We start from the raw sequence: 56508 nt of genomic DNA on the forward strand, positions 1-56508 counted from the left end.
CCAAGCCGTGCTCGCGCTCGCCCGCCGACGGGTCAACGTCCTGTGGGCCCTCCTGCGTGACGGACGGTGCTACGAGCCCATACCGCCCGTCACGGCCGCCGCTTGACATCTCCATTAGGAATCGTAGCCCTCGACCTCGGGCGCCGGGCGCATCGCCGCCTCGTTCGGGTCCGCGCCGAACTCGGTCTTCGCGCGGCGCTGCCGCAGCAGGTCCCAGCACTGGTCGAGCCCCGCCTCGACCTCAAGCAGCCTGGCCTGTTCCGCCGCCCCGAGGCCCCGGCCGGTGGAGCTCTCGCGCAGGTCGCGTTCCTCGGCGACGAGTTGCCCGACTCGGGCGATGATGTCCTTGTCGTCCATGTCGTCAGGCTAGTTCCGCGGCCGAACCCGGGCCATTCGGCGGCGGGGGCCCGGGGGTGGACCGGGGCCGGCGTCTGCGACACGGCCGCGGAGACCACCGGCTGGGGTGCCAGGGCTGGTCCTGGAGCGGCAACGGCGGGGGGCGCGGCCCCGCCGGCGCCTCAGCCGAGCAGCTCGTCCAGGTGGGCGTTGCGGAAGCGGCCCGCGGGGTCGTGGACGAGCGCCAGGCGCCGGAAGTCGGGCAGCCGCTCGTAGGCGGCGCCGATGGCCTCGGCGGACAGCGAGGTCAGCTTGCCCCAGTGCGGGCGCGCCCCGTACGGCAGCAGCGCCCGCTCGACCGCGGCCACGGCCGGGGCGACCGCCTCGGCGTCCTTGACCCAGGTGAAGTGGAAGGCGACGGAGTCGCGGCCCTGGGCGGGGGAGAGCCACAGCTCGTCGGCGGCGATCGTGCGGACCTCGGAGACCTGGAGGACCGGCGCCAGGGCCCCGCCGAGCCCGCGCAGCGCGGCGATGGCCTCCCCGGCGGCCCGGCGCGGCAGGAAGACCTCGGACTGCAGCTCCTCGCCGCGGCTCGGGGTGAACTCGGGCCTGAAGTGCGGCAGCCGCTCGTGCCAGGGGCCCGGCACGCCGAGCTGCCCGGTGCAGAACTCGGCGGGCATCCCCGCGATGGGGTGCCAGGGCGCGTCGGCGAGGCGCCCGCCCAGCCAGTCCGCGCCGGGGTGGCCGCCGCCCTCCCGGTCGAGGCGGCGCTTGAGGAGCACCGTGGCCGTGCCGCCGTGCCAGTCGGTGAAGGTGCTGACGCTGGAGGCGGCGCCCGTCACCTCGTCGAACCCGGCCGCCACCGCGTCGAGGGGCACGTCCAGGTACACCCACTGGGCGACCTCGTAGGCGGGCTCGACGGCCAGGGTCAGCTCGGTGACCACGCCGAGGGCGCCCAGGGAGACCACGGCGCCGGCGAAGCGGCCGGGGTCGGCCGCGCGCGTCAGGTGCACCAGGTCGCCCTCCGGGCCGACGAGTTCGAGCCCGGTCACGGCGGAGGCGAGGCCCTGATGGGCGTCGCCCGAGCCGTGGGTGCCGGTGGCGACCGAGCCGGCGACCGAGATGTGGGGCAGCGAGGCGAGGTTCGCGAGTGCGAAGCCTGCCGCGGCGAGCTCGGCGGCGACCTCGGCGTACCGCAGACCCGCGCTCACGGTCACGGCGGCGGCCTGCGGGTCGAGCTCGATCCGCTTCGGCAGGCCGTCCACGCGCACGAGGTCGTCCGGGGTGTCCGCGAGGCGGTTGAACGAGTGGCCGGTACCCAGGACCCGCACGTGCGCGGCGCCGGCGACGGTGCGGCGCAGCTCGTCGAGGGTGGCGGGGCGGTGCACGCGCGCGGCGCCGAAGGTGATGTTTCCTGCCCAGTTGTGGGCCGGGGTCCCGGTTGTCAGCATGCGCCGACCGTAATACGGAACTGTGTGCGAAGGGTAGCGAGGGTGGGCGGGCGCAAGGGCGCCAGGGCCGCGGCGGCGGGCGGCGCTCAGGCGCCGGGGCGAAGGCCGGAGGCGACCTCCCGCACGGTGGCGCGCAGCCAGCGGTGGGCCGGGTCGCCGTCGAAGCGCGGGTGCCAGGACTGGGCGACCGGCAGCGGGGGCAGCGGCAGGGGGATCTCGAAGGTGCGCAGCCCCAGCCGTTCGATCACCGGCCCCGCGAGCCGGCGGCCCGTCCTGGCCACCAGGTCGCTGCCCGCGGCGACCAGCAGGGCGGCGGAGTGGGTGGGCAGCGAGGCGACCACGCGACGCCGCAGCCCGAGCCCGGCGAGCGCCTCGTCGATGGGGCCGTGCAGCCGGCCGCGGCGCGAGGCCGTGACGTGGTCGGCCGCGGCGTAGCGCCCGGGCGTGATCTCCCCGGAGAACAGCGGGTGGTCCCGGCGCGCCACGCCGATGTTCTCGTCGGTGAACAGGGGGGCCACCCGCGTCTCGGGCGCCGTCTCGCCCGGCACCCCGATCTCCAGGTCGACGCGGGTCGAGCGCAGCGCCCGCGAGTTCTCCGGGCCCTCGGGGAGCAGGCGCAGCGTCACGCCGGGCGCGCGTTCCCCGAGCAGCGCGAGCAGCGGCATGCCGAAGGCCGTCAGCAGCGCGTCGTCCGCGAGCAGGGTGAACGTCCGCTCCAGGGTGGCGGGATCGGGCTCGGCGGGGGGCCGGAAGAGCGCCTGCGCCCGCTCCAGGAGCTCGCGGACCTCGCCGCGCAGCGCGAGGGCCCTGGGGGTCGGGACCATCACCCGGCCCGAGCGCACCAGCACCTGATCGCCCAGCGCTTTGCGAATGCGACCGAGTGTGCGGCTCATCGCCGGGCTCGACAGGTGCAGCCGCCTGGCCGCCTCGGTGACGCTCTCCTCCTCCAGGAGGGCGTCGAGCGCGATCAGCAGGTTGAGGTCGAGGCGCGGCAGTTGCGTTGAATGCATTGATCCCTTGCCAAAGTTGCATTTGAAGTCATGTTCGCTCGCTGTCACGGTACCTGGCATGACACCCAGAACTCCGCCGGCTGCCCCGGCTTCCCGAACCTCCCCGGCTTCCCCGGCGCCCTCCGCCGTCGCCCCGCGCTCCGCCGCCGGGCCGCCGGCCCGCGGCGTGCTCGCGCTGATGTCGGCCTGCGTGACCCTGTGCGTCGCGCTGGTCGCGGCCACCAATCTGGCGACCGCGAAGCTCGCCGGAAGCTCCCTGCACCCCTCGGCGACCGGGCTGCTGTGGATCGTGGACGCCTACGTCCTCGTCTTCGCCTGCCTGCTGATACCGGCCGGGGCGCTCGGCGACCGCCTCGGCCGCAAGGGGGCCCTGCTCGCCGGGCTCGCGGTGTTCGCGACCGGCTGCGCGCTCTCGGCACTCGCCCCGGGAACCGGCGCGCTGATCGCCGCCAGGGCCCTGACCGGCGCGGGCGCCGCCCTGGTCATGCCGGCCACCCTGGCCCTCGCGCTGCACTGCGCCGGAGCGGAACGCCGCCCGCACGCCATCGCGGTGTGGACGGCGGCCACCGGCATCGCCGGCACGCTCGGCAACCTCGGCGGCGGGCTCGCGCTCCAATTCCTGCCCTGGCGGGGGCTGTTCTGGTCGGTGACGCCGATCGCGCTGCTGCTGCTTGCGCTGGCCGCCCGCCGGGTGCCGCGGGTGGCACGGCACCCGGCGCCGGTGGACCCGCTGGGCACGGCGCTGCTCGCCGGTGGCTTCCTCGCGCTGCTCTTCGGCATCGTCGAGGGCCCGGAACGCGGCTGGCGCAGCGCCGTGGTGCTCGGCGCGCTCGCGGTGGCGGCGCTCCTGCTGGCCGCGTTCGCCGGGCACGGGCTGCGGGCGGCCCACCCGCTGGTGGACCCGCGGCTGTTCGCCGCGCCCGGGCTGCGGGCGGGGGTGCTCGGGCTGGCCGCGGTGTTCTTCGGGCTGTTCTCGCTGTTCTACGTCAACGCCCAGTACCTGCAACTCGCCAAGGGCTACTCGCCCGCGCTGACCGGCGCGGCCATCGCGCCGATCGGCCTCGGCATGCTCGTCTCGGCGCGGGCCGCGGTCCTGGCCCGCAGGCTCGGCCCCGGGCCGCTGGTGGCCGCCGGATTCCTGGCCCTGGCCGCCGGGCTGATCCTGCTCTCGCTGCTCGACCGGCACACCCCCTACCCCGCGTACGCGGCGCTGCTCCTGCTGCTCGCCCTCGGCATGGGCCTGGCGATGCCGCCGCTGTCGGCGGCGGTGGTGAACGCCCTGCCGGACGGCCGCGGCGGGCTCGGCGCCGGCCTGGGCAGCGCGGCCCGCGAGATCGGCAGCGCGCTCGGCGTCGCGGTCGTCGGCACGGTGCTCGCCGGGCACCACTCCGGCGGCGCGCCCGGCCGGGCGCTCGCCGCCTCGGCGGGCGGCGCCGGGGACGCGACGGCCTTCACCGACGCGATGTCGGTCGCCTTCCGCGTCGTGGCCGCGGTCTTCGTGGTGCTCGCCGTGCCGGTGCTCCGCTGGCTGCGGCGCGCGGGCGGCACCCCGGGCTTCGGCGCGGACGCGGCGAGGCACGGCTGAGAGGCGGGCGAGGCGTGAGGGGCGGGCGAGGCGTGAGAGGCGGGTGAGGCGCGGGGCACGGGCGAGCGCGGGGCGCGGCTGAGGGCGGGCCGGGGACGGTCGGGCGCGCCGCCGTCCCGCCCGGGGCGGGGGCCCGCGCGCCCGGCTCAGCCCTCCGCTTCCGGCGGGGGCGCCGCGGCCGGCGCCGGGGAGGCCGCCGCCCCCGGGGACCCCGGGGACCCGGGGGCCATCGGGTCCGTCTCCCTGGCCCACTCGGCCCAGGAGGCGAGGGCCTCGTTGATCCGGATGCCCGCCTCCAGGGCCACCCGCATGGCGCGGACCTGGGGTCCCGTGCCCCACTCGCCGCGGTCCTTGGCCCGCGCGTAGGCGCGCAGCGTCCGCGCCGTTTCGGCGTAGAAGGCCCGCTCCCGCTCCAGATGGGCCCGCAGCTCGGCGGGCTCCATCAGCCAGAAGAAGTACGCCCGCAGCAGGGTCTCCATGCGGAAGGTGTGGTCCACCTCGCCCTCGGCGAGCCACCGCCGTACCTCGGCGAGGCCCTCCCCGGTGATCCGGTACGCCTTCCTGCGGCGCGGCCCGTGGCTGTCCACCTCGATCAGCCCGGCCTCCGCCAGCCGGGACAACTCCGCGTAGATCCGCGGGTGCTGGGCGGGCCACACGGTGCCGAGCGCCTCCTGGAACCGGCGCGCGAGGTCGTACCCGCTCGCCGGCCCCTCCGCGAGCAGGCCGAGCAGGCCGTGGCGCAGCGACATCGGAGGCTCCCTCGGTGATCAAGCAGGAAGGACCCATCTTGACACGCGTCCCCGCGCACCCCAACACTTGTACATGTCCATTCGTACATGTCACTCCCTCCATGTCGAGGGCGAGGCGGGGGGCGGAACACCCATGTCCGAGGTCCACACGCCGCGCGCGGTCCCGGCCGCGGGCGCCCGCACCGTGGTCCTGGTCGGCGCCACCTCGGGCATCGGATGGCAGGCGGCGAGGCAACTGGCGGCGCGCGGCCACCGGCTGCTGTTCGTCGGCCGCGACGAGCGGCGGGGCAGGCGCCTGGCCGCCGCCCTGGCCCGCCACCCGGGCGGCGCCGAGTTCATCCCGGGCGACGTCTCCACGCTGGCGGGCATCGAGGCGGTCGCCGGCCGGATCGGGGAGCGCACCGACCGCGTCGACACGCTGCTCAACAACGCCGGCGTGATGGTGCCCAGGCGCCGGCTGACCGCGGAGGGCATCGAGCTCAACTTCGCCGTGCACCACCTCGCGCCCTACTCGACGACCGGGCTGCTGCTCCCGCTGCTCGCCCGGGGCGAGGGGCGCGTGGTGAACACCAACTCGGAGGGGCACCGGGCCACGCTCTCCGGGGGCAGGGTGGAGCTGGACTTCGCCGACCTCCAGAGCGAGCGCGGCTACCAGATGTTCCTCGCCTACAGCCGCACCAAGCTCGCCAACCTGCTGTTCACCCACGAATTCCAGCGCAGGAACCCGCGCTTCACGATGGTCGCCCTGCACCCGGGCATGGTGCGCACCCGGCTGGTGCGCGGCCTGCGCAACCCGGCGCTGTGGCTGTTCAACCGCACCGCCCGCTACCTGCTCGCCTCGCCCGCCAGGGGCGCCCGCCCCCTGGTCCACCTGGCCACGGCCCCCGAGGTGATGCCGGGCCGCTACTACGACAGGTTCACGCCCGTCGCCCCCTCGGCGCAGTCCCTCGACCGGGAGGCCGCCGCCCGGCTGTGGGAGATCACCGAGGAACTGCGCGGCCCCTTTCCCCGCACCGGCCTCGGCGGGCGCCCCGCCCGCCGCGGCACCGGGCCTGCGGGCGGGGCCTGACCGCGCCCCGCACGGGCCGCGGCCACCGCCGCGCCCCCGGGGGAGGGCACGGCGGGGCCGGCGGCCGGTTCAGCCGAGCAGCGCCGCCGTGGGGTCCCAGCCCAGCGGCAACGGCTCCGGCGTGGTGAGCGTCCCGCCGCCGCCGCGCAGCGCCGGGGCGTCCGGGGAGCGGTACGCGCGGCTCTCGGCGGCCTCGACGATGGCCGTCATGGTCCGCAGCACGTGCAGGCCGAGCGAGCCGGAGGCCCGGTGCGGCTCGCCCGCGCGCAGCGCCCGGGCCATCTCCAGCACGCCCAGGCCCCGGCCGGCGGTGGTGCCCTCCACGGGCAGCTCCCGCCAGGTGCTCTCGCCGTTGGGCAGCAGCCGCAGCGGCCCGCCGAAGGTGTTCGGGTCGGGGACGGCCAGCGTGCCCTCGCTGCCCGTCACCTCGAACATGATGCGGTGCGCCGCGGAGTCGAAGCTGAACACCGAGTTGGCCCGCGGCCCGGAGACGAACTCGATCAGCGCGCTGACGTGCGTCGGCACCTCCACCGGGAAGCGTTCCCCGGCCTTGGGCCCCGAGCCGACGACCCGCTCGTGGTGGCCGCGCGTCGCGGTGGCCACCACCCCGGCGACCGGGCCGAACAGCGCGACCAGGGCCGTCAGATAGTAGGGGCCGATGTCGAACAGCGGCCCGCCGCCCGGCTGGTAGAAGAAGGCCGGGTCCGGGTGCCAGGACTCCGGGCCCAGGCTCGCCACCGCGGTGGTCGCCGCGATCGGCGTCCCGATCTGCCCGGCCCGCACCGCCCGGACGGCGGACTGGAGCCCGGCGCCGAGGAAGGTGTCGGGGGCGCACCCCACCAGCAGCCCGCGCTCGGCGGCCTCGGCCAGCACCTTCTCGCCGGCCTCGGCGGTGGCGGCCAGCGGCTTCTCGCCGTAGACGTGCTTGCCCGCGCGCAGCGCCGCCGTGGCCACCTCGGCGTGCGCGGCCGGGTGGGTGAGGTTGACGACGATCTCCACCTCGGGGAGGGCGAGCACGGTGTCCGGGTCGCCCGCGACCGGCACGCCGTGCTCCCGGGCGGCGGCCTCGGCCCGCGCCACGTCGAGGTCGGCGATGCCGAGTATCTCCGTGTCGGGGAAGCCGCCGAGGGCACGCAGGTACTGGCCGCTGATGTTGCCGGCGCCGACGAGGGCGACGCCCACCGGGCCGCGCGGGCTCACGCCGCCTCCCCGAGGCCGTCAAGGTAGGCGCGGCTCTCGGCGAGGGCGCCGAAGACGTCGGTGGCGCAGGAGTCCAGCTCGACCACGCGCCAGGCCCCGGGCGCCGCGGCCAGGATCTCCGGCACCGCCATGGCGCCGCTGCCGACCGCCACGTGGGGCTGCTCCTTGGCGAGGGGGCCGTCCTTGACGTGCAGGGACCGCACCCGGTCCCCGAGGCGGCCGAGCAGCCCCGGCACGTCCGCGCCGCCCACGGCCGCCCAGTAGGTGTCCACTTCGAGGGCGACCTGCTCGGCCAGCTCGCCGGCCAGGACGTCGAGGGCGTGCCGGCCTTGGACCAGGGGCTCCACCTCCCACCAGTGGTTGTGGTACGCGAGCCGCAGGCCGTGCCCCGCGGCCAGCTCGGACAGCGCGTTGAGGCGCTCCGCGGCGCGGCCGATGCCCTCCGCGGTGGTGAAGTCCTCGTGCGGAATGCCGGCGGGCACGATCGCCAGCTCGGCGCCCAGGGTGGCGATGGCCTCGAAGACGGGGCCGGGTTCCTCGTCGAGAAGCGCGATCGCGTGCGCGCCGGGGATGGTCAGCCCGAGGTCGTCCGCGACGCGGCGGAAGCCCTCGGGGTCGTCGGTCGGCTGAAAGGGTTCCACGGCTTTGTACCCGAGCTCCGCGATGCGCGCGAGCACGCCGTTGCGGTCGGCGGCCAGTGCCTCGCGGACGGTGTAGAGCTGAACGCCCAGTGGTGGTGCCATGGTTGTGCTGCCTTTCGAAGCAGTGCTTTTGTGCGGCTCGCGTCGCTTTGCGAGGGCTGCCGGCCCCGGAGAAGGTTAAGCGCTTCACCGCGGCCTGGCGAGAGCCCCCCGCAGGCTTTCCCAGGCCCGGGCCCCGGTACGCCCCGGCCGCCGGTTCCGGAACCGGCGCCCGCCGCGGGCCGCCGCCGCCCGGCTCCCGCTCAGCCGCCGAGGGAATCCACCAGGGCCCGGGTCACCTCGGCCGTTCCCGCGGTGCCGCCGAGATCCCTGGTGAGCACCCCGGCCGCGGTGACCGCGGCGATCGCCCGCTCCACCCGGGCCGCCTCCGCGGGCAGGCCCAGGTGCTCCAGCATCATCGCCGCACTGCCCACGGCGCCGATCGGATTGGCCCAGCCGCGGCCCGCGATGTCGGGCGCCGAGCCGTGCACCGGCTCGAACATGCTGGGGAAGCGGCGCTCCGGGTTGAGGTTGGCGCTGGGCGCGAGGCCGAGGCTGCCGGCCAGGGCGCTGCCGAGGTCGGAGAGGATGTCGGCGTTGAGGTTGGAGGCGACGACGACCGACAGCTCCCACGGCCTGAGCACGAACTTCGCCGACATGGCGTCCACCAGCACGCTCTCGGTCTCCACGTCCGGGTAGTCCGCGGCCACCCGGGCGAAGACCTCGTCCCACAGGACCATGCCGTACTGCTGCGCGTTGCTCTTGGTGACGCTCGACACCTTGCGCCGGCTCCTGGTGCGCGCCAGCTCGAAGGCGAAGCGCATGACGCGCTCGCAGCCGCGCTCGGTGAACAGCGCGGACTGCACGGCCACTTCGCCGCCGGGGCCGCGCCCGGCGAAGTTGCGCCCGCCGAGCCCGGCGTACTCGCCCTCGCTGTTCTCGCGGACCACGACCCAGTCCAGGGCGTGCGCGTCGGCGGCGCGCAGCGGGCTGCGCACGCCGGGCAGGAAGCGGACCGGGCGGACGTTGGCCCACTGGTCGAAGCTCTGGCAGATCCGCAGCCGCAGGCCCCACAGGCTGACGTGGTCGGGAACGGTGGGCCAGCCGACGGCGCCGAAGCAGATCGCGTCGAACTCCCGCAGCCGCTCCAGGCCGTCCTCGTCCATCATCCGGCCGGTGCGCTCGAAGTGGCCGCAGCCCCAGGGGAATTCCTCCCAGTCGAAGGCGAACGCGCCGTGCGAGTCGGCCGCCAGGGCGTCCAGCACGGCGCGGGCCGAGGCCAGCACCTCGGGGCCCACGCCGTCGGCGGGTATCGCGGCGATGCGGTAGGTGTGCGTCGGTGCCACGGGAACTCCTCTGCAGGGGACGGGGGACGGAACGGGGAGGGGAACGGGGGAGGCGGGACGGGAACGGAGGGAGGACGAGGGAGGACGAGGGAGGAAGGGGGAGGAAGGGGAGGATAGCCTGGCGGCCATGGCGGACTGGGAACTCCGGCCGGCCTCGGCGGCGGACGTCGAGGCGGTGGCCGAGCTGCGGGCCGCGGTGCTGCGGGCGGATCTGGAACGGCTCGGGCGGTACGACGAGGTGCGGGTACGGCAGCGGCTGCGGGACGGGTTCGTCCCCGGGCACACCTGGGTGATCGAGGTGGGCGGGGAGTTCGCCGGCTGCGTGGCGCTCCGCCCGGCACGCGACGCCCGCTGGCTCGAACACTTCTACCTGGCCCCGCACTTGCAGGGCGGCGGCATCGGGGCGGCCGTGCTCGAACGGCTGCTTGAGCGCTGCGACGGGGAGGGCACCCGGGTGCGGCTGAACGTGCTGCAGGGCAGCAGGGCGCGGCGGCTGTACGAACGGCACGGGTTCGCCGCCGAGTCCGAGGACGCGGTGGACGTGTTCATGCTGCGGGAGCCCGCCCCGGCGGCCCCCGGCTCCTGAGCGCCCGGCCGCGCGGGCACGCGGGGCCGCCGGGGCGGCCCCGCGAAGATCCGGGCGACGCGGCCCCGCGGGGTCCCTACGGCGCGGCGCCCCCCTCGGCCGGCGCGGGCGGCCCGCCGCCCGGGGGCGGCGGCAGGGTGAGGGCGGTGGCGAGCGCCGGGAGGCCGCCGCGGGTCGCGGGCCAGTGCACGGTGAGGGTGCCGGGGAGGGCGCCGGGCACGACGCGCGGCAGCGCGGGCGCCCCGGGCGGCAGGGCGCCCGCGGCCCCGGTCCGGTCGAGCAGGACGGCCGCGGCGTACAGTTCGCCGGGCCGCGGCGCGGCGGCGGTGGCGAGCCAGGGCACCGCGGTGACGCGGCCCAGCGGGCTCGCGTCCCGCGCCAGGGCGACGCCGGCGCGCCCCAGGCCCCGCAGTCCGTACAGCGCGGAGCGCAGCCCGCCGACGGTGGCGGCCCCGGCCGCGCCGTGGCCCGGCTCCGCGCGCGCCCCGGCCCCCGCCTCCCCGCCGGACCCGGTTCCCGCCGCCTCGCGGGCCGCGGTCCTCGGCTCCTCGTCCGCCGCGAGGGGCCAGCCGCCGAAGCGCAGCGCGAGCAAGGCCGCGGCGCCCTCCGCGGGGGCGCCGCCCTCCTCGATCCTGGCCAGCCGCACCTCGACCCCGTCCCGCAGCAGCGAGGCCACGGTGAGCAGCGGGCCGGGCAGGACCGCGCCGGCGCGGCCGGAGCCGTGGTCGGGCGAGGCGTCGGCGCGCGCGTCGACCCAGTGCGCCCGGCCCCGGGAGGCCGCGGCGAGCACCCCGCCAGGCAGCCGCCGCGCGAACAGGGTGGCGAAGCCGGAGCGGTGGGTGGCGCGGCCCGCGGCGTCCAGCAGCACCACGCTGTTGTCCAGCGGGTCCGCCACGGCCGGACCGGTTGGCGGCGGCAGGGTCGCGGTGGAGTAGCCGAGCCTGGCGTACAGGGGCGCGTCGGCGGTCTCGGCTCCCTCGGCGGCGTGGTCGGTGCCGTGGTTGAGCACGATCGCGAAGCCGTCCGCGCGCCGCGCCGACACCAGCCAGCCCGGCGCCGCCACCACCCGGGTCACGTCCTCGCGCTCCACCGGCAGCGGCTCCTCCGGCGCGGTCCACACCGGGTGGCCGGCCGGGAGCGCGAGGCCGAGCAGGCCCTTGGCGGCCCAGTAGGGCGAGCCGGGGCCCGAGTACGCCTGCCGCATCGCGGGCCAGGGGCCGTACCAGCCCAGGCTCAGCAGCCCGTCCGCGCCGGGCACGCCGCGGTCGGCGAAGTGCCGCACCAGGCCGCTCGCGGCCCGCCGGGTCAGCCCCGGGGGCAGGGCGTCCACCCCGGCGAAGGCGGCGGCCCACAGCGGGGCGGCGGCGGCGAAGCGGTAGACCAGGCTGCGGCCCTGGAGCAGGGGCGAGCCGTCGGCGCCGATCAGCCGCACCGCGTCCTGCAGGTAACGCGCCAGGTCGGCGTCCCACCGGGCGCGCAGCGCGGGCGGGCACAGGGTGCCGGTGACGTCGAAGAGGCGGGTCCACAGCGCCGGGTACAGGTGCAGGGCCCAGCCGGTGTAGTGGTCGAAGGCGCGCTCGCCGGCCCCGTCGCTCAGCCAGCCGCCCTCCCGCCGCAGGGAGGCGTGGACGGCGAGGTCGGCCTCGACGTCGGCCCTCGACCAGGGGCCGCCCACCTCCCGCAGAAAGGACTCCACGACGATGCGGAACCACACCCAGTTGATCGGGGGATAGGGCTGCCCGACGACGGTGCCGAGCCAGGCGACGACGCGTTCCCTGACCCGGTCGTCCAGGCGGTCCCACAGCCAGGGCCTGGTCAGTTGGAGGATCAGCGCCAGGGAGGCCGCCTCCACCTTGGCCTGGCCGAGCCGGTCGGGCCGCGGCCAGTACTCGGGCGAGCGCGGGTCGGTGCCCGCGGCCAGGCCGGCGGCGTGGCGTTCGAGCAGCCCCAGCGGGTCGGCGCCGCCCTCGCCCGCCACCCGGAAGCCGGCCAGCAGGAAGGTGCGGGCGAAGCCCTCCAGCCCGTCCGAGTCCCTCCCGTAGGCGCTTGCGGGACCCGGCAGCGCCACCCGGGCGCCGCCGGGGGAACGGTGGGCCTCCACGGCGGCGAGCAGCTTGTCGGCGTACGCGGCCCAGTGCGCCCTGGTCCAGCCGGTGTGCGGGGACAGCTCCGGGTCGGGTGCGGGCAGCCAGGACGGCGGGGTGGGCCTCACGCCTGCACCCCCAGGGACTCGCGGGTGACCGGGTCGAGGGGCGGCAGCCCGGCGGCGTACCGCTCCAGCTCGTCGAGGGCGGCGGCGGCCATCCGGCGGGTCTCGGAGCCGAGCGAGCCGGCCACGTGCGGGGTGAGGACGACGTTGGGCAGGTCGTAGAGCGGCGAGTCGTCCGGCAGCGGCTCGGGCTCCGTGACGTCGAGGATGGCGTGCAACTCGCCCGCGGCGCAGGCGTGTTCGAGGGCGGCGGTGTCCACGAGGGAGCCGCGGGCGGTGTTGATCAGCACGGCGTGCGCGGGCAGCGCGGCCAGCTCGGCCGCGCCGATGAGGTGCCGGGTCGAGGGCAGGGCGGGGGCGTGCAGGCTCAGCACGTCGGCCAGGGGAAGGGCCTCGGCCAGGGGCGCGGGTTCGGCTCCGGCGGCGGCGATCGCGGCCGGGTCGGCGATCGGGTCGACGACCAGGACGCGGGCGAAGGGGGCCAGCAGCCGGGCGACCCGGCGGCCGATCCGGGAGAAGCCGACCAGCACCACCGTGCGGTCCCGGCCGCTGAGTTCGCCGCGGCCATCCCGGTAGCTCCAGTCGGTGCGGAAGCGGCGCGCGTCGGCGGCGAGGAAGGGCACCTTCTTGAACGCCCACAGCACCGCGGCCAGCGTGTACTGGGCGACGGGCTCGGCGTTGGCGCCCGCGGCCGTGGTCACCAGCAGGCCCCGGTCGAAGACGGCGGGGGTGACGTGCGGGCGGACGCTGCCCGCGGCGTGCAGCACGGCCCGCAGCCTGGGGGCGGCGTCCAGTACCTCCCCGGTCAGCTCGGGGCAGCCCCAGGAGGTGAGCAGCACCTCGACCTCGGCCAGCCGGCGCCGCACCGCGGGGGCGTCGAGGCGGTGCGCGGCCCACGGCTCGCCGAGCGTGGCCAGGGCGCGCAGCCGGGTCAGCTCCCGGCCGCCGAACTGGGTGCCGAGCCAGGCCGGGTCCATGGCGAGCAGCGTGTGGGGCCTGCGGGTCACTTCAGGCTCCCCGAGGCCAGGCCGGACCGCCACTGGCGCTGCAGCAGGAGGAAGGCGGCCACCAGGGGCACCACCGCGAGCAGCGATCCCGTGATGACCAGCGGGCTGTACTGGGGGAACTGGGTCACGCGGGAACTCCATTGGAACAGGCCGAGGTTCATCGGGAACAGGTGCGGGTCGGTGAGCATGACGAGGGGCAGGAAGAAGTTGTTCCAGATCCCGACGAACTGGAAGAGCAGGATCGTCACCACGCCGGGCCGCATCATGGGCAGCGCGACGGTGAAGAAGATCCGCAGCTCCCCGGCCCCGTCGATCCTGGCGGCCTCCAGCACCTCGTCGGGTATCGCGGCGTCGGCGTAGGCGCGGGCGAGGTAGACGCCGAAGGGGTTGGTGAGCAGGGGGATGAACACGGCCCAGAAGGTGTCGACGAGCCGCAGCTGGGAGGCGAGCAGGTAGAGCGGCAGGGCCAGCGCGGTGGTGGGCACCAGGACCCCGGCCAGGGTGACGGCGAAGAGCAGGCGGCGGCCGGGGAAGCGCAGCTTGGCGATGGCGTAGCCGCAGGCGGCGCAGATCAGCGAGCCGAGGACGGCGCCGAGTCCGGCGTAGAGCAGGGAGTTGCGCACCCAGTCGAGGAAGACGCCGTCCTCCTCGGCGAAGAGGTCGCCGAGGTTGTCCCACAGGTGGAAGCCGCCGAGTGCGAAGGCGCCGGTGGTGGAGAAGTCGCCCAGGCTCTTGGTCGAGGAGGTCAGCAGCCACACCAGCGGCAGGAGGCTGTAGAGGGAGGCGATCAGGAGCAGGGCGTGCACGGCCCCCCGGGAGGTCCAGCGGGAGCCTGAGCCGGTGGTGTTCAACGCGACCTCCGGGCGGACAGGCGCATCACGAGCGCCGAGAGCAGGGCCGAGGCGAGGGCGAGCAGCATCGAGGCGGCGGCGGCGCGGCCGTAGTCGTTGCTGATGAACGCCTCCTCGTAGACGTAGAGGCTCGGCGTCCAGGTGCTGGTGACCGAGCCGGTGAAGGAGCGCAGGACCAGCGGCTCGGTGAACAGCTGGAGCGAGCCGATGACGGTGAACACCAGGGCGACGAAGATCGTCGGGCGGATGGTCGGCACCTTGACCGACCAGGCGGTGCGGAGGGGGCCCGCGCCGTCCACCCTGGCCGCCTCCAGCACGTCGCGCGGGACGGTCCGCAGCGCCGTGTAGAAGATGATCATGTTGTAGCCGGTCCACTGCCAGGTCGTGATGGTGACCAGGGAGGGCAGGACGCCGTTGCCGCCCAGCGGGTCCCAGGGCAGCAGGTCCTGGAGCGGGCCGATGTTCGGGCTGTACAGGTAGGCCCAGATCAGGCCCGCGATCACGCCGGGTACGACGTAGGGCAGGAAGACGGCGAGCGACCACACCTGACGCAGCCGCACGGTGGCGCTGTCCAGCAGCAGCGCCAGGACCAGCGCGATGCCGAGCATCAGCGGCACGTGCACCAGGGCGTACCCGGCCACGTTGCCCACGCTGTCGCGGAAGGCGCCGTCCCCGAGCACGTCGGCGTAGTTGCCCAGCCAGACGAAGACGTCGTGGGGGCCGTCGAAGCCGAGTCCCGACAGGCGCTCGGTGAACAGGCTGAGGTAGAGCGCGTAGCCGATGGGCACCAGGACGGTGCCGAGGAGCAGCAGCGCGAAGGGCCCGGCGAGCAGCAGCGCGGCGAGCGGGGCCCGGCCGCCGCGGCGGGGCCGGCCGGGGGCGGGGGCGCCGGGCGGGCGGGTCTCCTCGGCGGTGGTGGGGGCGAGGACGGTCATGCGGGGCTCCCTTCCCGGACGGAGAGGCCGCGGTCGCGCATGTCGGACACGGCCGAGGACTGCACCCGGCGCACGGCGTCCGGGAGGGTGGTGCCGCCGGTGGTCACCTCGGCGAAGGCGTCGGAGAGGGTGGCGAACAGGCCGAGCGAGGTGGGGCCCCAGGTCCAGTCGGGGACGCGGGCGGCGGCCTCGTCCAGCACGTCGTAGACCGGGTCGCCGACGAACCAGTCGCCGGGCACCACCTCGCGGGCGACCTCGCGGCTGGGCAGCCAGGCGGGGAAGGGGGAGGTGAACTCCGAGCCGACGCGGACGACTTCGGGGTCGGTGCTCAGCCAGCGCAGGAAGGTCAGGGCGGCCTCGGCGACCTCGCTCTCCTCCGATATGCCGAAGGCGGTGCCGCCCTGCACCCCGTTGGCCGGGGCGGAGGCGTCCCAGACCGGCATGGTGGCGATGGCCCACCGGCCGGTGTCGTCGGGGATGGACTTCTTCAGGGTGCCCACGCTCCAGGAGGCGCCGAGCAGGCCCCACAGCCGGCCGGAGTGGATGCTGGAGATCCAGTCCTGGGTGCCGGTGCCCGCGCTTTGCACCAGCCCGGCGGAGATCAGGTCCTGCCAGTACGCGGCGGTGCGCAGGGTGCCCTCGCCCGCGACGTCCACCAGCCAGGTGTCGCCCTCGATCCGCCACCAGGGGTCGCCCGCGCCCCAGGACATGCCGGCGAAGAAGGAGCCGTCGTTGAGCGGGAAGGTGGTCAGCCGGGAGCCGGGCGCCGCCTGCCGGACGGCCTCCGCGGTGTGCCGGAACTCCTCCCAGGTGCGCGGCACCTCGATGCCGTGCTCGTCGAAGAGGTCCTTGCGGTAGTAGAAGGCCATGGGGGCGAAGTCCATCGGGACGGCCCAGGTGCGCCCGTCGGGCCTGACGCCCTGCCAGGCGGCCGGGGTGTAGCCCTCGGCCAGGTCGGCGAGGTCCTCGGTGAGTTCCCGCAGGCCGCCGGTGGCCAGCAATTGGATCAGCCCCTGGTACTCGACGTGCAGGATGTCGGGGGCGTTGTGGGCGCGGATCGCGTTCGTCTGCTGCGCGTAGCCCCCGGAGAGGCCGGCGGCGATCACGCTCAGCTCGACGTGGACCTCCCGCTGGGCGGCGTTGAAGGCGGCCACGTATTTGTCCATGCCGGTCATCCACGACCAGATGCGGACCCGAGTGGCGCCCGAAGCGGTCGTGCGGGAGGAACAGCCGGACAGGAGGGTGGCTCCGCCCGCGGCCAGCGCGGCGGAGCCTGAGGCGGCGCGCAGGAACGCGCGGCGCGACCAGTCGGTATGCGGCGCCATGGGGTCGTTCCTCCCGGGGGTGCTGGGGAAAGGGAGCGATCGGTGGTGGCGCACACTCCAACCTGTGCGATAGTGCGGAGTCAATCATTCGGAACGAGAACGATCTGGAACGATCAATAACGATCAGAAGTGAAGGTTCGCCGATGACCCTCGCGTGGGAGCGCCAGGAGCGCATCCTCGCCGCCGTCCGCAGCCAGGGCACCGTCCGGCTCGCCGACCTCGTCGGCCGGCTCGGCGTCTCCGCGGTCACCGTCCGCCGCGACGTCACCGCGCTCGCCGACCGGGGCCTGGTGCGCCGGGTCCACGGCGGCGTCACCCTGCCCTACCGGCAGGCCGGCGGCGCCGGGGCCGAGCCGCACCCCACCCCCTTCGGCCCCGCGGCGGCCCGCGCCCTGGTCGGCATGGTCGTGCCCTCGGTCGACTACTACTGGCCGCCGATCGTCCAGGGCGCCCAGGCCGCGGTGACCGCGGCCGGCGGGCGCCTGGTGGTGCGCGCCGCCAGCTACGACGGCACCGAGGACCGCCGCCAGATCGCGGGACTGCTGGAGCGCGGCGCCCAGACCCTGCTGGCCGCGCCCACGACCGCCGGGACCGCCGGGCGCGAACTCCTGCGCTGGCTCGGCGCGTTGCCCCAGCCCGTCGTCCTGGTGGAACGCCTCCCGCCGCCCGAGCTGCCCACCCTGGCCCTGGACGCGGCCACCACCGCGCACGCCCTGGGCGCCGGGCTCGCCGTGCGCCACCTCGTCACCCTGGGGCACCGGCACATCGCGCTGGTCACCTCCCGGTCGAGCCCCACCAGCCGGGCGCTGCGGGCCGGCTGGCAGGAGACCGTGGCCTCCCTCGAACTCCCGCCGCACGGGCACCTCGACACCGACGTGCCCGCCTACGGCACGCCCGGCTGGTCCGCCGCCTACGACGAGGTGCTGCGCCGCTGCCGCAGGCGCGGCGTGCGGGCGCTGCTCGTGCACTCCGACCGCGAGGCCATCGGCATGCTCGAACGCGCCCGCGAGCTCGGCATCGCCGTCCCCGACGAACTCGCCGTCGTCACCTACGACGACGAGGTCGCCGCCGCCTCCGACCCGCCGCTGACCGCGGTGCGCCCGCAGAAGCACCGGCTGGGCGCCCTGGCCGCGGAACTCGCCCTGGCCCGCCTCGCCGACAGCGGCGAACGCCCCGTGCACCGGGTGCAGTTGTGGCCGACCCTCGTGGTGCGCGAGTCCTGCGGCGGCCGGTCGGCCACCGACTGAGCCGGCCCGGCCGGACGGGCCGCCGCCGTTTCCGCAGCCGCTCGGGCCGCCGGAGCCGTTGACGCCGCCGGGGCGAGCCGGTCAGCCGAGCCCGACCACGTCCACCATCACCGGGATCGCCAGGATGATCAGCAGCGCCCCCAGCACGTCGAAGGCCAGGCCCGAGCGGATCATCGTGGTGATCCTGACCACCCCCGAGCCGTAGGCGATGGCGTTCTGCGGCGTGGACACCGGGAGCATGAAGCCGAACGAGGCGGCGAAGGTGGCGGCCAGCGCGGGGACGAAGGGATCGACCCCGGCCGCCGACGCGATCGGCAGCACGATCGGCACCACCACCGAGGCCGAGGCCGTGTTGCTGGTCGTCTCCGACACCAGGATCGCCAGCAGGGCCGCGAAGATCGTGATCGCGAACTCGCCCTCCAGCCCGAGCCAGTCGTTGGTCTCGGTGCCGATCGTCTCCGCGAGACCGGTGGAGGCCAGCAGCGAGCCGAAGATGATGCCGGTGCCGAACAGCAGGATGGTGCCCCAGTCGATCCGGGCCGCGTCGCTCCAGTTCAGCGTCGCCTCCCGGCGCGCGAAGTCGGTCGGCAGCACGAAGAGCAGCGCCGCGCCGAGCACCGCCACGATGCCCTCGTCCAGCCGGTTCGACACCGTGTCGTAGACGGAGGAGTCTGTGCCCGCCACCAGGGCCACCACGCCCGGCGTCACCCACAGCACGACGGTGATGCCGAAGGCGGCCAGCGTGTTCCACTCCGCCCGCGACAGCCGCCCCAACTCCGCGCGCTGCCCGGCCACGTACTCCTCGATGCCCTCCAGCCGGCGGATCTCCGGCCGGTTCAGCAACAGCAGCACCACCGCCAGCACCACGAACATCAGCAGGCACACCGGAAGCGCCGTGCCCATCCACTGCGCGAAGGAGATCTTCTCGCCCGTCGCCTGCTCGATCAGGCCGCGGCCGATCAGGTTCGGCGGGGAGCCCACCGGCGTCAGCAGCCCCCCGACGCTCGCCCCGTAGGCCAGCATCAGCACCAGCGCCGCGCCCACCCGCAGCCGCGCCGGATCGAAGTCCTCGGCCACCAGCCCGCGGTCCTGCAGCAGCTTCGCGATGACCGTCAGGATGCCGAGCGCGGTGGGCAGCAGCATGGCCACCGTGGCCGTGTTCGAGACGAAGGCCGAGAGCAGGCAGGTGATCACCCCGAAGGCGAGGATGACGCCCACCGTCGAGCGCCCCACCCCGGGCAGGGCGAGGATGCGGAAGGCGAACCGCCTGGCCAGGCCGTGCTTCAGCATCGCCTGCGCCAGGATGAACGCGCCGATGAAGGTGAAGATCGTCGTGGAGCCGAAGGGCGCGAGCGCCTCGTCGGGCGAGACCACCCCGAAGAGCACGATGCAGCCCACCCCGATCAGCCCGCCCACCGGGATGGGCACCGGCTCCGTCACCCACAGCACCACCACCCCGAGCAGCACCCCGGCCAGCGTCTGCTGACTGGGCGCCATGTCCAGCGGCAGCGCCAGGAAGACGGCCGCCACCAGCGGAGCCAGCCACATCCCCGTCGTCTGCCTGGCCCGTTCGAACCGCTCCTCGGCGGGGGAGAGCCTCTGCTCGCCGAGGCTGCGGTACGTCGCATGCCCCAGCAGTGCCTTCTCGACATCGGTCCTTGCCATCAGCAACCTCCCGAGGTCCCTGGCGTCCCGCGGGTGCGCGGACGCCACCTAAGAAGCTGGCCCCGAACGCGCCCGGCGTACAGACGTCGCGCACGAGAACGCGCCAGAACGCAGGCGAAGGGCCCCGAGGCCCGCGCCCCACCCCGGCGCCCGCCCGCACCCTTGGCAACGCACCGCGCCTGTGCCACGCTCGGGTGCGTGGCGGCCCATCTGCGACCCGACTTCAGCCGAAGGCTGCACGTCGACCTGGAGCGCGTGAGCACCGCCGTCTGTCCCGGGCACTGAAGCCCCGCAGACGACCGGCCGGCCAACGCCACGACCCCAGGAGCCCGTTGATGCCCACGGACCCGCACCCCCGGCATGCCCACGACGGCCATGACAGCCATGACAGCCACGAAGGCGACCACGGCCACGGCGGCCACGCCGCCCACCAGCCCGGGGGCGCCACCCCACACCTCCCGCCCCCGGCGGGCGGCCGGGGCGCCGCCCACGCGCACGACGAGTCGGCCGCCCGCCCCCACGCGCACGCCGACCCGACGCTGTACCGCAGCCCCGCCGAGGCCGCCGCGGCCCCACCGGAACCGCTGGCGTACGTCGCCGGCTTCGACCGCGCAGCCGCCCGCCCCGACGCCCTGTTCACCGTCGGCACCGACCCCACCTCGGACACCTACGGCCGGGTCCTGGCCCGCACCGACCTGAGCACGCTCGGCGACGAACTCCACCACTTCGGCTGGAACGCCTGCTCCAGCGCCCTCGCCCACGCGGGCCACCACCACGCGGAGCGCCGCTACCTGCTGCTGCCCGGGCTGCGCTCCTCCCGCCTGCACGTCTACGACACCAGGCCCGACCCGGCCCGCCCCCGCCTGGTGAAGGTGATCCCGGCCGCGGAACTCGCCGCCAAGGCCGGCTACTCGCGCCCGCACACCCTGCACTGCGGCCCCGACGGCGTGTTCCTCTCCTGCCTCGGCGGCGCCGGGGACGAGGAGGGCCCGGGCGGGGTCGCGCTCCTGGATCACGAGACCTTCGAGGTGCTGCGCGCCTGGGAGACCGACCGCGGGCCCCAGCACCTGGCCTACGACGTGTGGTGGCACCTCCACCACAACGTGGCCGTCACCAGCGAGTGGGGCACCCCCGGCATGGTGGAGGGCGGGCTCGACCCCGAGTTGCTGCTCGGCCGCCGCTACGGCCACGCCCTGCACTTCTGGGAGCTGGACACCGGGCGCCACCTCCAGCGGATCGACCTCGGCGACGAGCACCAGATGGTCCTCGAACTCCGCCCCGCCCACGACCCCGGCCGGGACTGGGGGTTCGCCGGCGTCGTCGTCAGCGTCGCCGACCTGTCCGCCTCGGTGTGGCTGTGGCACCGCGACGGCGACCGCTTCGCCGCGCGGAAGGTCGTCACCCTGCCCGCGGAGCCCGCGGACCCCGCGCTGCTGCCGCCCGCGCTCCGGCCCTTCGGCGCCGTCCCGCCGCTGATCACCGACATCAACCTCTCCGTCGACGACCGCTGGCTGTACGTCTCGGCCTGGGGCACCGGCGAACTGCACCAGTACGACGTGCGCGACCCCTTCCGGCCCCGGCACACCGCCTCGGTGCGGCTCGGCGGCATCACCGCCCGCGCCGCCCACCCCGCCGCCCCGGACCTCCCGCTCTCCGGCGGGCCCCAGATGGTGGAGATCAGCAGGGACGGCCGCCGCGTCTACCTGACCAACTCCCTGTACGGCGCCTGGGACGACCAGTTCTACCCCGAGGGCACCGGCGCCTGGCTCGCCAAGCTCGACGCCGACACCGAGCGGGGCGGGTTGCGCCCCGACGCGCGTTTCTTCCCGCACGGCGACGCCTTCGGCGGGCTGCGCGTCCACCAGACCCACCTGGCCGGCGGCGACGCCTCCTCCGACTCCTACTGCTACCGCTGAGCCGGGCCCGTGCCCGCCCCGCACGCCGGGGCGGGCGACAAGGGCCCTGCGTACGCTGGCCGGTATGACTGGCCGCTTCGTCCAGGCGTTCCGGTGGGACCGGGCCGCCCTGCTCGCCCTCACCGGCCTGCTCGTGGAGGTGGGCCTGCTGCTCTTCCACCGCGGCGACGGGGGGTTCGCCCGCCCCCTGGCCGGGCTCGCGGCGGCGGTCTGCGGCTGCCTGCTGCTCGGGCTGCGGCACCGCAGGCCGGTGACCGTGGCCGTGCTGGTGATGCTCCTCGCCTTCGTCTACTACCCGGTCAGCACCCTCGACGGGCCGCTGGCGCTGGTCGTCTACCTGGTGGCGCTCTACCACCTCGCCCGCACGGGCCGCCTGGCCGCCGCCATCGCGATGGCGGCGGCCACCATGCTCGCCGTCACCGCGGGCGAGCTGCTCCAGACCGGCAACCACCGCAATGTGGACAACATCGCGATCCTTCTGTTCGGCGGCTGGTTCCTGAGCCTGATCGCCCTCGGCCACGCCCTGCACATCAGGCAGCAGCACCAAAGCGAGGCGGAGGAGCGGGCGCTGGCCGCGGAACGCGAGCGCGACCTGCGGGCCGCCCAGTCGGCCACCGAGGAACGGCTGCGTCTGGCACGGGAGTTGCACGACGTGATCGGCCACAGCATGTCGCTGATCAACGTCCAGGCCACAGCCGCGCTGCACCGCAGCCGCAAACGACCGGGCGAGACAGCCGAGTTGATCCACGCCCTCGAAGCCGTACGGGAGAGCAGCAAGGAGGCGCTGCGGGAACTGCGCGCGACCCTGGGCGTGCTGCGGCAGGTGGACGAGACCGCGCCGGTCGAGCCGGTCGCCGGCCTGGAGCGCCTGCCGGAGCTCGCCGGGCGCGCCAGGGCCACCGGCCTCGACCTCGCCGTGGCGACCACGGGCGAGGCCCCCGTCCTGCCGCCCCAGATCTCCCTGGCCGCCTACCGGATCGTGCAGGAGTCGCTCACCAACATCACCCGGCACGCGCAGGCCGAACACGCAGTCGTCCGCGTCGAGTACACCGCGGGCGAGGTGCACCTGAGCATCACCGACGACGGGCTGGGCGCCCGTCACGGCGCGACGGGCAGCGGCCTGGCCGGCATGGCGGCCAGGGCCAGGGCCCTGGGCGGCGAACTCACCGCGTGCAACGCCCTGGGCGGCGGCTTCCGGGTGACGGCCCGCCTGCCGTTGCCCGCGAACGACGCCCTGCCGCAACCGCATAGGCTGTTCGGGTGAGCGTGGCAGGACAGCGGATCAAAGTGGTGCTCGCCGACGACCAGATGCTGGTGCGGGCAGGCTTCAAGTCGATCCTGTCCGACGAGGAGGACATCGAGGTGGTCGGCGAGGCGGCCACCGGCGCCCAGGCCGTCGAACTGGCCGAGCGGCTGCGGCCCGACGTGGTGCTGATGGACGTCAGGATGCCCGAGCTCGACGGCCTCGCCGCCACCGAGCGCATCGCCGGCGACCCGCGGCTCGCCGGGGTCCGCGTCGTCATCCTCACCACCTTCGACATCGACGACTACGTGTACGGCGCCCTGCGGGCGGGTGCCTCGGGCTTCCTGGTCAAGGACACCGAACCCCTGGAGCTGCTGCACGGCATCAGGGTGTGCGCCCGCGGGGACGCGCTGATCGCGCCCACGGTCACCAGGAGGCTGATCGCCGACTTCGCCACCCGCGCCAGGCAGCCCGACCCCGGGCCGCGGCTGAACGTGCTGACCGAACGGGAGCGCGAGGTGATGCGCCTGGTCGGGGAGGGATTGACCAACGACGAGATCGCCGCCAGGCTGGTGGTCAGCCCGGCCACGGCCAAGACCCACGTCAGCCGGGTCATGACCAAGCTCGCCGTCCGCGACCGCGCCCAGCTCGTCATCCTCGCTTACGAGACGGGTCTGATCACCCCCGGCTGGCTCGGCTGAGCCGCCACGGGAGGCGGCGCACTCAGGGATACCCCTAGGTGACCGCAGGTCGGCGGGCGCAACCGCTGAGGTACGCCCGGCGGCCGCCGTGCGTCCCGGGCGGTAGGACAGGTGTCAGCCGCGGGCCGACGCGCCCGGCGTGCCCCGCGGGCGAGGGTGATCCCGTGAACGATCCGACCACGCACACCTCACCCAGGACCCACCGGGCGCCCGGGGCCCCGGGCCCCCGCCCCGCCCCCTCGGCCGAGCCGCCCCACGGCTTCTTCGCCCGGCTGGCCGGGTTCTGCCACCGCCGCCGCGGCACCGTGCTCGTCCTGTGGCTCCTCGCCCTGGCCGGCCTGTGGACCCTGGCGAGCGTCGCGGGCGACGACTACCGCCAGGACTTCTCGCTGCCGGGCACCGACTCCCAGCGCGCCGCGGAACTGCTCGCGGAACACGGCTCGGCGCAGGGCGGCGGCACCCTGGAGATCGTCCTGCACGACCCCTCCGGGCTGCGCGAGGACCCGGCCGGGCAGCGGGTGCGGGACATGCTCGCGCGAGTCGCCGAACTGCCCCACGTCGCCGAGGTGTTCGACCCCTACCAGGACCCCTCCTCGATGTCCGCCGACGGCACCACCGGCTTCGCCACCGTCGTCCTCGACGTGGACTCCGAGGACATGCCGGACGCGGACACCCGGCGCGTCTTCGACACCGCCCGCGAGATCCAGGGCGAGGGCATGCAGGTGGAGCTGGGCGGCGAGCCCGCCAGGTCGCTCGCCGAGGACGAAGGCGGCGCCACCGAGGGCATCGGCCTGCTGGCCGCGCTGATCGTCCTCGTCTTCATGTTCGGCACCGCCATCGCCGCCGGACTGCCCGTCGTCACCGCGGTGTTCGCGGTCGGCTCCGCCCTGGGCGTCGTCGTCCTCGCCTCCCACCTGTTCACCATCGCCGACTACACCACCTACGTGATGATGCTCGTCGGCCTCGGCGTCGGCATCGACTACGCGCTGCTGATCTTCGCCCGCTACCGCGCCGAGCTGCTGGCCGGCGCCACCCCGGAGCAGAGCACCCGCAACGCCCTGGACGCGGCCGGGCGGACCGTGTTCTTCGCCGGCTGCACGGTGATCGTGGCCCTGCTCGGCCTCGTCGCCCTCGGGCTCGGCTCCCTGCAGGGCATCGCCGTCTCCGTGGCGCTGACCGTGCTCTTCACCATGCTCGGCGCGCTGACCCTGCTGCCCGCGCTGCTCGGCCTGTTCGGCGCGCGCTTCGCCCGCCAGTTCCGCGCCAGGGCGGCCAAACGGGCCGCGCGCGGCCGGGCCCGCGAGGGCGAGGCATGGCGCGGCATCGCCCGGGCCGTGCAGCGCCGCCCGCTGGCCGCGCTGCTCGTGGCCGTCGCCGCCCTGGGCGCGCTCAGCGCGCCGGCCGCGGGATTGCGCCTGGGCTTCGGCGACGCGGGCAACGACGCCGCGGACTCCACCAGCAGGAAGGCCTACGACCTGCTGGCCGAGGCGTTCGGCCCCGGCTTCAACGGCCCCCTCGTCGTGGTGGCCGAGGGCGGGGAGCAGGGCGCCGCCGCGGCGGCGGGGAAGGCGGCGGACGCCCTCGCCGAGGTCCCGGGCGTCGCCGCCGTCGCCCCGCCCACGCCCACCGAGGACGGCCAGGTCGCCACCCTGCTCGTCTTCCCCGGCTCGGCGCCGCAGGACGAGGCCACCTCCGAGCTGGTGTCCCGGCTGCGCGGCGAGGTGCTGCCCGGCATCGCCGCGCAGACCGGTGGCGAGTACCTGGTGGGCGGCGCCACCGCGGCCACCGAGGACTTCTCCGCGAAGGTCGCCGCGCGCATGCCGCTGTTCGTGATCCTGGTCGTGGGCGTCTCCCTGCTGCTGCTGACGGCGGTCTTCCGCTCCCTCCTGATCCCGCTGAAGGCCGCGGTGCTCAACCTGCTGAGCATCGGCGCCGCGCTCGGCGCGATGACCCTGGTGTTCCAGCACGGCTGGTTCGGCGTCGAGGGCGGCCCGATCGAGGCGTTCCTGCCGGTGATGATCTTCGCGATCGTCTTCGGGCTCTCGATGGACTACGAGATCTTCCTGGTCTCCCGCATCCACGAGGAGTGGGAGCGCAGCGGCGACCACCGGCACGCGGTGCGCGAGGGCCTGGCCCACACCGGCTCGGTGATCACCGCGGCGGGCGCCATCATGATCGTGGTCTTCGGTGCCTTCATGCTCAGCCCCGAGCGCATGCTGCGCCAGTTCGGCTTCGGCATGGCCGTCGCGATCCTCGTGGACGCCGTCGTCATCAGGTGCCTGATCGTGCCCGCGGTGATGCAGCTGCTCGGCCGCCGCGCCTGGTGGCTGCCGGCGCCCGTGGCGCGGCTGCTGCCGCGGGTCAGGCTGGAACGGGCCGCGGCCCCCAAGGCGGCGGCGCCCGCGGCGAGTGAGGGCACTGAAGTCGCGCCCAGCGGGTACTGAGACCGGGCACGCCGGGGAGGGCGGCGCGGGGCACCGCGCCGCCCGGCCGCCGGGAAGGAGCAGGCGGCGGGGGACGGCGGCGAGGGCACGGCGAGGAGAGGAGGAGCCCGGGCATGGGCGACAGGCCGAGGGCGCCCGGAACGCGGCGGACGGGGCGGGCACGGCAGGCGCAGGCGCGGCGGGCCGTGCCGCACTCGCCGGGCGCCCCGCGGGTGCGGAACGCCTCGCGTGCCTCACGGGAGTCGCGGGCGGCGGCGGGGCGCGGGGAGACGCCCCTGGAGCGCGCCGACCGCAACTTCGCCGAGCTGCTGCAGGAGCTGCGCGTCACCCAGACGGGGGTGCAGATCCTCTTCGCCTTCCTGCTGACCCTGCCCTTCGGCCCCCGCTTCCCCTCGCTGGACACGGTGCAGCGCACCACGTACGTGGTCACCCTCCTCCTCGCCCTGGTGGCCAGCATCCTGCTCACCGCGCCCGCCGCGGTGCACCGGGCCCTGTTCCAGCGGGGGGCCAAGGAGCTGATCGTCGGCACCTCCTCCCGGCTGGCGAGCGCGGGACTCGCGGCCCTCGCCCTGTCGTTCACCGGCGCCCTGCTGCTCGTGGTGGACGTCGTCCTCAACCGGACCGCGGGCATCGTGGCGGCGGCCGGCGCCTTCGTCCTGTGCTGCGGGCTGTGGGCCGCCCTCCCGCGGCGGCTGCGCCGCGTGGGGCCCCGGCGGTAGCGGCCTGGGGCGGCGGGGAATCGCGGCCCGGCCGCTTCAGCCGCCGCCGGCCGGGTACTCGGCCCGTCCGAGTGCCTGAAGGAGGCGGAACATGCGCCGGTCCCGAGTGGTGGTCGTCGGAGCGGGCTTCGCCGGCTACCAGACCGCCAGGTCGCTGACCCGCAGGGCCCGCAAGGCCCGCGAGGACATCGAGGTGGTCCTGCTCAACCCCACCGACTACTTCCTGTACCTGCCCCTGCTGCCCCAGGTCGCCGCGGGCATCCTGGAGGCGCGCCGGGTCACGGTCTCGCTGACCGCGACCCTGCCGGACGTGCGGCTGACGCTGGGCGAGGCCCACGGCATCGACCTCGACGGGCAGCGCGTCCAGTACACCGACCCCGAGGGCAGGTCGGGGGAGCTGGCCTACGACAGCCTGGTGGTCAGCGTCGGCAGCGTCAGCAGGCTGCTGCCCATCCCGGGCGTCGTGGAGCACGCCCGCGGCTTCCGCGGGCTGCCCGAGGCGCTCTTCCTGCGCGACCACATCGTCTGCCAGCTCGAACTCGCCGCCGAGGCGGCCGACGAGGCGGAGCGGCGCGCCCGCTCCACCTTCGTGGTGGTGGGCGCCGGCTACACCGGGACCGAACTCGCCGCCCACGGCGCGGTGTTCGCCGACTCGGTGGCCGGGCGCCGCAGCAGGACGCAGCGCGGCTCCGTCGAGCCGCGCTGGATGCTGCTCGACATCGCGCCGCGGGTGCTGCCCGAGCTGGACGAGCGGCTGTCGCAGACGGCCGACCGGGTGCTGCGCCGCCGCGGCGTCGACGTGCGCCCCGGCACCTCGGTCAAGGAGGCCAGGCACGACGGAGTGCTGCTGGACAACGGCGAGTTCGTGCCCACCCACAGCCTGATCTGGTGCGTGGGCGTGCGGCCCGACCCGCTGGTGGCCGACGTGGGCCTGCCCACGGAACGCGGCCGGATCGTCGTCGACCAGTTCCTGAACGTGCCGGGACATCCCGAGGTGTTCGCCTGCGGGGACGCGGCCGCGGTGCCCGACCTGACCAGGCCGGGCCAGTTCACGCCGATGACCGCGCAGCACGCCTGGCGGCAGGGGCGCGTCGCGGCCCGCAACGTCGCCGCGTACCACGGCATCGGGGAGCGCAGGCCGTACAAGCACCACGACCGCGGCTTCGCCGTCGACCTCGGCGGCGTCCAGGCGGCGGCCAACCCGATGCACGTCCCGCTCTCCGGGCCGCTGGCCGGCCTGGTGACCCGCGGGTACCACCTGATGGCGATGCCCGCCAACCGGGTGAGGGTGGCGACGGACTGGCTGCTGGAGGCGGTGCAGCCCAGGCAGGCCGTGCAGCTGGGCATGGTGCGCTCCGGCTCGGTGCCCATCGACTCGCCCTCCCCGGAGCTGGCCCGGGTCCCGCACGGGAACGCCTCCTCCGCGGAGTCCTCCTCCCGCAAGGCCGCCTGACCGCAAGGCCGCCTGAGCCGGACCGCGGCGGGCCCGGCGGGGACGGGCCCCGGGCCCGCCGCGCCGCCCGCGCCGCGGGCGGCGGTGTGAAGCCTCTGCCAGGCGATCGGCCAGGTGGCCTGGACGTGGTCGGGGTGGGTGGGTTCCGGGGAGCCGCGGCTCCCCGGAACCCACCCACCCCGACCACCGGCGTTTCCCGGCGTTTCCCGGCGGTTTCCGGGGGCGCCCTCAGTCGCCGCGCGTCGCCTCGCCCGCCAGGTCCCCGCCCGGCCCGGGCGGGGAGCCGGGGCCGCCGGGCCCGGAACGGGGGGTCCCCCCGGCCGGGCCGCGGCCCACGGAGCGGGACCCGGCCGGCGGCTTCGCGGGCCGCCGCCCGTCCTTCGCCCCCGGCCCGCCCTCCTCGCCGGCCGGCGCCTGCCCGGCCGGCGAGGAGGCGCCCTTGCGCTCCTCCCGCTCCTCCCACTCCTCGACCTCGGCCCTGATCCGCTCGCAGGCGCGGGTGAGCAGCCGGGAGACGTGCATCTGGGAGATGCCGAGCTGCCGCGCGATGCGGCTCTGCGTCATGCCGTGGAAGAACCGCAGGTAGAGGATGTGCCGCTCGCGTTCCGGCAGGGCCCGCAGCGGGCTCTTCACCGACTCGCGGTCCACGACCCGGTCGAAGCCGGGCTCGGGCACGCCGAGGGTGTCCATCAGCGAGTAGTCGCCGTCGGAGCCGGGAAGTTCCGCGTTCAACGACAGGGTGCTGAAGCTTTCGAGCGCCTCGAGACCGGTCCTGACCTCGTCCTCGGTCAGGCCGCTGTGCAGGGCGATCTGCTCCACGCTCGGCCCGCGCTCGTCGAGCCGGAAGCTGAGCTGCCTGGCGGCGGCCCGCACCCGATTGCGCAGCTCCTGGGTGCGGCGCGGCACGTGCAGGCCCCACAGGTGGTCGCGGAAGTGCCGCTTCACCTCGCCGACGATCGTCGGCACCGCATAGCTCTCGAAGGGGCGCCCGCGGCTGGGGTCGTAGCGCTGGACCGCCTTGACCAGGCCGAGGGCCGCGACCTGCTCCAGGTCCTCCAGGGCCTCGCCGCGGTCGCGGAAGGTGCGGGCCAGACGGTCCGCCATCGGAATCCAGGCGCACACCACGTCCCGGTACAGCTGATCGCGTTCCGGGCAGGGCGGGAGCTGGGCTATGCGCTCGAATTGGCGGCGAGTGTCCGGCGCATCGTCGTGCGGATGTCGTCGCCGCTTGCGGGAATGTGCAGGTGTATTCATGGAGCTCTCCCAGGTGAGGGTGGGCGTGCGATTCCGCATGCGCTCGCCACGGGAGGACGTGCTACCGCATCACAAGTCTGCCCCAGGTTTTCGAATGCCGCGCGCGGTTACCCGGGAGGCGCATCTATCGAGCGGAAAAGAGCGACATCGAGAAGAGGGACATCGTGTCCTACGGCGAATTCATTGCGACCGTGCGTGAACGCGGCGAATACCCGGTCGACGAGGCGGAGCGCATCGTCGAGGCCGTGCTCGCCACCCTCGGCGAGCGGCTCCCCGAGGTGTCCGCGCAGCACCTGGCCGACCAACTGCCCGACGGGGTCGCCGACATCGTCGAGAACGTCTCGGGCGCGGAGGGCGGCGCCGGGCGCAGCTGGGGCGTCGAGGAGTTCATCAGCCAGGTCGCGGAGACGGCCGACGAGGACGAGGAGACGGCGGAGACCGACACCCGCGTGGTGTTCTCGGCCATCGCCGACCAGGTCAGCGGCGGGGAGATGAACAAGCTGCTGAGCCAGCTGCCCACCGGCTACGCCGAACTCTTCGGCTACTCGGAACTGGCCTGAGCCACCCCGGTGCGCCCCCGCGCGGGCGGGACCACGGACGCCGCGCGACCCCGCCGCGCGCCGGGGCGTGCGCAACGCCCACGAAAGTGTCAAACCGCAGCCGCCTCCCCGGCCGGGCAGTAGAACGCCCTGCATGTCCACGTTGACGCAGCCACAGGCGGAACCGCCGCGGGTGAGCGAACCCACCAGCAAGGGCCGGATTCTGGTCTCCTGGCTCACCACCACCGACCACAAGAAGATCGGCGCCCTCTACCTCACGACCTCCTTCGCCTTCTTCCTGGTCGCCGGCGCCCTGGCCCTGGTGATGCGGGCCGAACTGGCCAGGCCGGGCATGCAGGTGATGTCGTCCGAGCAGTACAACCAGGCGTTCACCATGCACGGCACCATGATGCTGCTGCTGTTCGCCACCCCGCTGTTCGCCGGCTTCACCAACGCGATCATGCCCCTGCAGATCGGGGCGCCCGACGTGGCCTTCCCGCGGCTGAACGGCCTGGCCTACTGGCTCTTCCTGTTCGGCGGGCTGCTCGTGGTCGCCTCCCTGGTCGTGCCGGGCGGCGCCGCCCACTTCGGGTGGTTCGCCTACGCGCCGCTCAACAGCAGCGTCTACACCCCCGGCCTCGGCGCCGACATGTGGGTCATGGGCCTGGCGTTCTCCGGCTTCGGCACCATCGTGGGCGCGGTCAACTTCATCACCACCATCGTCTGCATGCGGGCCCCGGGAATGACGATGTTCCGCATGCCGATCTTCGTGTGGAACACGCTGCTGACCAGCGTGCTGGTGCTGATGGCCTTTCCGGTGCTCGCCGGCGCCCTGCTCGCCCTCGCCGCCGACCGCACCTTCGGCTCGCACATCTTCGACGCGAGCAACGGCGGTTCGCTGCTGTGGCAGCACCTCTTCTGGTTCTTCGGGCACCCCGAGGTCTACATCATCGCGCTGCCGTTCTTCGGGATCGTCACCGAGATCATCCCCGTCTTCAGCCGCAAGCCGATCTTCGGCTACATCGGCCTGGTCGCCGCCACCATCGCCATCACCGGGCTCTCCGTCACCGTGTGGGCGCACCACATGTTCGTCACCGGGGCCGTGCTGCTGCCGTTCTTCTCGTTCCTCTCCTTCCTCATCGCCGTGCCGACGGGAGTCAAGTTCTTCAACTGGATCGGCACGATGATGCGGGGCTCGCTCTCCTTCGAGACGCCGATGCTGTGGGCCATCGGATTCCTCGTCACCTTTCTCTTCGGCGGCCTCACCGGCGTGCTCCTGGCCGCCCCGCCGATCGACTTCCACGTCTCCGACTCGTATTTCGTGGTGGCGCACTTCCATTACGTCGTCTTCGGCACGGTCGTGTTCGCCATGTTCGGCGGATTCTATTTCTGGTGGCCGAAGTTCACCGGCCGCATGCTGAACGAGCGGCTGGGCAAGATCCACTTCTGGACGCTCTTCTTCGGCTTCCACGGCACGTTCCTCGTCCAGCACTGGCTCGGCGCCGAGGGCATGCCCCGCCGCTACGCCGACTACCTGGCGAGCGACGGCTTCACCGCCCTCAACACCCTCTCCACCATCGGCTCCTTCCTGCTCGGCCTGTCCACGCTGCCCTTCCTCTACAACCTCTGGTACACCGCCAGGTACGGCCCGTTCGCCGAGGGCGACGACCCCTGGGGCTTCGGCCGCTCCCTGGAGTGGGCCACCTCCTGCCCCCCGCCGCGGCACAACTTCCAGTCGCTGCCCAGAATCCGCTCCGAGTCGCCCGCGTTCGACCTGCACCACCCGGGCGTCGCGGTCCTCGACGAGGCGCGGCACACCGGAGCCGGCGACGCGCCGCAGACGGAGTCGGGCGAAGAACCGGGACCGCGATGAGGCGCCCCGGCGACCGGCAGCTGGGGCGGGAGGCCAAGGCCCAGGCGGCGGCCGGGATCGCGCAGCTCGAGGGCTACCTGCTGTGGCAGGCCGAGCTGCGCGGCGCCCGCGCGGAGGGCGAGGACTTCGCGACGCGGCTGCCCTCGCTGAGCGAGGCGCAGCGCGCCGAGGTCGCCGGCCTCTACGCCGAGGAGCGCCTGCGGCTCGCCAAGCGGCTGCTGCGGGGACTCGGCGAACGCAGCCGGGAGTTCGAGGAGGAGTACGCGCTGCGCTACCGGCGGCTGCGGCAGCGGCTGTGGTGCGCGGCGGCCTGCGCCTGCCTGGCGTTCACCGCCTTCCTGCTCGCCCTCTCGGCCATGACGCTGGGCTGAGCGCCGGCCGGCCGCGGGGGCGCGGGTCAGTCCGGCGCGCCGACCAGCTCCATCAGCACGTCCTCCATGGTGACGAAGCCGAGCAGCCGCCCGCGGGCGCTGGTCACCGCGGCGAGGTGGGTGACCGTGGCGCGCATCGCCGTCAGCGCGTCGTCCAGCGGGGTGTCGAGTCCGATGCGCACCACCGGGTGCAGGGCGTGCTGCGGGATGGGGCGGTCCCGCGCCGGCAGCCCCAGCGTGTCCTTGACGTGCAGGAAGCCGAGCACGGTGTGGCCGGGGCCGGTCACCGGGAAGCGGGAGTAGCCCGACTCGGCCGAGACCCGCTCCAGCTGCCGCGGGGTGACCCGGTGGTCGACGGTCACCATCCTGGCGAGCGGGACCACGATCTCCGCCACCGTCCTGCTGCCGAGCGCCAGGGCGTCCCGCAGCCGCTCGCTCTCCTCGGCCGCAAGCAGCCCGGCCTCGCTGGAGTCCTGCACGAGCCGCACCAGCTCCTCGTCGGTGAACACCGCGGCCACCTCGTCCCGCGGCTCCACCCGCAGCAGCCGCAGCAGGCCGTTGGCCAGGGCGTTGATGCCGAGGACCACGGGACGCAGCCCCCGGGTGACGCCCACCAGCGGCGGCCCGAGGAGCAGCGCGGCCCGCTCGGGCGCCGCCAGCGCGATGTTCTTGGGCACCATCTCGCCCACCAGCATGTGCAGGTAGGTGGCCAGCACGAGGGCGAGGGCGAACGAGACGGGGTGCACCAGGCCGCCGGGCACCCGGCACACGTGGAACAGCGGCTCCAGCAGGTCGGCCATGGCCGGCTCGGCGACCGAGCCGAGCACCAGCGAGGAGGCGGTGACCCCGAGCTGCGCCGTGGCCAGCATCGGCGACAGGTGCTCAAGCGCCCACAGCACGGTGCGCGCCCCCCGCTCGCCCGCCTGGGCGCGCGGCTCGATCTGGTCGCGCCGCACCGAGATCAGCGCGAACTCCCCGCCGACGAAGAAGGCGTTGGTGAACAGCGTCAGGATGCCGAGGGCGAGTTCGACGGCCGTCATCGGGCGCCGCCCGCCTCGGGGGAGGCGATCCGCACCCGCTCCGCCCGGTGCCGCGCCGCGTGCAGCACCGTCAGCCGCCAGCCCGCCACCTCCACGGCGTCCCCGGCGACCGGAATCCTGCCCAGCGCCGTCGCCACCAGCCCGGCCACCGTCTCGTAGGGGCCCTCGGGCACGGCGAAGCCCACCGCGGCCAGCTCGTCCACGCGGACGCCGCCCCCCGCCATCCAGGTGCCCGCGCCCACGTGGGCCAGGTCAGGAGCCTGCGCGGGGTCGTGCTCGTCCCGCACCTCGCCGACCACCTCCTCGACGATGTCCTCCAGGGTGACGACCCCGGCCGTTCCGCCGTACTCGTCCACGACCACCGCCATCGACCGCAGGCCCCGCAGCCGCGCGAGCAGCCGGTCCACCGGCAGGCTGTCGGGCACCAGCGGCGCCTCCTTGGCCAGCTCGGAGACCCGGCGCCTGGCCCGCTCCGGCTCGTCCAGCGCGAGCACGTCCTTGATGTGCACGATGCCGAGGACGTCGTCCAGGCTCTCCCGGTAGACGGGGAAGCGGGACAGGCCGGTGGCGAGCGTCAGATTGGCCGCGTCCGCCGCCGTGGCCTCCGCCTGCAGGCTGTGCACGTCCACCCGCGGCGTCATCACGTTCTCCGCGGTCAGCTCCCCGAGGTGGAGGCTGCGCACGAACAGCTCGGCCGAGTCGGAGGGCAGCACGCCCAGAGCCGCGGAGTGCCGCGCCAGGGCGACCAGCTCCTGCGGGGTGCGGGCCGAGGCCAGCTCCTCCGTCGGTTCCAGGCCGACCACCCGCACCAGCCGGTTGGCCTGCTCGTTGAGGTGCCGGATGAAGGGGGCGAACGCGGCGCTGAACCCCCGCAGCCAGGCGGCGACCGCCCGGGCCACCCGCAGCGGATTGGTGATCGCCCAGTTCTTCGGGACCAGCTCCCCGACCACCATCAGCACCACCGTGGACAGGGCCACGCCGAGCACGAGCGCCACCGTGGAGGCGAGCCCGTGCGGCAGCCCGGCGTCGCGCAGCGGGCCGCGCAGCAGCTCGGTCAGGGAGGGCTCGGACACCATGCCGATCACCAGCGAGGTCACCGTGATGCCCAGCTGGGCCCCGGACAGCTGGAAGGTCAGCCGCTGCACGGCCCGCAGGGCCCCCGCCGCGCCCTTCTCCCCGGCCGCCGCGGACCGCTCCAGATCGCCGCGCTCCACCGTGGTCAGGGAGAACTCCGCCGCGACGAACACCGAGCAGGCCAGCGTCAGCAGCAGCGCGAGCAGCAGAAGCAGCAGATCGATCAGCATGTCGCCCCCATCCCAACTCGCCTCCTCGGGCACCGTGCGCCCCGCCGCGAACGTTACCTGCCGCGGCACCGGCCGCGGCGGCGGCCGGGCGCGCAGGGCGCCGTTACCCCGCGCCGCGCCGGGGTACTCGCGGCCCATGGCACCCACGAGCACCGACCCGTACGTGTCCGCGGAGCCGGCCGCCGAGGCCGAGTTCCTGCGCGTCACGTGCGCCTCGGGCCGTACCCTGCGCTTCTCGTGCACCGTGCCGGTGCCGGGCGTGCTGCGGCTGCGTCTGGTGCCGCCCGGGGGCGAGGGCACGGCGCACCCGCCGGCGTCCTCCCCCATGCTCGTCGACCTGCCGCACCGGCCCGCCCGGCTCACCCGCACCCCCACCGGCACCCGGATCACCGGGCCCGGGGTGGAGGCCGAGTGGGAGTCGGGCAGCACGGGTGCCGACCCCGACCGCGGCGCACCGCAGGCGCTCACCTTCGGCGCCTTCACCCGCTTCTCCGAGCCCGAGGGCGCCACCGTGCCCTTCCACGCCGGGTACCGGCCGCCCGCGCCGGACCGGCCCGCGGCGTTCGTCGAGACGATCCACCTGACGCCCGACGCGGCCGTGTACGGCGGCGGCGAGAGCTACCAGGGCATCAACCTGCGCGGGCGCCGCCGCAGGCTGCGCAACATCGAGGAGAACCGCGCGGCCGGGCGTGACTCCGCGTACCTCAACGTGCCCCTGCTGTGGTCGGACGCCGGCTGGGGCCTGTTCGTGCACACCGGCGGGCCGGTCACCGCCGACCTCGGCGCCACCCACTCGGAGGCGGCCAGGATCGAGGTGCAGGGCGAGGAGCTGGACCTGTTCCTGCTCAGCGGGGACGCCCCCACCCTCCTCGACCGCTACCTCGCCCTCACCGGCCGCCCCGGCCCGCTGCCCGACTGGGCCTTCGGGGTGTGGATGAGCCGCTGCTCCTACTTCACCGCGGAGGAGGTGCTGCGCACCGTGGACGGACTGGAGGCCGCCGGCTGCCCGGTGGACGTGGTCCACGTCGACGAGTGGCTGGCCGAGTCGGTGCTCGACGACGCCGCCTGGAGCGCCCCCGCCGACCGCAGCCGCTTCCCCGCCGGGTGGAGCCGCCCGCTGGCCGAACGCGGGGTGCGCACCAGCCTGTGGATCAACCCCTACGTCAAGCGCGGCACCCCGCTCGCCGAGGAGCTGGAGACCCGCGGCTACCTCGTCAAGGGCGCCGACGGCCGCCCCACGGCCACCGCGGACAACCCCGACACCCTCCCCATCGACTTCACCGACCCGAAGGCGCGCGAGTGGTGGTGCGGGCGCCTGACGCGGACCCTGCGCGAGGAGGGCAACGCGGCGGTGCTCGCCGACTTCGGCGAGGAGATCCCCGGGGACGCGGTCTTCGCCGACGGCAGCCGCGGCCCCGAACTGCGCAACGGCTACGGCGTGCTGTACCAGCGCACCGTGCGCGAGGCGGGCAGGCGGGCGCGCGGCGACGACTTCGTGCCCATCGCGCGCTCCGGCACCGCCGGCTCGCAGCGGGACGGCGCCCACTGGGCCGGCGACCTGCCCTCCACCTGGAGCGGCCTGGTCTCCACGCTGCGCGCCCTGCTCTCGATGTCGCTCAGCGGCTGCTCGATGGTGACCCACGACGCCGGCGGCTACTGGACGCCCGAGTCCTACCGCAGGGCCGGGCCGTTGCGCAGGCACATGACGCCCGACGCGGTGATCACCGACGTGGAGCCCGAGCTGTACGGCAGGTGGGCCCAGTGGGCGGCGTTCTCCCCGATCATGCGCTTCCACGGGGTGGGCCGCCGCGAGCCCACCGCCTACCCCGAGCCGGTGCGCTCGGCCGCCATCGCGGCCTGCCGGCTGCGCCGCAGGATGCGCGGCTACCTCGCCGAGGCGGCCAGGGGCGCGGCCCTGATGCGGCCGATGCCGCTGGCCTGCCCGGGCGACCGGGCGGCCCGCGACGCCGAACTCCAGTACCTCTTCGGCCCCGACGTCCTCGTCGCGCCGATCCTGGAGCGCGGCGGGCGGCGCCGCCTCTACGTGCCGGAGGGCGAGTGGCTGCCGCTGCTCGGCTGCCCGCCGCAGAGCGGTCCCGGCTGGCGCGAGGTCGTCTGCGGCCCGGACCAGTTCCCCGCCTTCGTCCGCGCGGAACGCGGGCTCGGGGGCGTCCTCACGGACCCCGCCTGACCGGGCCGCCGGCCGCGGGCCCCGGGGCTCAGCCGGGCCCCGGGCCGCCCGGAGACCCGCCGCCCGGGGCGCCGTTCCCGCCGGCCTGCGGGGGCGCGGGGGAGTCCCCGGCCGCGTCGCCGAAGGCGCCGAGCAGCCGCTGTGCGGCGAGGGTCGCGGTCAGCGTGCCCTGGCGCACCTGGCGTTCGAGCGCGGGCGCCAGCCGCCGCACCTCCGGGTGCCGTTGCAGCCGCGCGAGGAGTTCCTCCCGCACCATCGACCAGGTCCACTCCACCTGCTGCTCGCGCCGCTTCTCCGCCAGCCGCCCCGAGGCGGAAAGCGCCCCGCGGTGCTGTTCCAGCCGTTCCCAGACCCCCTCGAGGCCGGTGCCCTCGCGGGCGCTGCAGGTGAGCACGGGCGGCGACCAGCCGTCCGCCTCCGCCGCGTGCAGCATGCGCAGCGCCCCCCGCAGCTCCCGCGCGGCGGCCCGCGCGTCCCGCTCGTGGGGGCCGTCCGCCTTGTTGACCGCGATGACGTCCGCCAGTTCCAGCACGCCCTTCTTGATGCCCTGCAACTGGTCGCCCGTCCTGGCCAGGGTGAGCAGCAGGAAGGAGTCCACCATGCCGGCCACCGCGGTCTCCGACTGCCCCACGCCGACCGTCTCCACCAGCACCACGTCGTAGCCCGCGGCCTCCATCACCACCATCGTCTCCCGGGTGGCCCGCGCGACCCCGCCGAGCGTCCCCGCGGACGGGGAGGGGCGGACGAAGGCGGCCGGGTCCACGGCCAGCCGCTCCATCCGCGTCTTGTCGCCGAGGATGGAGCCGCCGGTCCTGGTGGAGGAGGGGTCCACGGCGAGGACCGCGACCCGGTGGCCCAGGCCGGTCAGCAGCGTGCCGAACGCGTCGATGAACGTCGACTTGCCCACGCCCGGCACCCCGCTGACGCCGATCCGCCGCGCCCGGCCCGCGTGCGGCAGCAGGTCGAGCAGCAGCCGCTGGGCCAGCGCCCTGTGGTCCGCCCTGGTGGACTCCACCAGCGTGATGGCCCGGGCGAGGTGGGCCCGCGAGCCCTCCAGCACGCCCTTGGCGTAGGCGTCGACGTCGATGGTCCTCGGCATGCGCTTCCTACAGGTCGTGGCCGAGCTCGGCGGCGAGCGTCCGCAGCAGCTCGTACGCGGCGTCGGGGATCACCGTGCCCGGCGGGAACACCGCGGCGGCCCCGGCCTCCCGCAGCGCCGCCACGTCGTCGGGCGGGATCACGCCGCCGACCACGATGACGATGTCCTCGCGCCCCGCCTCGGCCAGCTGCTCGCGCAGCGCGGGCACCAGCGTCAGATGCCCGGCGGCCAGCGAGGAGACGCCCACGATGTGCACGTCGGCCTCCACCGCCTGCCTGGCCACCTCGGCCGGGGTCTGGAAGAGCGGGCCGACGTCCACGTCGAAGCCCAGGTCGGCGAAGGCCGAGGCGATCACCTTCTGCCCGCGGTCGTGCCCGTCCTGGCCCATCTTGGCCACCAGGATGCGCGGGCGCCGCCCCTCGGCCTCCTCGAACGCCGCCACCAGGGCGCGGGTGCGCTCCACGCCGGGCAAGCCCCCGGCCTCCTCCCGGTACACACCCGAGATGGTACGGATCTGCCCGGCGTGCCGCCCGAACACCTTCTCCAGGGCGTCCGAGATCTCCCCGACGGTGGCCTTCGCCCTGGCGGCGTCCACGGCGCGTTCCAGCAGGTTGCCGTCCGCGGCAGCCGCCGCGGTCAGCGCGTCAAGCGCCGCCCGGGTCGCCCCCTCGTCGCGTTCCGCGCGCAGCCGGCGCAGCTTCTCCAGCTGCTGGGCCCGCACCGCCGAGTTGTCGACCTTGAGCACCTCGATGCGTTCCTCGCCCGCCACCCGGTGGGTGTTCACCCCGATCACCGGCTGGCGGCCGGAGTCGATGCGGGCCTGGGTGCGGGCCGCGGCCTCCTCCACGCGCATCTTCGGGATGCCCGCGTCGATGGCCTTGGCCATGCCGCCCGCGGCCTCGACCTCCTCGATGTGCTGCCAGGCGCGCCTGGCCAGGTCGTACGTCAGCCGCTCCACGTACGCGCTGCCGCCCCAGGGGTCGATCACCCGGCAGGTGCCCGACTCCTGCTGCAGCAGCAGCTGCGTGTTGCGGGCGATCCGCGCGGAGAAGTCGGTCGGCAGCGCGAGCGCCTCGTCCAGCGCGTTGGTGTGCAGCGACTGGGTGTGGCCCTGGGTGGCGGCCATCGCCTCCACGCAGGTGCGCGTCACGTTGTTGAACACGTCCTGCGCGGTCAGCGACCAGCCCGAGGTCTGCGAATGGGTGCGCAGCGACAGGGACTTGGGATTCTCCGGCCCGAACTGCCGGACGAGTTTGGCCCACAGCAGCCGGGCCGCGCGCAACTTGGCGATCTCCATGAAGAAGTTCATCCCGATCGCCCAGAAGAACGAGAGGCGCGGCGCGAAGGCGTCCACGTCGAGCCCGGCCGCCAGCCCGGCCCGCAGGTACTCCACGCCGTCGGCCAGGGTGTAGGCGAGCTCCAGGTCGGCGGTGGCCCCGGCCTCCTGGATGTGGTAGCCGGAGATGGAGATGGAGTTGTAGCGCGGCATGCGCCGCGAGGTGTAGGCGAAGATGTCGGAGATGATCCGCATCGAGGGCTGCGGCGGGTAGATGTAGGTGTTGCGGACCATGAACTCCTTGAGGATGTCGTTCTGGATGGTCCCCACCAGCTTCTCGGGCGGCACCCCCTGCTCCTCGGCCGCCACGATGTACAGCGCCAGCACCGGCAGCACCGCGCCGTTCATCGTCATCGACACGCTCATCCGGTCCAGCGGGATGCCGTCGAAGAGCTGCCGCATGTCGTAGATCGAGTCGATCGCCACGCCCGCCATGCCCACGTCGCCGGTCACCCGCGGGTGGTCGCTGTCGTAGCCGCGGTGCGTGGGCAGGTCGAAGGCCACGGACAGGCCCTTCTGACCGGCCGCCAGATTGCGCCGGTAGAAGGCGTTGGAGTCCTCCGCGGTGGAGAACCCGGCGTACTGCCTGACGGTCCAGGGCTGGTTGACGTACATCGTCGGGTACGGGCCGCGCAGGTAGGGCGCGATGCCCGGGTAGGTGCCGAGGAAGTCGATTTCGGCCAGGTCGTCCGCCGTGTACAGCGGCTTCACGCCGATGCCCTCGGGGGTCTCCCACACCAGGTCGTCCACGCCGCGGCCCGCCTCCTTGACGGCCGCCTGCCACTGCTCCGCGGTCACCCGCCCCCGGCCGGCTTCCCCGCCGCCCTCCCCGTGTCCCGTGCGGTCCCGCGTCTCGTCGTCCGGCTCCAGGGCGATGCCCGTGAAGTCGGGGATCTCCTGCATCACGCCACTCCCAGAGAGTCGAGTACGGAGGTGAGGAGGGCGACCGCGTCGCCGCCCTGGAAGACGAACTCGTCGACGCCGGCGGCGGCGAGGGCCTCGCCCTGCTTCCCCGGCCGCCCGGCGAGGAGCACCCGGCCGGCGCCCGCGGCCTTCAGCGCGGCGGCCACGGCCGCGCCCTGTGCGGCGTACCCGGCCTCGTCCGAGCACAGGCAGGCGACCGTGGTGTCCGCGGCGGCGAAGGCCGCGGCCACGGTGTCCGCGTCCACGGAGGCCGGCTCGTGGACGGCCCGGATGCCCGCCGCCTGGAAGAGGTTGGCGGCGAAGGCGGCGCGGGCGGTGTGCGCCGCGGCCGGGCCGAGCGCGGCCAGGAAGACGCGGGGCGGCTCGCCCGTGGCCGCCGCGTGCGCGTCGGACCTGGTGCGCAGCGCCTCGAACGCCTCGTCGCGGCGGACCTCGGGGAGGCCGCCACCCGCCGCACGGGGTGGGGCGGCGGGGGGCGGCGGCTCGTTCGGGTCGGCGAACTCGCTGACCCCGGTGATGGGTTCGCGGCGCGTGGCCAGCTCTTCGGCACGCTCCCGCCAGGTGGCGGCCAGCCGCTCGGCGACCAGCCCGGAGCGCAGTGCCGCGGCCTGGCCGCCGGCGCGCTCGATCTCCTGGAACCAGGCCCAGGCGGCCCGCGCGACCTCGTCGGTCAGCCGCTCCACGTACCAGGAGCCGCCCGCCGGGTCGACCACCCGCGCCAGGTGGGACTCCTCGATGAGGACCGTGGAGGTGTTGCGCGCGATGCGGCGCGAGAAGGCGTGTGGGCCGCCGATGGCCTGGTCGTAGGGCAGCACGGTGACGGCGTCGGCGCCCCCGGTGCCGGCGGCCAGGCAGGCCACGGTGGTGCGCAGCATGTTCACCCACGGGTCCCGCCTGGTCATCATCACCGGCGAGGTGACCGCGTGCTGCAGCTGCGCCCCGGCGCCGGCCGCCGCCCCGCACGCCTCGGCCACCCGGGACCACAGGCGGCGGGCCGCGCGGAGCTTGGCGATGGTGAGGAACTGGTCGGCGGTGGCCGCGTAGCGGAACTCCAGCTGGCCGAAGGCCGCGTCGAGGGGCAGCCCGGCCCTGGTGAGCTCCCTGAGGTAGGCGAGGCCGGTCGCCAGGGCGCAGCCGAGCTCCTGCGCGGTGGAGCCGCCGGCCGAGTGGTAGGGCAGGGCGTCCACCACCAGCGCCCGCAGGGCCGGGTGGTCGCGGTGGCAGCGGGCGGCGAGCCCGGCCGCCGCCCACAGCCGCGGGGTCAGCTCGGCGTCCTCGCCGGTGCGGGCGAGCAGGCCGAGCGGGTCGGCGCCCAGGTTGCCGCGCACGGCCGCGGCCGGCACCCCGCGCTCCTCGGCGAGGCGCAGCAGTTCCCTGGCGGCACTCTCGAAGGAGGCGCCCGGGTCGAGCACGACGGGCGCGAGGTCGAGCAGCACGCCGTCGAGCGCGGTGCCCAGGGCGGCGACCGGGACGCCGCCCTCGCCGGTGGCCAGCCACAGCGAGGTGGCGCCGTTCTCCAGGTCGGTCAGCGCAGCCGCGTTCACCTCCCTGGCGTCCGTCCCCGTGTGGCGCTGCCTGACGTCCCAGCCCGCGGGGGCGGTGCCCTCGGGGCGCCCGCCCCGGACGAAGGGCGCGAATCCCGGGTAGCCGCGGTCGGCCGCGGGGGCGTCCTGCGCGGTGTAGAGCGGGCGGGTGACGATGCCGTCCTGGAGCCTGGTGGCCAGCGCCTCCTCGGCCGCCTCCCCGGAGAGCTCCGCGCCGCCCTTGCGCAGGACGCCCGCCACCAGGCGCCGCCACTGCTCGCGGTCCGCCGCGGGGAACTCGGCGGCCAGGGGGAGCTCCCCGGCGGCGGGATCTGTCGAGACCGTCATGGTCACAGACTCGTCGCCCCTGCTAAAGCCCCTCCAAAAAGCCGGGGGAGCCCCGTCCCCCGGCGTGGCTGCGCTCGGCATGCGTCCCTCCTGCGGCGCTCGGCCCCGGCGCCATCGCCGGGGCGGGCGGGGCCGCGTGATCCGGTCCCGCTACCGAGCATCGCACGCCGGGGCCCGCCCGGCGGCTCCCGGGCTGCGCCTTCGCGGGAGCGGGCCGAGGATGGGCCCGTGCCGCCCGAACCACAGGAGCCGCCGGAACGCCCCGGGGCGCGTGCGGAGCGCGGCCCGGCGCAACCCGGCGCCGGGGCCGCGCCGCACCCCTCCGCGCGCGCCCCGCGCCCGGGCGGCGCGGACCGCGGGGCCCCCGCGCCGGGTCCGGCGTCCGGCGGCGCGTCCGGCCCCGAAGGCGGCGACGCGGTGCGCGGCGGGCACCGCAGCGTCCCGCACACCGCCGACCTGCGGGTCGAGGCGTGGGCGCCGACCCGCGAGGAGACCCTCACGCAGGCCATCCGCGGACTGGTCGAGTCCTTCGTCGATCCCTCGGGCGGCCGCCCGCTGCACACCACCACCGCGGAGATCAGGGCCGAGGAGGACGAGGACCTGCTGGCGGCGCTGATGGACGACGTCGTCTACCGCCTCGACACCGCGGACGAGGTGCCCGTGGGCGCCCGGGTCGCCGCGGTGCCGGGCGGGCTGCGGGTGGACTACCTGATGGCGGACGCCACCGCGCTGCCCGCGGTCGGCGCGGCACCGAAGGCGGTGACCCTGCACGGCCTCAGCCTCGGCCGCACCCGCGCGGGCTGGAGCTGCTCGGTGACCCTCGACGTGTGACCCCCGGGCCTGTAGCCCCCGGGCGTGTAGGCCCCCGTCCCACTGGTTACCCGGCCCCTGCCCGGGCGCCGCGGCACAGGACCGCGGCGACCGCGGCGACCGGGGAACCGGGGAACCGGGACGACGACCGGGGAACCGGGACGACGACCGAGGATCGTGCGGGCCGTGCGGGCCGTGCGGAGAGGGAGGCGGAGCGGGCGATGGCGGAGCAGCCGCGGATCGAGGCGTCGGCCGAGGGGCCGGGACGCTACCGGATAGCCCCCACGGGCGACATGCGGGTGCCCGGGGTGGTCTTCGCCACCGAGGACCCGCTGCCGCAGGCCGCCGGCGACCAGGCGCTCGCGCAGGTGGTGAACGTCGCCGCGCTGCCCGGCATCGTCGGCGCCTCCTACGCCATGCCCGACGTGCACTGGGGCTACGGCTTCCCCATCGGCGGGGTCGCCGCCACCGACGTGGAGGCGGGCGGGGTCGTCTCGCCCGGCGGCGTCGGCTTCGACATCTCCTGCGGGGTCAGGCTGCTCGCCGCCCGCTGCGACCGCGCCGAGCTGGCCCCCCGGCTCCCCGCGGTGATGGACTCGCTCGGCGCCCGCATCCCGCGCGGCGCAGGACGCGGGGCCGTGTGGGAGCTGAGCGACTCCCGGCTCGACCGGGTGCTGGCCGAGGGCGCCCGCCACGCCGTCGACAGTGGCCACGGCGTGGCCCGCGACCTGGCGCGCTGCGAGGACGGCGGGGCGCTCACGGGCGCGGCGGCCGGCGGCGAGGTCGGGCGGCGGGCCAGGGAACGCGGCCTCGGCCAGCTCGGCAGCCTCGGCTCCGGCAACCACTTCCTTGAGGTGCAGGAGGTGGACGAGGTGTACGACGAGGCCGCGGCCGAGGCGATGGGGGTGCGCGCGGGCCAGGTCTGCGTGATGATCCACTGCGGCTCGCGGGGCCTGGGGCACCAGATCTGCACCGACCACGTGCGGACCATGGACCGCGCCATGCGGCGCTACGGGGTGCGGGTCGCCGACCGGCAGCTCGCGGCCGTCCCCGTCACCTCCCCCGAGGGGGAGGCGTACCTGCGGGCGATGGCCGCCGCGGCCAACTACGCCCGGGCCAACCGGCAGTTGCTCTCCGAGGCGGCCCGCAGGGCGTTCACCGGTGAACTCGGCACGGAACGCGGCGGGCTCGACCTGGTCTACGACATCTCGCACAACGTCGCCTCGCTGGAGACCCACCGGGTGGACGGCGCGCCGCGGCGGCTGTGCGTGCACCGCAAGGGCGCCACCAGGGCGCTGCCGCCCGGCCACCGCGACCTTCCGCCCGAGCTGGCCGAGGTGGGCCAGCCGGTGCTGATCCCGGGCACCATGGGCACCGCCTCCTACCTGCTGACCGGGGTCGAGGGGGGCGGGGCCTGGCACTCGGCCTGCCACGGCGCCGGGCGGGTGCGCAGCCGCCACGGCGCGGCCCGCGAGATCGGCGGCGGCCGGCTGCGCGCCGACCTGGAGAGCCGGGGGATCGCGGTGCGCGGCACGACCGCCCGCGGCCTGGCCGAGGAGGCGCCCACCGCGTACAAGGACATCGACGCGGTGGTCGCGGCCACCGAGTCCGCCGGCCTCGCGCGCCGGGTGGCCCGCCTGGTGCCCCTGGGCGTCGTCAAGGGCTGAGGGGGCCCCGGGCGGCGCGGGAGCGCGCCTCCCGGGGCCGGTGCGCCGCGCGGAGGGGCGGGCGCCTCACAGCCAGTTCGCCAGCTCCAGGCGCAGCCGGTGCAGGGGGCGCGCGCCCACCAGCGTCTTCACCGGCGCCCCCGCCTCGAAGAGCATCAGAGTCGGCATCGACAGCACGCCGTAGGCGGACTGGGTGGCCGGGTTGCGGTCCACGTCGAGGCTGACCACCTTCAGCCGGTCCGCGTGCTCCGCGGCCAGCCGGGCCAGCACGGGGGCGATCATCCGGCAGGGCGGGCACCACTCGGCGGTGAAGTCCACCAGCACCAGGCCCCCGGCGCCCAGCACCTCCGCCTCGAAGGTGGCGTCGGTGACCTCCCGCACCGTGCCGCCGCCCTGGTCCCCGTTCCGGTCCCCGCCCGGGTCCCCGTTCAGGTTCCCGTTCGGTGCTCCGTTCGGTGCCGGGGCCAGGTCGTTCTGTGGGTGCTCTCTCACGTCCACGGGCGTGCTCCCTCCTCGGTCACGGCCGGGGCGGGCCCGGCCAGTTCGCAGCGCGGTTCGGGAGCGGCGGCCCCTCCCCGGGGCGCCCCGGCGGCGCCCGCCGGGCCGTGCGACCTGCGCTCCGCCCGCGCGAGCTGGACGCGCAGCCGCTCGCGCACGTCCTGCAGCCGGGCCAGGCAGGCGTCGAGCTCCGCCAGCTTGCGCCGGTAGGTCTCGATGGACGCCGGGCAGGCGTCGCCCTCCGGCTGCCCCGAGCGCAGGCACTCGACGAAGGGCCTGGTCTCCTCCAGCTCGAAGCCGAAGTCCTGCAGCGTCTTGATCTGCCGCAGCAGCCGCAGGTCCTCCTCGTCGTAGGAGCGGTAGCCGTTCTCGCCGCGCCGGGCGGCCAGCAGCCCGCGCGACTCGTAGTACCGCAGGGTCCGGGTGGTGGTGCCCGCCCTTCTCGCCAGCTCTCCGATGCGCATGCCCGCGACGGTAGACCTTGACGCCGACGTCCGGGCAAGCCCGCCCGCCGCACCCCGGGCCGGCTCCCGCAGACTGGAGGCATGGATCTGGAGATCACGGCCATGGACCCGGCGCACCCGGCGACCCTGCTCGACCTGCCCTGGGACGTGCCGCTCGAGGAGTGGCCCGAGCGGCACCTGGTCGCGCTGCCGCGCGGTATCTCCCGGCACGTCGTCCGCTTCGCCAAGGCGGGCAGCGAGGTGGTGGCGGTCAAGGAGGTCGGCGAGTGGGCCGCGGCGCGCGAGTACCAGCTGCTGCGCGACCTCGACCGGCTCGGCGTGCCGGCCGTCGACCCGGTGGCGGTGGTCACCGGCCGCCGCGACGCCCGGGGCGAGCCGCTGGAGCCGGTGCTCATCACCCGGCAGCTGAAGGGCTCGCTGCCCTACCGCTCCATGTTCGAGACGACGCTGCGCCCCGGCACCATCAAGCGGCTGCTCGACGCGCTCGCGGTGCTGCTGGTGCGGCTGCACCTCAACGGCTTCGCCTGGGGCGACTGCTCGCTGTCGAACACCCTCTTCCGCCGGGACGCGGGCGCGTACGCGGCCTACCTGGTGGACGCGGAGACCGGCCAGATAGCGCCCACCCTCTCCCGCGGCCAGCGCGAGTACGACCTGGACACCGCGCGGCTGAACATCGCGGGCGAACTGATGGACCTGGAGGCGGGCGGCTCCCTGCACCCCGCGGTGGACCCGATCCCGTTCGGCGAGGAGATCGTGGAGCGGTACGGCGCCCTGTGGCACGAGCTGACCCGCACCTCCGTCTACCCCAGGGACAAGCGCCACTACATCGACCGGCGCATCAGGCGGCTGAACGAACTCGGCTTCGACGTGGCCGAGATGCAGATCCAGCGGGCGAAGGACGGGGACGCGATCAGCTTCGTGCCCAAGGTGGTGGACGCCGGCCACCACCAGCGCCAGCTGCTGCGCCTGACCGGGCTGGACGCGGAGGAGAACCAGGCCCGCAGCCTGCTGAACGACCTGGAGACCTGGATGGCCGGCCAGGAGGACTACGCGCCCGGCGATCCGCTCGGGGCGCGGCCCGAGGTCCTGGCGCACCGCTGGGTCAGGGACGTCTTCCGGCCCGCCGTCAGGTCGGTGCCGCCGGAGCTGCGGGCGGGCGTGGACACCGCGCAGATCTACCACGAGTTGCTCGAACACCGCCTGATGCTCTCGGAGAGCCGGCACCAGGACGTGCCGATGTCGGTGGCGGCCGAGGACTACGTCCAGCAGTTCTTCTCCTGAGCCCCCGGCGGGCGCGGCCGGCCGCGGGCCCGCGGCGCGCGGTGAACGGCGGCGCGCGGTGAACGGCGGGGCGCCGGGCGCGGCCCGCCGTCCGTCCCCCTCCCGTCACCGGCAGGTCTCCCTCGGGTCACCTGCCCACGCCACCCTGTCGGCGTGCTGCGCCGCCTGCTGTGCCTGCTTCCCCTCGCCGCCGTCCTGTGCTGGCTGGCCACGCACCGCGCGCTCCTCGGGGACGGCGCCCGCGCGGTGCTCAGGGCGAACGGCTACGGCCTGCTGGCCGCCTTCGCCACCACGGCCCTGGGCTGGGTGGCCGTCTCCTTCGCCCGCCAGGGCACCGTGCCGGAGCGCCTGCCAGCGCGCCGGCTGCTGGCGACGCAGGTGGCCGCGGCCTCCGCCAACCACCTGCTGCCCTCCGGCATCGGCGCCGGGGCGGTCAACGTCCGCTTCCTGGCCCGTTGCGGGGTGCCCGCCGCCCGCTACCCGGCGGCGCTCGCGCTGTACCTCCTCGCCGAGGGCGTCTCCCGGCTCGCGCTGCTGCTGGCGGTGTTCGCCGTCTTCCCCGGCGCGCTGCGCCCCGGCGCGCTGTCCCCGGACCTGGGCGGCGTGCCGCCGGCGGCCGTCCTGGCGGTGGTGCTGCTCGCGCTCGCCCTGCCGGTCCCGTTCGTCGCCGGCCGGGCGCGCCGCGCGGTGCGCCGCTTCCTGGCCCACGCCTTCGCCGACATCCGCTCGGTGCACGCCCGGCCCGCGCGGGCGCTGGCGCTGTGGGGCGGCTCGCTCGCCTTTCCGCTGCTCCAGGCCGCCGGCCTGGTCGCCGTCGCCCTGTCGCTCGGCCTCGGCGTGCCGGCCGGGCACGTGGTGCTCGCCTACCTGGCGGCCTCGGTGCTCGCCGCGGCCGTGCCCTCGCCCGGCGGCATCGGCTCGGTCGACGCCTCCCTGGTCCTCGCGCTGGCCGCGATCGGGGCCCCGGTGGGCGCCGCCACCTCGACGGTGCTCGCCTACCGGACCGTCACCGTGTGGCTGCCGCTGCTGCCGGGGGCGCTGCTGCTCGGCGCGCTCGTCCGCCGGAGGGTGGTGTGAGCGGGCCTGCCTCCCCGGCACGCGGAAGGCGAGGGCGGCCGCGTGCCGGGGCGGGACCGGGCGTGAGGGGTCAGTAGGCGACCGGCCAGCCGCTGCTCCAGTCGAGGAGGTTGACGCCCAGCTTCGGGGCGCCGTTGTCCTGCCCGTCGTAGTAGTGGTAGACGAGCAGGTCGCCGTCCACGTCGTGCATGACGGACTGCCCGCCGGGGCCGATGTAGCGGCCGTGGGACTCCAGCACCTCGGTGCCGCCCCCGTTGCGCAGGTCGACCCCGTTGCGGTCCACGAAGGGCCCGGTCCTGCTGGTCGAGCGCCCCACCCGGATGTGGTAGGTGCTGCTGGTGCCGGCGCAGCAGGTGCCGTAGGAGGCGAACAGGTAGTAGTAGCCGCCGTGCTTGACCAGCGCCGGGCCCTCGATGCCGCCGCTCGCCGAGGCCAGGCTGTACACGGTGCGGTTGGCGGAGCTCTGCTTGCCGGTGGCGGGGTCGAGCTGGATCAGCTTGATCCCGGTCCACCAGGAGCCGAACGCGAGCCACCAGGTGCCGTCGTCGTCGACGAGGAGGCTGGGGTCGATCGCGTTGTAGTTCGACGAGCTGCTGGTGCTGTGCACGATGCCCCGGTCGGTGAAGCTGCCGGGCAGGCCGGTGGAGCTGGTGGCCAGGCCGATGGCCGAGGTGTTGGAGCCGAAGCTGGAGACGGCGTAGTACATCCAGTAGGTGCCGTTGTGGTAGGAGACGTCCGGCGCCCAGGGGCTCCGCTCGGGGGAGTAGGCGGACCACCAGGACTGGGGGGAGGAGAAGGCGGACCCGGCGTTGACGAACGCGATCCGGTCGGTGGAGGTCCTGGCGTCCAGCAGGTTGTTGGAGCCGTAGAGGGCGTAGGTGCCGTCGGCCGTCCGCACCATCGACGGGTCGTGGATGCCGACGGCCCCGGTGACGACCCCGGGGTTCGGGTAGGCGACGGCGCTCGAGGGGAGGAGCAACAGCGCGCTGGCGGCGGCCAGTACGACCGTTGCGACCCTCCCGGTGCGGCGGCGTGTGCGTGCGGTCTGGCTCACGGCGGCTCTCCTGACGTCCCTCGGGTGCGAGCGGCCGCGCCGCTCGCCTGTGCGCTGACGCCCCTTCGTCGTCGCGAACCGGCCGGAAGGTTGCCGGCCCACGGCGGGAGGCCGCCCCCGCGCGCGGGCGGCCACGAACGGCGGCGCGGTGGCCCACGTGGGAGGCCCCCCATCGGCACGGGCCTTCGGCCGGCGGGGTGCCAGGAGCCGCAACGGCTGCTCGCCGGCTCGCGCGGGAGCCGCCCGCGGGAGCCGGCCGGCCGCCCTCGACGCTTCCGATCGTTGCCGGATTGCCCGCCGGGGCCACACGCCCTCGCCGTGGTGACAGGCCCGGCGGGCGCCTCAGGCCAGTGGCCACACCAGCAGGGTCAGCAGGAAGGCCGCGAGGCCCAGGGTGGTCTCCACCACCGTCCAGGTCCGCAGCGTCGTCTTCTCGTCCATCCCGAAGAACCGGCTGACCAGCCAGAAGCCCGAGTCGTTGACGTGCGAGAGCACCGTGGCGCCCGCCGCGATGGCCACCACGAGCAGCGAGATTTTGAGGTCGCCCGGCTGGGCCTCGGCCACCGGGCCCGCGATCAGCCCCGCCGTCGTGGTCAGCGCCACCGTGGCCGAGCCCTGGGCGACCCGCAGTAGCGCGGAGATGACGAAGGCCTGCACGACCAGGGAGAACCCGAGGTCGGCCAGCGAGTCGCTCAACGCCGCCCCGATGCCGCTGAGTTCGAGTACGCCGCCGAACATGCCGCCCGCGCCGGTGATCAGGATGATCGAGCAGACCGGCCCCAGCGCCTCGTCCACGAGGCCGGTGACCTGGGCCATGGAGGAGGCGCGCGGCCGGCCCAGCAGCAGGATCGCGGCGAGGACCGTGATCAGCAGCGCCACCGGCGTGTTGCCGAGCAGGCCGAGGAACTCCGCCCAGTCCTCGCCCTCGTCGATCGTCCCGGCGGTGGTCAGCGTGTCGACGACGGTGTCGCAGGAGATCAGCACCAGCGGCACCAGCAGCAGCGCCAGGACGGTGCCGAAGGCCGGCGGGCGCTCCCCGAGCGCCGGGCGCGGCGCGCCCCCCTCGCCCGGCCCGGCCGCCACGGCGGGCCCCGCCTGGGCCCGGCCGGGGCCCGCGGCCTCTCCGCCCGGCCCGGCGGCCCGCCCGTGCTCGTCCCGCACCTCGCCGAACAGGGCGTTCGGCACGTCCAGGGCGATGCGGGCGCCCATGAGGCGCGAGATCGGCACAACGCCGGCGTACCAGGCGACGACGCCGATCGGAATTCCCACCAGCATCGTGACGCCGATGTTGCCGTCCAGCGCCTCGGCCGCGGCCACCGGCCCCGGGTGCGGCGGGGTCATGGCGTGCATGGCGGCGAAGGCGCCCGCCGCGGGGAGCGCGTACAGCAGCAGCGAGCCGCCGAAACGGCGGGCCACGGTGAGGATGATCGGCAGGAACACCACCAGGCCGGCGTCGAAGAAGATCGGGAAGCCGAAGAAGAGCGCCGCCACGCCGAGGGCGAGCGGGGCCCTGCGCTCCCCGAACCTGCCGATCAGCGTGTCCGCGAGCACCTGGGCGCCGCCGGTGACCTCCAGCAGCCGCCCCAGCATCACGCCGAAGGCGACCAGCAGGGCCACGGAGCCGATGGTGTCGGCGAAGCCGTAGGCCAGGACGTCGGGTATGTCGGCCAGCGGGAAGCCCACGGCGAGCGCCGTGAGCACGCTGGTGAGGACCAGCGCCACGAAGGCGTGCAGCTTCACCCGCATGATCAGGAACAGCAGCAGGGCGACGGCCACCGCCGCGATCAGCAGCAGCGTGCCGGTGCCGTAGGCCGGGTCGATCGCTTCCATCGAACGCTCCGTTGGGTTCTCGGGAGTTCTTCCTGTCCCGGGGCACGGCCGGTCCCGGCCCGCGCCTCGCCGTTCTCCGCCTCGCCTCCGCCTCCCTGGGCCCTCGCCCGCAGGCGGTCGCCCGGGCGTGGCCGGTCTCGCGAACCTGCCCGTTTCCGGCCGCACTTGGCCCTTCACGCACGACTGCGGTGCGGTTTCCGCTCGCTTCTCGGGTGATCTCGTTCGGAGTTCGGTCGCCGCAGACCACTCAAGCTCATTGGCATGGCTTGATCAATAGGAGGGACGGTGTCCGCCGCCGGGGCCGGTCGCCCGCGCCGCCTCATCCGCCCCAGGCGGCGCCTTGACACCATTTCCCGTACCTATCTACGGTACTTGAGTCAGGTAGTTCCGTTAGGCAACAGCCTCGGGCTGGAGCGCCCGCGACCGTCCCACGGGAGGGATTTCCGGCCATGCGCCTCGCCGTACCCGACCTCGTCTCCAACTCCTACTTCCCGGCCATCGCGGCCGTCGAGCTCGGCTACCTGCGGGACGAGGGCCTCGACGTCACGCTCGACCTGCTCTTCCCCGTCACCGACGCGGCCACCGCGCTGCGCGAGGGCAGGATCGACTTCCTGGCCGGCGCCGCCCACGCCCCGCTGTACGCCGCGGCCGAGGGCTGGGGCGAGCTGCGGCTGCTGGCCGCCCTGGCCAGGAACACCTACTGGTTCCTGGTCGTCCGGGCGGACTCCCCGCTGGAGCGGGGAAAGTGGCGCGCGCTGCGGGAGGCGCGGGTCGGCGCCGCCCCCGGCCCCGACCTGGCCCTGCGGCACCTGCTGGACGCCGCGGGCGTCGACCGGGCGCGGGCCGGCATCGAGATCGCCCCCGTGCCCGGCACCGCGGGGGCGGGGGTCTCCTTCGGCGTGACGGCGGCGGACGCGCTGGAGCGCGGCCTGATCGACGCGTTCTGGGCCAACGGCATGGGCGCCGAGGTGGCGGTGCGCCGCGGCGTGGGCAAGGTCCTCCTCGACGCCCGCCGCGACGGCGGCCCCGCCGCCTCCTTCACCTTCCCCGCCCTGATGACGACCCGCCGCCTCACCGAGGAGAACCCGGCCGCGGCCGCCGCCGCCGTGCGGGCCACGATCCGCGCCCAGGAGGCGCTGCGGGCCGACCCGGGCCTGGCCACCGAGGTCGGCGAACGCCTCTTCCCCGCGATGGAGGCCGGCCTCATCGCCGAGCTGATCCGCCGCGACCTGCCCTTCTACGAGCCCTCGATCGGCCCCGGAACGATCGAGGGCCTGACCTCCTTCGCCCGCGGCGCCGGCCTGCTCGCCCCCGGCGTGGAGGTGCCCTACGAGACGGCCGTGGCCACCGCCTTCTGCCCGCCGGCGCCGCCGGACCCGTCGGCCTGATCCCCGCCGGGCCCGGGCCGCGCCGGCCGTTGACGCCCCCGCCGACCGTTGACGCCACCGGCCGTTGACGCCGCCGCCCGGCGCCGCCCGCCCGCCGCCCGGCTCAGCCCGCCCCGGCGGGGCCGCGCCCCTCGGCGGCGCGCAGGGGCCCGGTGAGCAGGAAGACCGCGAGCGCCGCCAGGCACAGGAACGCCGCCGCGCCGAGCCCGGCCACCGCGTAGCCGTGGACGGCCGCCTGCCGCGCGGCGCCCGGGTGGGAGCGCAGGTAGTGGCCGGTGGCGGTGCCGGCGACCGTGCTGAGCAGCGCGGTGCCGAGCGAGGCCCCGATCTGCTGCGCCGTCATGACCCCGGCGCCCGCCACGGCCGTGTCCGGGCCCGCGCCGAGCGTGGCGGTGCTGTTGGCGGTCACCAGCACCCACCCCGCGCCGAGCCCGACGAGCAGGAAGACCGGCAGCACGTGGGTGGCGTAGCCGCTGTCCACCCGGACCCGGCCGAGCAACGCCAGCCCGGCGGCGACGGCGAGCAACCCGGGGCACAGCAGCGCGCGCACCGGCGCGCGCCCGAGCAGCGGCGCCACCGCGCGCACCCCGAGCATCAGCCCCGCGGTCAGCGGCAGGAAGGCCAACCCGGCCCGCACGGGCGCGTAGCAGAGGACGTTCTGCAGGTAGAAGGTGAGGAAGAACAGCGCGGCGAACATGCCGACGGCCAGGGTGAGTACGGACAGGTAGGAGCCGGCGCGCCGCCGGTCCAGGAGTATCCGGGGCGGCAGCAGCGGCGCGGCGAAGCGGCGTTGCGTCCAGCCGAAGGCGGTCAGCGCGAGCAGCCCGGCGGCCAGCGGGCCGAGGGTCGGCGCCGCGGCCCAGCCCTCCGTCTCCGCCCGGGCGAAGCCGAGGACGAGGGCCATCAGGCCGAGGCCGGCCAGCACCGCGCCCACCACGTCCACCCGTACCCCCGCCGCCCACGGCGCGGGCCGCACCGCGTAGAGCACGCCGGCCGCCGCGGCGAGGGCGATCGGCAGGTTCACATAGCAGCACCACCGCCAGTCGAGCCAGTCGGTGAGGACCCCGCCGAGCAGGACGCCGACGCCCGAGGAGCTGCCCATGACGGTGCCGTAGGCGCCGAACGCCCGGCCGCGCTCGGCGGGTTCGGGGAAGGACGCGGCGAGCGTCGCGAGCACGGCCGGGGTGAGCAGCGCCCCGAAGGCGCCCTGGAGGCCGCGGGCGGCGAGCAGCATGGCGGGCCCGGTCGCCGCGCCGCCCAGCGCGGAGGCGAGCGCGAAGCCGGAGAGCCCCGCCAGCAGGGCGCGCCGGCGCCCGAGGAGGCCGATGAGCCTGCCCCCGAGGAGCAGCAGTCCGCCGTAGCCCAGGGCGAAGGAGGTGATCACCCACTGCCGCCCGGGGTCGGACAGGCCGAGCGCCCGCTGGGCGGAGGGAAGGGCGATGTTCATGATCGTCAGGTCGAGGCCGATCATCAGCTGGGCCGTCGCGACCGCGGCGAGGGCCCACCACCGCCGCGGATCGGGGGGCGGGGGGCCGCCCCGGTGGCCGGGCGGGGCCGCGGCGGGGCGAGCCGATGAGGACGCTTCGGATGCTTCGGATGTGTCGAACGCTTCGGGTGCTTCGGGTGCTGTGGACACGGCATGCCTTGAGGTCGAAGGGGGTCGGGGGAGGCAGGGGGTGCCGAAGGCGAGAAGGCGCGGGGGGCACCCAAGGGGGGTGGGCGCCGGGGGAGGGGCCGCGGCGGGCCGAGCGGTGCCCTGCGGCTAGAACATCCCGTTCCGGTTCGCCGACTCCCCGGGAATCGGCTGCATGACGTCCCAGTGCTCGACGATCCTGCCGTCCTCGTCCAGCCGGAAGATGTCGACGATCGCGGTGCCCGCCTGGCCGGGCACCCGGACCCCGTGCACGTGGGCCACGACGTGGTCGCCCTCGGCGATCAGCCGCTTCACCTCGGCGCGCAGCCCGGGGAAGTCCCGGCGCAGCCCCGCGACGAACGCCGCGAAGCCCTCCCGCCCGTCGGCGATCCGCGGGTTGTGCTGCACGTAGCGCGGCCCGATCAGCCGCAGGGCGGCCTCGGCGTCCTTTTCGTTCAGGCCGGCCTCGTAGAAGGCGAGGACGGTCCGCTTGTTTCGCTCAAGTGCCTCCGGGGCGCGGGAGGTGGGTTCCGCATGCCGAGCAGGGGTGGTCATGACCGGCCTCCTAAGTGGACAGCTGTAGTGCTACGAGCGTAGCACTACAGCTGTCCTCGATACGATGGGGTGCATGGAGGCGACTTCCCCGGCCCGGGGCGGCGCCCGGGGACGCAATCCGCGGGGCCAGGGCGAGCGGTTGCGGGACGAGATCCTCGGCGCCACCCTCCGGCTGCTGGACGAACTCGCGGACGACCAGGCCCTGTCGATGCGCGCCGTGGCCCGCGAGGTGGGCATCGCCGCGACGTCCGTCTACATCCACTTCGCCGACCGGGACGCGCTCGTCCTCGCCGCCCTCGAACGCTGCCACCGCGACCTCAGGGCCGCCATCGACCGGGCAGAGGCGGCCGAGGAGGGGCCGGTGGGCAAGCTGCGCGCCCGGGTGCTGCTCAGCGGCACCTGGGCCCACGCGCACCCGGGGCTCTACAAGGTGATGCACGAGAGCACCCTCAACCGGCGCGCGAGCATGCCCTTCAAACGGGAGCTGGCCGACCGCACCACCCGGGCGGTCAGGCGCTGCATGGACGCCGGGCTCGCGCCCCCCGACGACCCGGCCGCCATCTCCTTCGACCTGCGCGCCGCCGTCCACGGCGCCGTCTCGATGCGGCTGAACCTGCCCGACCAGCCCTGGCCTCCCCTGGAGCAGCAGGTCGACCGCTTCCTGGTCAAGCTGGCCGGGGTGCGGCTGCCCGCCGGCTGAGCCCGCGGGTCCCCGCCCGGCCCGCGCCCCGCGGCGGATCGCGTGACCGGGCGGCGCGGAAACGGCGCGGAGACGGGGCGGCGGAACCGTGCGGCACCACGGGCGGAAGGCCGATAGCGCCCGGCTGTTATCGTCGTCAGCATGGAGCAGGAGGAGGCCACCGGCGCCGAGGCGCACCGCACGCGCATCGTCGAGGCCGCGACGCGGCTGCTGGCCGAGGGCGGTCCCGAGGCCGTCTCGACGCGGGCGGTGAGCGCCCGGGCGGGCGTCCAACCCCCCACCCTCTACCGGCTCTTCGGCGACAAGCAGGGACTGCTCGACGCGGTGGTCGCGCACGGCTTCGCCGCCTACCTGGCCGGCAAGGCCGAGCCCGACCCCACCGGCGACCCGGTGGACGGGCTGCGCCTTGGCTGGGACGAGCACGTCGCTCTCGGCCTCGCCAACCCGGCCCTCTACCGGCTGATGTTCGAGGGCCACCGCCCCGGCACACGCCCCCCGGCGGCGGCCGCCGCCTTCGAGGTGCTCGCCCGCCGCATCCACCGCGTCGCCGAGGCGGGCAGGCTGCGCGTCCCCGAGGAGCGTGCCACCGCCCTGATCCACGCCGCCGGCTCGGGCACGACCCTCACGCTCCTCGCCACCCCCGAGCACAGCCGCGACCCCGAGCTGTCCGCCACCGCCCGCGAGGCCGTCATCGCGGCGCTCACCACGGACGCGCCAGGGCCCGCCGCCGCGCCCGGCACCCCCACCGCCGCCGTCACCGCCGCGGTCACCCTCAGGGCGCTGCTCCCGCAGACCGGAGCCCTCACCGCCGCGGAAGCCGCCCTGCTGCGCGAGTGGCTCGACCGGATCGCCGGCCACTCCGCCTGACCGGCCGCTCCCCCCGAGCCCTCAGCCACCGCCCCCCTCGGCACCCGCCCGATCCGCGGCGACGCGCGCCCGGCGCCGCCCCGCCGCGGGCGGGCCCGCGCTCAGGCGATGGCGTGGGCGTCGCGGACGCTGTCGAGGAGGGAGGTGCGCCGCAGGAACGCCCGCATCCGCTCCTCGTCCTCGGCGACGGCGCGCAGCTCGGCCAGCCGCTGCCGCCGGACCGCGGGGTCCTTCTCCTCCAGGCGGCGCTTGTTGTCCACCGTCTGCCGTTGCACGAAGCGGATGTTGAGCTCGCGGCGGCGGCGTTCGTAGCGGTCGAGCAGGTCGTCCCCGGCGCCGTCGCGGACCGCCTCCAGGGTGGCGACGAGCTCCATGACGTCGTGGATGCCGCAGTTGAGGCCGAGCCCGCCGATGGGGTTGTTGACGTGGGCCGCGTCGCCGGCGAGGAAGACGTTGCCGACGCGGAAACGGGCCGCCACGCGCTGGTGGACCCGGTAGATGCGCCGGTGCACGAGGTCGCCGAGGCCGGCCTCGGGCCAGATCCCGGCCAGCCGCCTGGCCGAGGCCGCGTCCCCGAGCGCCTCCTCGTCCGACTCGCCTACCCGGGTGGGGAACACCGCGCGCCAGCGCCCCGCCATGTCGTCGCCCGCGGCCTTGAAGAGGTTGGTCCACTCGTCGGGGTCGGCGAAGTAGCTGCGTTCGCTGCACTTCATCGCCCCGGCGAAGTCGAACAGGGTGGTGAGGACGAGGAAACGCTCGGGGAAGGTGTAGCCCTCGAAGTCGATGCCCAGGCTCTTGCGGACCGCGCTGCGCCCGCCGTCGCAGCCGAGCAGCCAGCGCCCCGCGAAGCGCTCGGGCCCCTCCGGGCCCGTGGCGTGGGCGACCACCCCGTCGGCGCGCTGCTCGGCGTGGGTGAAGGCACAGCCGCGCCGCACCAGGACGTGGGGCAGCCCGGCCAGGCGGCGCAGGCCCATCCTGGCCAGCTTGTGCTGCTCCGTCTGCACGACGAAGGGGAACGCGGTCTCCTCCCGCAGCACCTCGTGGTCGAGCCTGGCGACGAGTGTGTGCCGCGGCTTGTCCCAGAAGTCGAAGTAGCGGGCCACGAGGCCGACGCTCAGGAACTCGTCCATGATGCCGAGTTCGTTGATCATCTCC

46 protein-coding genes and 1 pseudogene (1 of these 47 only partly in view) are annotated in these 56508 nt (G+C 75.3%); 21 read left to right on the forward strand and 26 right to left on the reverse strand.

Annotation, left to right across the window (positions count from 1 at the left end):
* Positions 1-114 precede the first annotated feature (114 nt).
* The 3 genes from D7294_RS28835 to D7294_RS28845 all read right to left on the reverse strand — a co-directional run bounded on the left by D7294_RS28835 (position 115) and on the right by D7294_RS28845 (position 2797).
* Positions 115-357, reverse strand: coding sequence for a DUF2630 family protein (locus tag D7294_RS28835; RefSeq protein WP_120684751.1), 243 nt, complete (start codon positions 355-357; stop codon positions 115-117).
* Positions 358-518: 161 nt separating this feature from the next.
* Positions 519-1787, reverse strand: coding sequence for an FAD-binding protein (locus tag D7294_RS28840; protein ID WP_120684752.1), 1269 nt, complete (start codon positions 1785-1787; stop codon positions 519-521).
* 86 nt (positions 1788-1873) lie between these two features.
* Positions 1874-2797 (reverse strand): LysR family transcriptional regulator, encoded by a 924-nt coding sequence (locus tag D7294_RS28845; protein WP_120684753.1) that lies wholly within the window; start codon positions 2795-2797, stop codon positions 1874-1876.
* Between the two features lie 178 nt (positions 2798-2975).
* Between D7294_RS28845 and D7294_RS28850 the strand changes: the two genes are divergently transcribed.
* Entirely contained in the window at positions 2976-4382 is a 1407-nt protein-coding gene (locus tag D7294_RS28850) for an MFS transporter (protein WP_241562697.1), read from the forward strand.
* A 146-nt stretch (positions 4383-4528) separates the two neighbouring features.
* Here the strand turns inward: D7294_RS28850 and D7294_RS28855 are convergent, their stop codons facing one another.
* Entirely contained in the window at positions 4529-5131 is a 603-nt protein-coding gene (locus D7294_RS28855) for a PadR family transcriptional regulator (RefSeq protein ID WP_120684755.1), read from the reverse strand.
* A 133-nt stretch (positions 5132-5264) separates the two neighbouring features.
* On the opposite strand from D7294_RS28855, the gene D7294_RS28860 reads away from it, so the two are divergent.
* Positions 5265-6200 (forward strand): SDR family NAD(P)-dependent oxidoreductase, encoded by a 936-nt coding sequence (locus D7294_RS28860; protein WP_158674710.1) that lies wholly within the window; start codon positions 5265-5267, stop codon positions 6198-6200.
* Positions 6201-6269: 69 nt separating this feature from the next.
* Here the strand turns inward: D7294_RS28860 and D7294_RS28865 are convergent, their stop codons facing one another.
* From D7294_RS28865 to D7294_RS28875, 3 genes are all read right to left on the reverse strand, one after another.
* Positions 6270-7400 (reverse strand): Gfo/Idh/MocA family protein, encoded by a 1131-nt coding sequence (locus D7294_RS28865; RefSeq protein ID WP_241562698.1) that lies wholly within the window; start codon positions 7398-7400, stop codon positions 6270-6272.
* Entirely contained in the window at positions 7397-8143 is a 747-nt protein-coding gene (locus D7294_RS28870) for a sugar phosphate isomerase/epimerase family protein (RefSeq protein WP_120684757.1), read from the reverse strand. Before D7294_RS28870 ends, D7294_RS28865 begins: the two co-directional genes overlap by 4 nt.
* A gap of 200 nt (positions 8144-8343) precedes the next feature.
* Positions 8344-9426, reverse strand: coding sequence for a tartrate dehydrogenase (locus D7294_RS28875; protein ID WP_241562699.1), 1083 nt, complete (start codon positions 9424-9426; stop codon positions 8344-8346).
* Between the two features lie 127 nt (positions 9427-9553).
* Here D7294_RS28875 and D7294_RS28880 point away from each other — a divergent pair, with 127 nt between their 5' ends.
* Complete coding sequence (locus D7294_RS28880; RefSeq protein WP_120684759.1) at positions 9554-10012, forward strand: GNAT family N-acetyltransferase; 459 nt, start codon at positions 9554-9556, stop codon at positions 10010-10012.
* Between the two features lie 76 nt (positions 10013-10088).
* Here D7294_RS28880 and D7294_RS28885 read toward each other — a convergent pair whose 3' ends face one another.
* From D7294_RS28885 to D7294_RS28905, 5 genes are read right to left on the reverse strand one after another with little or no spacing between them, the layout of a single operon-like run.
* Positions 10089-12224, reverse strand: coding sequence for a DUF2264 domain-containing protein (locus D7294_RS28885; RefSeq protein ID WP_241562700.1), 2136 nt, complete (start codon positions 12222-12224; stop codon positions 10089-10091).
* On the reverse strand, positions 12221-13198 hold the full coding sequence (locus D7294_RS28890) for a hydroxyacid dehydrogenase (RefSeq protein ID WP_174248466.1): 978 nt from the start codon (positions 13196-13198) through the stop codon (positions 12221-12223). Before D7294_RS28890 ends, D7294_RS28885 begins: the two co-directional genes overlap by 4 nt.
* A 26-nt stretch (positions 13199-13224) precedes the next feature.
* On the reverse strand, positions 13225-14079 hold the full coding sequence (locus D7294_RS28895; protein WP_206619581.1) for a carbohydrate ABC transporter permease: 855 nt from the start codon (positions 14077-14079) through the stop codon (positions 13225-13227).
* Positions 14076-15014, reverse strand: a complete 939-nt coding sequence (locus D7294_RS28900; RefSeq protein WP_120684761.1) for a carbohydrate ABC transporter permease — start codon at positions 15012-15014, stop codon at positions 14076-14078. Before D7294_RS28900 ends, D7294_RS28895 begins: the two co-directional genes overlap by 4 nt.
* Positions 15011-16339, reverse strand: coding sequence for an ABC transporter substrate-binding protein (locus tag D7294_RS28905; RefSeq protein WP_120684762.1), 1329 nt, complete (start codon positions 16337-16339; stop codon positions 15011-15013). The genes D7294_RS28900 and D7294_RS28905 overlap by 4 nt, the downstream gene beginning before the upstream one ends.
* Positions 16340-16482: 143 nt before the next feature.
* Here D7294_RS28905 and D7294_RS28910 point away from each other — a divergent pair, with 143 nt between their 5' ends.
* Positions 16483-17586, forward strand: a complete 1104-nt coding sequence (locus D7294_RS28910) for a substrate-binding domain-containing protein (RefSeq protein ID WP_120684763.1) — start codon at positions 16483-16485, stop codon at positions 17584-17586.
* An 81-nt stretch (positions 17587-17667) separates the two neighbouring features.
* Here D7294_RS28910 and D7294_RS28915 read toward each other — a convergent pair whose 3' ends face one another.
* Positions 17668-19251, reverse strand: a complete 1584-nt coding sequence (locus D7294_RS28915) for an SLC13 family permease (protein WP_120684764.1) — start codon at positions 19249-19251, stop codon at positions 17668-17670.
* Between the two features lie 335 nt (positions 19252-19586).
* Between D7294_RS28915 and D7294_RS28920 the strand changes: the two genes are divergently transcribed.
* The 6 genes from D7294_RS28920 (at position 19587) to D7294_RS28945 (ending at position 27727) form a co-directional block, all read left to right on the forward strand.
* Entirely contained in the window at positions 19587-21167 is a 1581-nt protein-coding gene (locus tag D7294_RS28920) for a selenium-binding family protein (RefSeq protein WP_241562701.1), read from the forward strand.
* 64 nt (positions 21168-21231) lie between these two features.
* Positions 21232-22431, forward strand: a complete 1200-nt coding sequence (locus D7294_RS28925; RefSeq protein ID WP_120684765.1) for a sensor histidine kinase — start codon at positions 21232-21234, stop codon at positions 22429-22431.
* Entirely contained in the window at positions 22428-23111 is a 684-nt protein-coding gene (locus D7294_RS28930; RefSeq protein ID WP_277751129.1) for a response regulator, read from the forward strand. The genes D7294_RS28925 and D7294_RS28930 overlap by 4 nt, the downstream gene beginning before the upstream one ends.
* A 164-nt stretch (positions 23112-23275) precedes the next feature.
* Entirely contained in the window at positions 23276-25555 is a 2280-nt protein-coding gene (locus tag D7294_RS28935; RefSeq protein WP_120684766.1) for an MMPL family transporter, read from the forward strand.
* Between the two features lie 212 nt (positions 25556-25767).
* Complete coding sequence (locus D7294_RS28940; RefSeq protein ID WP_120684795.1) at positions 25768-26274, forward strand: DUF6328 family protein; 507 nt, start codon at positions 25768-25770, stop codon at positions 26272-26274.
* Between the two features lie 91 nt (positions 26275-26365).
* The gene (locus D7294_RS28945) at positions 26366-27727 is read left to right on the forward strand and encodes an NAD(P)/FAD-dependent oxidoreductase (protein ID WP_120684767.1); all 1362 of its coding nucleotides are present in this window, start codon (positions 26366-26368) and stop codon (positions 27725-27727) included.
* A gap of 468 nt (positions 27728-28195) precedes the next feature.
* Here D7294_RS28945 and D7294_RS28950 read toward each other — a convergent pair.
* Positions 28196-28981: pseudogene (locus D7294_RS28950) on the reverse strand (SigB/SigF/SigG family RNA polymerase sigma factor); the annotation flags it as partial.
* Between the two features lie 164 nt (positions 28982-29145).
* Here D7294_RS28950 and D7294_RS28955 point away from each other — a divergent pair.
* The 3 genes from D7294_RS28955 (at position 29146) to D7294_RS28965 (ending at position 31764) form a co-directional block, all read left to right on the forward strand.
* Positions 29146-29541, forward strand: coding sequence for a DUF2267 domain-containing protein (locus tag D7294_RS28955; RefSeq protein ID WP_120684769.1), 396 nt, complete (start codon positions 29146-29148; stop codon positions 29539-29541).
* A 133-nt stretch (positions 29542-29674) separates the two neighbouring features.
* Positions 29675-31393 carry an aa3-type cytochrome oxidase subunit I gene (ctaD, locus tag D7294_RS28960; protein ID WP_120684770.1) on the forward strand — a complete coding sequence of 573 codons (1719 nt, stop codon included), beginning with the start codon at positions 29675-29677 and terminating at the stop codon, positions 31391-31393.
* Positions 31390-31764: a hypothetical protein gene (locus D7294_RS28965; RefSeq protein ID WP_194117775.1), complete on the forward strand. Its 375-nt coding sequence runs from the start codon at positions 31390-31392 to the stop codon at positions 31762-31764. The genes ctaD and D7294_RS28965 overlap by 4 nt, the downstream gene beginning before the upstream one ends.
* A 26-nt stretch (positions 31765-31790) precedes the next feature.
* Here D7294_RS28965 and D7294_RS28970 read toward each other — a convergent pair whose 3' ends face one another.
* Together D7294_RS28970 and D7294_RS28975 are read right to left on the reverse strand one after the other, a co-directional pair.
* A complete protein-coding gene (locus tag D7294_RS28970) occupies positions 31791-32804 on the reverse strand; it encodes a hemolysin family protein (RefSeq protein WP_120684771.1) in 1014 nt (337 codons plus the stop codon).
* Positions 32801-34105, reverse strand: coding sequence for a hemolysin family protein (locus D7294_RS28975; RefSeq protein ID WP_120684796.1), 1305 nt, complete (start codon positions 34103-34105; stop codon positions 32801-32803). The genes D7294_RS28970 and D7294_RS28975 overlap by 4 nt, the downstream gene beginning before the upstream one ends.
* 139 nt (positions 34106-34244) lie before the next feature.
* Here D7294_RS28975 and D7294_RS28980 point away from each other — a divergent pair, with 139 nt between their 5' ends.
* A complete protein-coding gene (locus tag D7294_RS28980; RefSeq protein ID WP_158674711.1) occupies positions 34245-36299 on the forward strand; it encodes a glycoside hydrolase family 31 protein in 2055 nt (684 codons plus the stop codon).
* Positions 36300-36327: 28 nt separating this feature from the next.
* On the opposite strand, the gene meaB is transcribed toward D7294_RS28980, so the two are convergent.
* From meaB to D7294_RS28995, 3 genes are read right to left on the reverse strand one after another with little or no spacing between them, the layout of a single operon-like run.
* Positions 36328-37398 carry a methylmalonyl Co-A mutase-associated GTPase MeaB gene (meaB, locus tag D7294_RS28985; RefSeq protein WP_120684773.1) on the reverse strand — a complete coding sequence of 357 codons (1071 nt, stop codon included), beginning with the start codon at positions 37396-37398 and terminating at the stop codon, positions 36328-36330.
* 7 nt (positions 37399-37405) lie between these two features.
* A complete protein-coding gene (gene scpA / locus D7294_RS28990; protein ID WP_174248465.1) occupies positions 37406-39637 on the reverse strand; it encodes a methylmalonyl-CoA mutase in 2232 nt (743 codons plus the stop codon).
* Complete coding sequence (locus D7294_RS28995) at positions 39637-41529, reverse strand: methylmalonyl-CoA mutase subunit beta (RefSeq protein ID WP_120684774.1); 1893 nt, start codon at positions 41527-41529, stop codon at positions 39637-39639. The genes scpA and D7294_RS28995 overlap by 1 nt, the downstream gene beginning before the upstream one ends.
* Positions 41530-41946: 417 nt before the next feature.
* Here D7294_RS28995 and D7294_RS29000 point away from each other — a divergent pair, with 417 nt between their 5' ends.
* Both D7294_RS29000 and D7294_RS29005 read left to right on the forward strand, forming a co-directional pair.
* Positions 41947-42360 (forward strand): archease, encoded by a 414-nt coding sequence (locus D7294_RS29000; protein ID WP_120684798.1) that lies wholly within the window; start codon positions 41947-41949, stop codon positions 42358-42360.
* A 200-nt stretch (positions 42361-42560) separates the two neighbouring features.
* On the forward strand, positions 42561-44006 hold the full coding sequence (locus D7294_RS29005) for an RtcB family protein (protein WP_120684775.1): 1446 nt from the start codon (positions 42561-42563) through the stop codon (positions 44004-44006).
* Positions 44007-44072: 66 nt separating this feature from the next.
* Here D7294_RS29005 and D7294_RS29010 read toward each other — a convergent pair whose 3' ends face one another.
* Together D7294_RS29010 and D7294_RS29015 are read right to left on the reverse strand one after the other, a co-directional pair.
* Positions 44073-44387 (reverse strand): thioredoxin family protein, encoded by a 315-nt coding sequence (locus tag D7294_RS29010; protein WP_120684799.1) that lies wholly within the window; start codon positions 44385-44387, stop codon positions 44073-44075.
* Between the two features lie 107 nt (positions 44388-44494).
* The gene (locus D7294_RS29015; protein ID WP_120684776.1) at positions 44495-44968 is read right to left on the reverse strand and encodes a MerR family transcriptional regulator; all 474 of its coding nucleotides are present in this window, start codon (positions 44966-44968) and stop codon (positions 44495-44497) included.
* A gap of 81 nt (positions 44969-45049) precedes the next feature.
* On the opposite strand from D7294_RS29015, the gene D7294_RS29020 reads away from it, so the two are divergent.
* Both D7294_RS29020 and D7294_RS29025 read left to right on the forward strand, forming a co-directional pair.
* Positions 45050-46249: a DUF4032 domain-containing protein gene (locus D7294_RS29020; RefSeq protein ID WP_120684777.1), complete on the forward strand. Its 1200-nt coding sequence runs from the start codon at positions 45050-45052 to the stop codon at positions 46247-46249.
* A gap of 153 nt (positions 46250-46402) precedes the next feature.
* Positions 46403-47326 carry a lysylphosphatidylglycerol synthase transmembrane domain-containing protein gene (locus D7294_RS29025; RefSeq protein ID WP_120684778.1) on the forward strand — a complete coding sequence of 308 codons (924 nt, stop codon included), beginning with the start codon at positions 46403-46405 and terminating at the stop codon, positions 47324-47326.
* 70 nt (positions 47327-47396) lie between these two features.
* On the opposite strand, the gene D7294_RS29030 is transcribed toward D7294_RS29025, so the two are convergent.
* Together D7294_RS29030 and D7294_RS29035 are read right to left on the reverse strand one after the other, a co-directional pair.
* Positions 47397-48380, reverse strand: a complete 984-nt coding sequence (locus D7294_RS29030) for an arabinan endo-1,5-alpha-L-arabinosidase (RefSeq protein WP_120684779.1) — start codon at positions 48378-48380, stop codon at positions 47397-47399.
* A 342-nt stretch (positions 48381-48722) separates the two neighbouring features.
* Positions 48723-50210, reverse strand: a complete 1488-nt coding sequence (locus D7294_RS29035) for a GntP family permease (protein ID WP_120684780.1) — start codon at positions 50208-50210, stop codon at positions 48723-48725.
* 449 nt (positions 50211-50659) lie between these two features.
* On the opposite strand from D7294_RS29035, the gene D7294_RS29040 reads away from it, so the two are divergent.
* Entirely contained in the window at positions 50660-51598 is a 939-nt protein-coding gene (locus D7294_RS29040; protein ID WP_120684781.1) for an ABC transporter substrate-binding protein, read from the forward strand.
* Between the two features lie 103 nt (positions 51599-51701).
* Here D7294_RS29040 and D7294_RS29045 read toward each other — a convergent pair whose 3' ends face one another.
* Entirely contained in the window at positions 51702-53234 is a 1533-nt protein-coding gene (locus D7294_RS29045; protein WP_277751130.1) for an MFS transporter, read from the reverse strand.
* A gap of 126 nt (positions 53235-53360) precedes the next feature.
* Positions 53361-53786: a nuclear transport factor 2 family protein gene (locus D7294_RS29050; protein WP_120684783.1), complete on the reverse strand. Its 426-nt coding sequence runs from the start codon at positions 53784-53786 to the stop codon at positions 53361-53363.
* Positions 53787-53859: 73 nt separating this feature from the next.
* Between D7294_RS29050 and D7294_RS29055 the strand changes: the two genes are divergently transcribed.
* Positions 53860-54486, forward strand: coding sequence for a TetR/AcrR family transcriptional regulator (locus D7294_RS29055; protein WP_206619582.1), 627 nt, complete (start codon positions 53860-53862; stop codon positions 54484-54486).
* Between the two features lie 141 nt (positions 54487-54627).
* Positions 54628-55353, forward strand: a complete 726-nt coding sequence (locus tag D7294_RS29060; RefSeq protein ID WP_120684785.1) for a TetR/AcrR family transcriptional regulator — start codon at positions 54628-54630, stop codon at positions 55351-55353.
* A gap of 101 nt (positions 55354-55454) precedes the next feature.
* Here D7294_RS29060 and D7294_RS29065 read toward each other — a convergent pair whose 3' ends face one another.
* Positions 55455-56508 carry the 3' portion of an FAD-dependent oxidoreductase gene (locus D7294_RS29065; RefSeq protein WP_120684786.1) on the reverse strand. 158 nt of this gene lie beyond the right edge of the window, so 1054 of the gene's 1212 nt are visible here — the last part of the coding sequence; the start codon falls outside the window, past its right edge; its stop codon occupies positions 55455-55457.

The organism is Streptomyces hoynatensis (assembly GCF_003626535.1).
Lineage (GTDB): Bacteria > Actinomycetota > Actinomycetes > Streptomycetales > Streptomycetaceae > Streptomyces > Streptomyces hoynatensis.

Bases quoted from the DNA above. Each gene is read 5' to 3' on its own strand.
- D7294_RS28970 (WP_120684771.1), bottom strand. From the start codon at position 32,804: ATGACGGCCGTCGAACTCGCCCTCGGCATCCTGACGCTGTTCACCAAC.
- D7294_RS28840 (WP_120684752.1), bottom strand. From the start codon at position 1,787: ATGCTGACAACCGGGACCCCGGCCCACAACTGGGCAGGAAACATCACC.
- meaB (WP_120684773.1), bottom strand. From the start codon at position 37,398: ATGCCGAGGACCATCGACGTCGACGCCTACGCCAAGGGCGTGCTGGAG.
- D7294_RS28850 (WP_241562697.1), top strand. From the start codon at position 2,976: ATGTCGGCCTGCGTGACCCTGTGCGTCGCGCTGGTCGCGGCCACCAAT.
- D7294_RS28915 (WP_120684764.1), bottom strand. From the start codon at position 19,251: ATGGCAAGGACCGATGTCGAGAAGGCACTGCTGGGGCATGCGACGTAC.
- D7294_RS28925 (WP_120684765.1), top strand. From the start codon at position 21,232: ATGACTGGCCGCTTCGTCCAGGCGTTCCGGTGGGACCGGGCCGCCCTG.
- D7294_RS29020 (WP_120684777.1), top strand. From the start codon at position 45,050: ATGGATCTGGAGATCACGGCCATGGACCCGGCGCACCCGGCGACCCTG.
- D7294_RS29050 (WP_120684783.1), bottom strand. From the start codon at position 53,786: ATGACCACCCCTGCTCGGCATGCGGAACCCACCTCCCGCGCCCCGGAG.
- D7294_RS29060 (WP_120684785.1), top strand. From the start codon at position 54,628: ATGGAGCAGGAGGAGGCCACCGGCGCCGAGGCGCACCGCACGCGCATC.
- scpA (WP_174248465.1), bottom strand. From the start codon at position 39,637: ATGCAGGAGATCCCCGACTTCACGGGCATCGCCCTGGAGCCGGACGAC.
- D7294_RS29005 (WP_120684775.1), top strand. From the start codon at position 42,561: ATGGCGGAGCAGCCGCGGATCGAGGCGTCGGCCGAGGGGCCGGGACGC.
- D7294_RS28835 (WP_120684751.1), bottom strand. From the start codon at position 357: ATGGACGACAAGGACATCATCGCCCGAGTCGGGCAACTCGTCGCCGAG.
- D7294_RS28945 (WP_120684767.1), top strand. From the start codon at position 26,366: ATGCGCCGGTCCCGAGTGGTGGTCGTCGGAGCGGGCTTCGCCGGCTAC.
- D7294_RS28880 (WP_120684759.1), top strand. From the start codon at position 9,554: ATGGCGGACTGGGAACTCCGGCCGGCCTCGGCGGCGGACGTCGAGGCG.
- D7294_RS29015 (WP_120684776.1), bottom strand. From the start codon at position 44,968: ATGCGCATCGGAGAGCTGGCGAGAAGGGCGGGCACCACCACCCGGACC.
- D7294_RS28890 (WP_174248466.1), bottom strand. From the start codon at position 13,198: ATGGACCCGGCCTGGCTCGGCACCCAGTTCGGCGGCCGGGAGCTGACC.
- D7294_RS28980 (WP_158674711.1), top strand. From the start codon at position 34,245: ATGGCACCCACGAGCACCGACCCGTACGTGTCCGCGGAGCCGGCCGCC.
- D7294_RS29035 (WP_120684780.1), bottom strand. From the start codon at position 50,210: ATGGAAGCGATCGACCCGGCCTACGGCACCGGCACGCTGCTGCTGATC.
- D7294_RS28860 (WP_158674710.1), top strand. From the start codon at position 5,265: ATGTCCGAGGTCCACACGCCGCGCGCGGTCCCGGCCGCGGGCGCCCGC.
- D7294_RS28845 (WP_120684753.1), bottom strand. From the start codon at position 2,797: ATGCATTCAACGCAACTGCCGCGCCTCGACCTCAACCTGCTGATCGCG.
- D7294_RS28905 (WP_120684762.1), bottom strand. From the start codon at position 16,339: ATGGCGCCGCATACCGACTGGTCGCGCCGCGCGTTCCTGCGCGCCGCC.
- D7294_RS28900 (WP_120684761.1), bottom strand. From the start codon at position 15,014: ATGACCGTCCTCGCCCCCACCACCGCCGAGGAGACCCGCCCGCCCGGC.
- ctaD (WP_120684770.1), top strand. From the start codon at position 29,675: ATGTCCACGTTGACGCAGCCACAGGCGGAACCGCCGCGGGTGAGCGAA.
- D7294_RS29040 (WP_120684781.1), top strand. From the start codon at position 50,660: ATGCGCCTCGCCGTACCCGACCTCGTCTCCAACTCCTACTTCCCGGCC.
- D7294_RS28920 (WP_241562701.1), top strand. From the start codon at position 19,587: ATGCCCACGGACCCGCACCCCCGGCATGCCCACGACGGCCATGACAGC.
- D7294_RS28870 (WP_120684757.1), bottom strand. From the start codon at position 8,143: ATGGCACCACCACTGGGCGTTCAGCTCTACACCGTCCGCGAGGCACTG.
- D7294_RS28910 (WP_120684763.1), top strand. From the start codon at position 16,483: ATGACCCTCGCGTGGGAGCGCCAGGAGCGCATCCTCGCCGCCGTCCGC.
- D7294_RS28855 (WP_120684755.1), bottom strand. From the start codon at position 5,131: ATGTCGCTGCGCCACGGCCTGCTCGGCCTGCTCGCGGAGGGGCCGGCG.
- D7294_RS28995 (WP_120684774.1), bottom strand. From the start codon at position 41,529: ATGACGGTCTCGACAGATCCCGCCGCCGGGGAGCTCCCCCTGGCCGCC.
- D7294_RS29055 (WP_206619582.1), top strand. From the start codon at position 53,860: ATGGAGGCGACTTCCCCGGCCCGGGGCGGCGCCCGGGGACGCAATCCG.
- D7294_RS28965 (WP_194117775.1), top strand. From the start codon at position 31,390: ATGAGGCGCCCCGGCGACCGGCAGCTGGGGCGGGAGGCCAAGGCCCAG.